The following is a 51,316-nucleotide window of genomic DNA, read 5'->3' as shown; positions in this document are numbered from 1 at the left end:
CCTCAGCGCAGTCCCACCCCCACCCAGCAGGAGCCGTTCCACACCATGTATCTGACCTTGTCCGACCAGGCGCAGTCCGCGAGCATCCCCCCCGAGAGGCTCCACGCGAAGGTGACCTCCACTGTCATGGGCAACCTGGCGGCGAACTTCGTCACCGTGTCCCGGACGTCGCCTGGCCCCGCCTCCGTGCCGGTGACGTCGGTGCTCGACAACCTGGTTCACGACACGGGCTCGGCCGTGCTGCTCATCGCCTTCCAACTGGACGCGGGCAAGGGCGAGCCCGAAGTGCGCCGCTACGTGGAGGCCCGGGCACCGGCGCTCGCCAGACATGGCGGCAAGGTGCTGCTGAGCGGGCTCACGCCCCGCCGCGACGGCTGGCAGTACGACGGCTTCGAGTTGGTCCAGTTCCCCGCCCCGGACACCATCCGCACCTTGATGGGGGACCCCGAGTACCGCACCCCCTCCATCCAGGAGCTCTCCAAGATCTTCACCGGCAGCTTCGCCATGTTGCACGTGGCCGTCAGCTGACCCTTCCCTCGCTCCGGGGAGGCCGGCCGCCGTCCACCGGCCTCCCACCGCCCACGAAGAGACGCCCTCATGCCTGCCGTAGCCCCTGGCCCCTTTGGCCACCTGCTGCTGGGAAACGCCCGCGAGTTCCGGGACCACCCGCTGGACCTCATGATGAGGTGCAAGCGGGAGCATGGGGACGTCGTCCGGCTCCGGATGGGCCCCGTGAACCTGTATCTGCTCTTCCACCCGGAGCATGTGGGCCGGGTGCTGGAGGGTGGCACCTTCGGACGCAGTGACGTCGCGTCGCTGTTCGACCCCCTGCTGGGGGGAAGCATGATCATCGCCGACGGCGAGCCGTGGCGGCGCCAACGGCAGGCCCTGGCGCCCACCTTCGCCCGGGAGCGGCTGAAACAGCTCGCCGGACGGATGCGCGAGTCCGCGCTGGGGCTGGTGGCCCGCTGGGAGCAGGCCCGGATGCAGGGACGGGAGATTGACGCCCAGCAGGAGATCACCCGCTACGCCCTGGACGTGATGGCCATCTACCTGGTGGGGCGTACCTTCGACGCGGAGGAGTCCGCGACCATCTCCCGCGCATGGTACGTCTGCCTCCAGAGCATGGCGGACCGCCTCTCCGCCATGGTGCCGCTGCCCGCGTGGCTGCCCACGCCCAGCATGCGGCGGCTGGTGGCCGCGACGGCGGACATCTCCCGCATCATCCTGAAGCACGTCCAGGAGCGCCGCCAGGAGCTGAAGCCGGAGGACCGGGGCGACTTCCTCTCCATCCTCGTCCACACCCCCACCCCCGAGGGCCGCAAGCTCACGGACGCGGAGATCCTCGCGGAGGCCAAGGGCTTGTTCCTCGCGGGCTTCGACACGGTGGCATCCGCGATGAGCTGGACGCTCCACGCCTGCACGACCCACCCCGAGGTGCAGCAAAAGCTTCGCGCGGAGGTGCGCGCCCTGCCGGACGGCGGAGGGGGCGCCGCCACGGCGGACATGCCCTACTTCCGCCGCGTCTTCAACGAGGCCATCCGGCTCAACCCGCCCCTGTGGATCGTGGACCGCAAGACCCAGGAGGACGTGGAGCTGGGCGGCTACACCCTGCCCAAGGGTTCCAACATCATCACCTGCCCGTACGTCACCCACCGGGACCCGGCGTGGTGGGAGGACCCGCTCCGCTTCGACCCGGATCGCTTCCTCCCGTCCCGTTCGGAGCACCGCCCGCGCTACGCGCACTTTCCCTTCGGGGGCGGCCGGATGAAGTGCATTGGCGTGGGCATGGCCATGATGGAGGCGCAGATCCTCTTCGCCGAGTTGCTCCCCCGCTTCCGCTTCGAGCTGTCTCCCTGGCACCCCGTGGAGCTGGAGCCCACGCTCGTGCTCCGGGCCCGCGGCGGGCTCCACCTCAGGCTGTCCGCGCCGGCGGATGACGGCCCCGCCCTTTCCCAGACACAGCCCCCATCCGCCCTGGGCGAGACCGGCTGACACGGCCGGCCCCACGGCGTCAGGTCCCCACCGTTGTTGTTGTTGTCCAACCCAAGGGAGTTCCCATGCTCAACCTGCTCCTCGTCGACAACATCGACCTTCCGTTGCAGACCGCCTACAAGTTTCCCCACGCCAGCCCGCCCATTGGCCTGCAGTACCTGGCGGCGTACATCAAGCAGCACCTCCCGGAGGTTTCGTCCGTCAAGGTGATGTCGCTCCCGCTCGCGCTGCTGGAGCAGAAGCGGCACCCGCTGGATGTCGTGCTCGAGGAGCTGCGCGGCCAGCACTACGACATGCTCGGCATCCGCTCGCTGACCAGCGGCCGGGACTTCATGGAGATTCTGTCGAGCGCGGTGAAGAAGGAGTTCCCAGCGCTGCCCATCATCGCCGGGGGCCCGTACGCCTCGGACTCCGCCGCCCTCATCCTCAAGGACCACGCAGGGGTGGACTACACCGCGAGCCAGGAGGGCGAGGAGGTTCTCAGGCAGTTCATCGAGGCGCGCCTGCTGGGCCGCGGCGAGGTCGAGAAGGTGCGCGGCCTGGGCCACCGCAAGGGCGATCAGGTCGTCATCAACCCGCCCATGGCGTGGATTGATGACGTGGACACCATTCCCTTCCCGGACTACCAGCACGTCCACCTCGACCGCTTCGCCAGGGTCGAGAACCCGATGCGCATCGCCAACGGCGAGACGTGGACCTCGCTCTTCACCCAGCGCGGCTGCCCCTACCGCTGCACCTATTGTCACGAAGGCTTCGGCAAGCTGAGCCGCGAGCGCAGCGTGAAGAACGTGCTGGACGAAATCTTCTGGCTGCACGGCGAGAAGGGCGTCACCCACTTCGCCATCCTGGATGACATCTTCAACATCCGGAAGGACCGCGCGAAGGAGATCATGCGCGGTGTCATCAACTCCGGCATCAAGGTCCGCTTCTCGTTCCCCAACGGCCTGCGCGGCGACATCATGGACAAGGAGCTGGTGGACCTGATGGTCGCCGCCGGCACCGTCTGCATCCACTACGCCGTCGAGACGGCCGCGCCGCGGCTGCAGAAGTGGATCAAGAAGAACATGAAGATGGAGAAGCTGGACCCCATCATCGACTACACGGCCCAGTACGACATCCTCCTGCGTGGCTTCTACATGGTCGGCTTCCCCGACGAGACGGAAGAGGAGCTGAAGGCCACCATCGACCACGCCATCCGCAGCCGCTTCACGGAGACGTACTTCTCCATCCTCTGCATGTGGCCCGGGACGAAGATCTACGAGGCCGCGGTGCAGGATGGCTTCATCCCGGAGGGGGCCTGGACGAGCGCCACCTCTCACGATGTGAAGAACAACGGCTTCCGCTACCCCGACGAGCTGATGGTCGCCGAGCGCCTGCGGGGCTACGGCCACACCCACTTCTCCAAGGAGCGGATGAGCCGCAACCTCCGCATCTGCGGCGCACTGGGCATCGACCGGAACCACATCATCGAGAAGGAGGTCAAATACGCGCAGCTGCTCCGCGACGGCTGGAAGGGACCGGGGCCCATCCCCTACGCGCCCGAGCCCGCCATCGTCGACACGCTGCTGGGCGTGGGTGACGGGAAGATGACGGCCGACGCGGCCTACGACGTCATCGCGCGCTACGTCGCCGAGGGCCACACCTCGCAGCCGGGCATCCAGGCCCCGGGCGTCAACCCCAACTATGTGAATGGCGGGGCGCCCACGCAGCCGGCTCACGCGGCCTCCTAGCCCCAGGCCCCACCTCGCCGTTTCACGAAGAAGGAGAGCCTCCATGCTGCAAGGGCGTGCCTGCGTCCTCCACCCGTATCCCAACCGCTACCTCATCGACAGCCTGCACGGCGCGGGGCTCCAGGTCGTCCTGGTCTGCCCGCGAGACGTCGTGCCGCCCGGAGCCCCGGTGGAGGCGGTCATCGACGCGCCCCTCCACGACGACGCCGCGGTCATCGCCGGTGTCGAGGCGTTCCACCGCACGCAGCCCATCGACTTCGTCGTCCCGCTGTACGAGGGCTGCACGCACCTGAGCGCCGCCATCGCGGCCCGGCTGAAGCTTCCCGGCAACCCGCCCGAGGCAGCGGACGCCAGCCGGAACAAGTACCTGGCCTACCAGTGCTGGGCGCGCGCGGGCGTCAGCGCCCCGCGCACCATTCCCCTGCTGGAGCTGGACCACGCCGCGGACGCCATCGAGCAGGAGCTGGGCTTTCCGGCCATCGTCAAGCTGACGGACTCCATGAACAGCCAGGGCGTGGGGCTCGTGCGCGACCGCCAGCAGTACGAGGCGTACCGCGAGCGGCTGCGCACCATGCTGTCGCGCCCGGTGGACATCGACATCCAGAGTGACCGCAACCGCCTGGCGTACGGGCGCGGCGCCGTGAAGGTACTGGCCCAGGAGTTCTGCCAGGGCTCGGAAGTCAACGTGGACATCCTCATGGGCGGCGGTGAGTACGTCGTCGCGGGCATCTTCGAGAAGGCCCCCGCCATGGGGCCCTGGTTCGCGGAGACGATGTCCGTGTCCCCCACGTCCCTGGGCGCGGAGAAGGAAGCAGAGCTCGGACGGCTGGCCATCGCCGCCGTCAAGGCCCTGGGCGCCACCGTGGGCGCGGCGCACGTGGAGATCCGCTACTCGGAGCAGGGCCCCCGCGTCCTGGAGGCCGGCCTGCGTCCGGGAGGGGGTTACACCATGCAGGCCATCGAGCACCTGACGGGCTTCAACATGCCCGTCGAGGTGGCGCGGATGCTGTCGGGCGGCAAGGCACCCAACAGCACGCCCCGGCGGAAGGCGGCGCTCTATGGCGGCGTCGTCTATCCGCACAGCGGCACCCTCCGGAGCGTCACCGGGCTGGAGGTCTTCCGGGACATTCCGGGCCTCATGACCCACGTGGTGCTGCACAAGCCGGGGGACCGCGTCTACGCGCTGCCCGAGTCCGCGCAGCCGCACCTCACCTACTACCTCATTGGTGGCGAGACACGGGACGAGGTGCTGGCCCTGCACCGCCGCATCCAGGAGTCCGTCCGCCTGGAAATCGAGCCCTTCGCCTGATGGAGCCGACCCGAGACCCTGGAGTGCCCCTGGCGCTGGATGACGACTGGCGGCAGTTCGGCGACGCGCTTCAACACGTGCTGGGGCTGATTGCCCGCGCGCGCGAGCACGCGGAGGAGCGGCCCGTGCTGACGTCGGAGGAGTGGCTCCGGGAGCAGGCCGTGCACCCGGGCCCGCTGCCGGAAGGGGCCACACAGCTGGAGGCGGCGCTGCGCGAGGTGGAGGTGCGCATCACCGCCGGCTGCTGCAACTTCGCGCACCCCCGGTACTTCGGCTACGTGTCGCCGCGGCCCTTGCTGCAGCCGCTGCTGGGAGACCTGCTCGGAAGCGGCCTGAACCAGGTGCCCGGCGCGTGGCGGGGTGGAGCGGGTGCCACCGTCATCGAAGCCGAGACCCTGGCCTGGCTGGCGGACTTCGTCGGTTATCCCCGGGGCGTGGGTTCCCTGCCCGGCGGCATCTTCGTCAGTGGCGGCACCCTGGCCAACGCAAGCGCGCTCAAGCTCGCCCGGGACATGGTGCTGGGACGCCACGTGCAGACCCGGGGGCTCACGGGGCTGGGCGTCCAGCCCGCCTTCTACATGTCCCGGGAGGGCCACTTCTCCATCTGGCGCGGGCTGGACCTGCTGGGCCTGGGGCGGGAGTCCGTGCGCCTCATCGAGGTGGACCGCGACGGGAGGATGGACCCCGAGGCGCTCCAGCAGCGCATCCGCCAGGATGTCGCCCAGGGCTTCAAGCCCGTGTGCCTCGTGGGCATGGCGGGAACGACGCCCACGGGCGCGGTGGATCCGCTGGATGCGCTGGCCGCCATCGCGCGCGAGCACCAGATGTGGTTCCACGTGGACGGAGCCTCGGGCGGCGCGCTCGGCCTGCACCCCGGTTGCGCCGGGCTCTTCAAGGGGCTGGAGCAGGCGGACTCGCTCACGGTGGACCCCTGCAAGTGGATGTTCCAGCACTTCGGACTCGGCGCGCTGCTGGTTCGGAACGGGGCCGAGCTCTACAAGAGCTTCACCGCCACGGGCCACTACTGGGAGGAGCTTGGAGAGCTGGACCTGTTCCAGATGAGTCCCTACGGCACCCGGCAGTGGCGCTCACTGGGGCTGTGGCTGACGTTGAAGCACCTGGGGCGCGGCGGCCTGCAGGCACTCCAGTCCCGGCTGCTGGAGGCGACACGGCACCTGGCCACGCGCGTCCGGGAGGACTCGCGGCTCGAGCTCCTCATGGAGCCCACGCTCCCCATCTGCTGCTTCCGCCTGCGGGGCCCCACGCCCGAGGCGAGCAACGCGCTGAACACCGCCGCGCAGCGCGCCGTCACCGAGGAGGGCCACAGCTACATCACCCTGATGGACTGGCGCGGCGAGCTCTATCTGCGAGTCGCCATCAGCAACTACGTCACGGAGCCGCGCCATGTCGACGAGATGCTCGCGGCCGTGCTGCGGCATGCCGGGCCGAGGTCAGGCGTGGACCGTCCGTGATGAAGCTCCGGATGCCCTCGGGGCTCCAGGCCCGCGAGGCCGCGCGCTCCGCCGGTGGGCTGGTGCTGCTCGTGCTGGCCTGGGACGTGGCCCTCTACCTGTCCGCCGCGCCACTGCTGCCCCGGCCGTGGCAGGTGGCGCTCGGCCTGGCCGAGCTGCTCACGCGGGGCGTGCTGCTCAAGCACGTCGCCGCCTCGCTGTTCCGGGTCACCTGGGGGTTCCTGCTCGCGGTGGGCCTGGGCGTCCCGCTCGGCTTCGCCCTGGGCTGGAGCACACGCGCGGGCAGGGCGCTTGGCCCCTTCGTCCAGTTCCTCCGCCCCATCAGCCCCCTGGCCTGGATTCCCATCGCCATCCTCTGGTTCGGCGTGGGGGATCCGCCGGCCGTCTTCATCATCTTCATCGCCTCGCTGACGCCGCTGTTGCTGACGGCGATGAACGCCGTGCGCAACGTGCCCGCCGTGTACGTGAACGCCGGCCAGAACTTCGGACTGGGCACCCGGGAGCTCTTCCTGCGCGTCCTGCTGCCCGCCTCGCTTCCCGACCTGCTGGCCGGACTGAGGCTCACGCTGGGCATTGCCTGGCTCGTGGTGGTCGCCGCGGAGATGATCGCCGTGAACTCGGGGCTCGGGTTCCTCATCGTGGACTCGCGCAACGCGGGCAACCGTTACGACCTGGTCGTCGCGGGCATGGTGCTCATCGGGCTCATCGGGCTGCTGCTGGACTGGAGCATCACCCGGGCCGCCCGGGGCTTCCTGAGGGGGCGTGACATGATTGGAGACACCGAATGAGGGGCACGACCGCCGCGCGAATCCTCCCGCAGGAGGCCGCGACCCCGGAGCCGCGCAAGGACACCCGTCCCGTCAAGCTGCGTGTCACGGACGTCTCCGTGTCCTTCCCGATGGAGGGCACCCAGCGGGTGGTGCTGGAGGACATCCAGCTGGAGTGCCGCGAAGGGGAGTTCATCTGCCTGCTGGGCCCGTCCGGCTGCGGCAAGTCCACCCTCCTCAACGTCATTGGCGGCTTCCTGGCGCCCACCCGGGGCCAGGTGCTCATCGACGGGCAGCCCGTCACCGGACCGGATCCACGGCGCATCTTCGTGTTCCAGGAGCGCGGCGTGTTCCCCTGGCTCACCGTGGAGGAGAACATCGCCTTCGGCCTCCACCACCTCCCCGCGGAGCAGCGCCGCCAGCGTGTCGCGCACTACGTCGAGCTGGTGGGACTGCGGGGCTTCGAGCGCGCCCACCCGTCCGAGCTGTCAGGCGGCATGAAGCAGCGGCTGGAAGTGGCCCGTGCGCTCGCCGTCAACCCGGACATGCTCTACCTGGACGAGTCCTTCGGAGCGCTCGACTACATCACCCGCCACACCATGCGGCGGGAGCTGCTGCGCCTGTGGGCCGCCGAGCAGAAGACCATCCTCTTCGTGACCCACGACATCGACGAGTCAGTCCAGCTCGCGGACCGCGTGGTGGTGATGTCGGCACGGCCGGGCCGCATCCAGCGGGTGGTGGACATCGACCTGCCGCATCCACGGGACATCAGCGCGCCCCGTTACCTCCAATACCGCGACGAGCTGCTCGACGAGCTCGGCGTGGCGCACCAGGTCTGAGGAGCCAGCCCGCGTGAGCCGCTACCGCAAGGCGCTGGAGACGCTGCTGCTGCCCACCTTCACCGGGCTGCTGCTGTTGCTGCTATGGCATGCGGCGGTGCGGCTGTCCGGGACGAACACCTTCCCCACTCCCTGGCAGGTGCTGCTGGCCGTGCGGGAGCTGGAGAGTCAGGGCCGGCTGGCGGGCTACATCCAGGATTCCCTCCACCGCGTGATGATGGGCTACCTGCTGGCGGTGGCCGTGGGCCTTCCGGTCGGGCTCTTCATGGGAATGCACGCCCCGACCGCCCGCTTCCTCGGGCCTGTCATCCAGTTGCTGCGCCCCATCAGCCCCCTGGCGTGGATTCCCGTCTCCATCCTCCTCTTCGGCATCGCCAACACGGCCACCGTCTTCCTCATCTTCCTGGCGTCCCTCTTCCCGCTCACCCTTGCCGCGATGAACGCCGTCCGGGACGTGCCCGCCATCTACCTCCGGGCGGGGAAGAACTTCGGGCTCGGCCGGGTGGCACTGATCCGCCGCGTCATCCTCCCGGCGGCGCTGCCCTACGCGCTCACCGGCCTGCGGCTCAGCTTCGGCATCGCCTGGCTCGTGGTGGTCGCCGCCGAGATGATTGGCGTCGACTCGGGACTTGGATACCTCATCATCGACGCGCGCAACGCCGGCAAGCGCTACGACCTGGTCGTCGCCGGCATCCTCCTCATCGGCAGCATCGGCCTGGGCCTGGACGTGCTCATGCGCCGGCTGGAGCGCGCCCGCTCCGTACGCTGGGCGTACCACCGGGAAACCTGACCCACCCTTCTTCCTTCCACCCTCGGAGCCCCCATGCCTCCTCGCAAGCTGCTCGCGGCCCTGGCCCTCTGGACGCTGACCATCACCGTGCTGCACCTCACCATCAACACGCGCTGGGACAGCGTCGTCAACGAGCTGCGCCCCGAGCAGGAGCGCAAGCTCAACGTGGCCTACATCCCAGTCACGTGACACCTCACGTGCCCGGTGACGGACTACATCGCCCGCCACTCGCTTGAGCAGTACCTGTTCATCCCCAAGATGTTCCAGGGGTTCCCGGAGATAAAGGAAGCACTCATCTCCAACAGGATTCAGGCGGGCTTTCTCGTCGCGCCACTGGCCATCGCCCTGCGGTCGCAGGGTGTACCCATCAAGATTGTGTTCCTGGGCCACCGCTATGGCAGCGCCATGGTGGTGAAACGGGGAGGCTCCGTGAAACACGTGGCCGACCTGAAGGGGAAGACCATTGCCATTCCCAGCCGGTTCTCGGACGAACGACTGTTGTTGCTGCGCGCCCTCAAGGCGAATGGACTGGGGCCCGCGGACGTGCGCACCCTGGAGATGGCGCCTCCGGACGTCGCGGGGGCCCTCGCATCGGATGCCATTGACGGCTTCGTCATGGGAGAGCCCTTCCCTTCACAGGCGGAGATGGGCGGTTTCGGGGAGGTCCTCTTCCATGCCCGCGAGTACTGGCCGGACTACATGTCCTGTGTGCTCGTCGTGAGGGACGACGTCATCGAGAAGCGGCCCGAGGCCGTCCAGGTGCTGGTGGATGGCATTGCCCGCTCCGGCCTCTGGCTGGACAAAGGCCAGACGGAGCGGGAGTACGCCGCCGAGTTCGTCGGGCGCTATTACTACAACCAGCCTCCCTCGCTCTTGAAGTGGGCCCTCACGCGTCCCCTTGGCCGGGTGAGGTTCAATCCCCTGCTCCCCCGCAAGGACGACTTCGAGCTCGTGCAGGGGCTCATGCACGAGTACGGGCTCATCGAAAAACCCATCGCATTCGAGGACTACGTCGACACGCGCTTCGCGGAGGGCGCCATGGCCGAGACAGCCTGGGACTACCCCGTAGGCCATGGCCGGATGGACGTGGAGCAGATGCCCATGGAGTGAAGGCCGGCCCACCGGCATCCCAGATTCCCGTAGCACCCAACCGAGGTAGCGGAGGTCGTGTTTCAATGAACAGCAGACTCAATCTTCTGGCACGCGAAGTCTGTGACAACCCCCATCCCTATCTGGCGGAGCTGCGGCGCAGCGCCCCCATCGTTCAGGTGGACCCGGGGGGCATCTGGGCGGTCACCCGCTATGACGATGCGCAGTACGTGCTCAAGTCGACGCAGCTCTTCTCGTCGGAGGCGCTGCGCATGGCCATGGACCCGGAGTGGCTCGGGCGCCCCAACCCCATCGCGGAGTCCATCATCTTCCTGGACCCGCCCAAGCACGGACGGCTGCGGACGCTCGTCAGCCGGGCCTTCACGCCCGCGACGCTGACCCAACTGGAGCCGCGCATCCGAGCCGTCGCCCGGGAGCTCGCGACCCGGATGGTGGAGCAGCGAAAGGTGGACTTCGTGGACGCCTTCGCCATGCCCATTCCCGCCACCGTCATTGGCTGGTTCCTCGGCTTGGACCCCTCGCTGCAGCGGCACTTCAAGCGCTGGTCCAACGACATCGCCGCGATTGGTGGCGCCCGTCCAGAGGACACCGCGCTGATGGAGCAGTGCCGCCGGACCCTCGATGAGATGGAACAGTATCTCCAGGGGGTGCTGGCCGACCGGCGGCGCGAGCTGGGGACTGACATGGTGAGCGACCTCATCCGGGCGCGGGTGGACGGGGAGTCGCTGACGGACCAGGAGCTGATGGGTTTCCTCTTCCTGCTGCTCGTTTCGGGGCTGGAGACGACGGCCAATCTGCTCAGCCAGAGCGCGCGGATGTTCGCGATGCACCCGGAGTTGCTGCCCCGACTGCGAGAGGACCGCACGCTCATTCCCCGCTTCATCGAAGAGACCCTACGCCTTGAGCCTACCGCCGTAGCCACGCTGCGCACGTGCACCCAGGACGTGACGGTTGCCGGAGTGGAGTTGCCCAAGGGGTCCATGGTCCTGGTGTCGCTGGCCTCCGCGGCCCGCGACGAGGACCACTTCCCGAAGGGTGATAGCTTCATCCTGGAACGGGAGGGCTCGCCGAGCCTCTCCTTCGGCCATGGCTCCCACTTCTGCCTGGGCTCGATGCTCGCGCGGCTGGAGGCACGCGTCGCCCTGGAGGAGCTGGTCTCCCACGTGGACCGGCTGGAGCTGCGGACGGAGCGCATTGACTGGACGCCATCCCTCACCGTCCGTGGGCCGCAGACACTCCCCGTCGAGGTATTCCCCGTCTGAGCGGCGGCACGTCCGCATCCGCATCAAGGGTGTGGGCTCGCACAAGGCGTGACTGCTGGATCCGTCCGGGCCTCGCGAGCCCCACTTCGCGCGCCGCGGCAGGTTGCGCGATGCGGCCCGGCAGGTGTCTGCTGCCGGGCCCATGTCACGCAACACGCAGTGGAAGGTGGCCGGCTTCGGTGTGTCGGCCCTGGTGCTCGTCGCCGCGCTGGTCCTCGCCAACGGAATGCCAGAGGTTCATGAGGCGCTGTCTCCGGAGGCGAGCGACCGGGATGCATTCGCGCAGCAGGCCCTGGAGGCCCTCCGCGCCACGGACCCCACTGGCGAGCTGACGTACGACCCGGAGCAGTTCCTCATCCAGCGCTTCGCCCCGGACGGCGGTCTGGGGATGTCCCTCTTCCTCACGAACTTCTACCGCGAGTACCAGGACACCCGGCCCGAGCGGCGCGGCGAGGTGCTCGCGCGGTTGGGGCGGGCGGGCGTGCTCCCGGAGGCCCCGGCCAGCTACGCGCAGGCGCGTCCCCTGCTGATGCTCGTGGTGCGCGCCCGCGACACCTTCGAGGCGTTCTCCCAGCAGGCCGGTGAGTCCGCGCCGGTGTCCTGGCGGCCGGTGGGCGAGGTGCTGGCGGAGGCGCTCGTCCAGGACACTCCGGACGCCATGCGCTACGTGCCCACGGAGGAGCTGGCGCGCTGGGGCATCTCCTACGAGCAGGCCCGCGCTGATGCGGTGACCAACCTGCGGCGGCTGGAGGCCGCGCCGCTCAGGCACCTGACCCTGGGTGTCTGCGCCATCTTCACGAATGACAGCTACGGTGCCTCACGGCTGCTGCTGGACGACGTGGTGCGCGGCTGCGAGGTGAAGGGCGATCCGGTGGTGGTGGTCCCCAACCGGGACACGGTGCTCATCACCGGCGCCGACGACGCCACGGGCCTGCTCACGCTGGCGGAGGCGGCCCTGGAGGGCGTCCAGGCGCCGCGCCCCGTGGACGGGCACGCGCTGCGCCTCACCGCGGACGGATGGAAGCCCTTCCTCCCCGGACCAAAGAGCCCGTCGCGGAGCATACTGGAGAACCTCGCGTTCGCCAGCCGGGTGCGCGGCTACAAGGAACAGACCGAGCGGCTCCGGAAAGAGCAGGAGCACAGCGAGGTCTTCGTCGCCAGCCTCGTGCCGGCCAAGGACGCCCGGGGACGCTTCTTCGGTCAGGCCGTCTGGTCCAATGAAGGCGAGTCGCTGCTCCCGCGAGCGGACGTCATCGTCTTCATGGACGCGGCGCTGGGCCCGGACGCGCCCCCGGCGGCGACGGTCCGATGGGATCTCGTGGTGCGCGACGCCGGAACGCTGCTGATGCCCGAGCTGGGCGTGTACCCGGAGCGCTACCGCGTGACGGGCTTTCCCTCCAAGGAACAGCTCCAGCGCTGGAAGGCCGACCCGACGGCCATGGACGTGCCCTGATCCAGCCCCGCGGGCGCTATGCTCCCGCGGCCCCCAACCCGGAGATTGCCCCCTGGCGCTCGTTCCCCTCTACAAGCCGCAGGACCTGGTGAAGAAGGCCTCGAAGCAGGCCGTCTTTCCGGCCCTCAGGGTCGCGCCACCGCCGTCCCAGCAGCGGTCGCTCGTGGGGTTGAAGCGCCTGATGCACGAGCGCAACCTGGATCCTCACGGACTGGAGGCCACGGTCTACGACACGCAGGGCTGTGTGCTCAGCGGGGCGCTGCACGAGGCCGCCGACCTGTCGGAGAACACGAACCCCATCACCGAACCAGGCACCGGCGTCATCTTCAACGGGGACCACAACCTGCTGTCCCTGGAGGTGGGTGGCCCCGTGGTGGCGCAGTCCTTCGACCTCTATTACCTGCACTGGGGCTTCGACAGCACCCACTGCGTGCGGCTGGGCTCGCACGCGAACTACTTCGTCACCGCCGCCCTCCAGGGGTGCTCCATCTTCGTCACCGGCGACCCCGCCTCGCCGACGGTGTACCACCTGAACGCGAACTCGGCGGGGGCGAACGCGCCCAACGACGCGGCGAGGTACCAGGCGAAGGTGCAGGTCATGGAGGCCCGCTTCAACGCCGCCCGGAAGATCATGGGCGGCAGCCAGCAGTCGTCGGCCTCCGCAGCGATGCATGACTACATGCCCGGCATGCTGAGCACGGCGGGCACGGCCCAGCTCGAGTACGAACGCGGCGTGAGCGGCGCCTCCTGGTACCACGTGGGCACCCACGCCTTCCGGTCGTTCTGGAAGGTGGACCAGGACGAGCTGATGCAGTTCGGCACCGTGTTCGGGGTGCGGGAGTCGGGGCGCTGGTCCTTCTACTTCCAGAAGCGCAGCCGGCATGACTACCGCTACAAGACCTGGACGTCCGGCCGCGCCCGCCATGCCGAATGGAGCGCGGAGTGCCACCGGTTCTGGCCCGCCTGAGCGGCATCTGCTCAAGTGCCCTCCGCTCACTTCCCTGGGAGGGAACGGATGGACGGCACGTACAAGTCATTGCGCATCGAGAAGGGCGACGGCATCGCCGAGCTGGTGCTCACCGGCCCGGGCAAGGGCAACGCCATGGGCCCCGACTTCTGGCGGGAGATGCCCGAGGCGCTCCGCGCGCTGGACGCCGACGACGACGTGCGCGTGCTGCTGGTGCGCGGTGAAGGCCAGAACTTCACCTACGGCCTGGACCTGATGGGGATGATGGAGTCCCTGGGGCCGCTGCTCACCGGCGAGAGCAACCTGGCGCTGGAGCGCAGCCGGCTGCTCAAGCTGATTGGGGAGATGCAGCAGGCCACGGAAGGGATGGCCCGGTGCAAGAAGCCCGTCATCGCCGCGGTGCATGGCTGGTGCATTGGCGGCGGCATGGACCTCATCGCCGCGTGTGACTTCCGGTACTGCTCGCAGGAGGCGAAGTTCTCCCTGCGCGAGGTGAAGGTCGGCATCGTCGCGGACCTGGGCGCGCTCCAGCGGTTGCCGCGCATCATCGGCGAGGGGAACACGCGAGAGCTGGCCTACACCGGCGGTGACGTGGACGCGGCGCGCGCGCTGCGCATGGGTCTGGTCAACGAGGTCTTCCCCTCCCCCGAGGCCCTGCTCACGGAGGCGCGGGCGACGGCGAGGCGCATCGCGGACAACCCGCCGCTCGTGGTCCAGGGCGCCAAGCAGGTGATGGAGTACTGCGCGGACAAGTCCATCGCGGACGGGCTGCGCTACGTGGCGGTGTGGAACTCGGCGTTCCTCCAGTCACTGGATTTGACGGAGGCCTTCTCCGCCTTCGCCGAGCGCCGTCCGCCCAGGTTCCAGGGCCGCTGAGGACAGGGGCATTCCATGAGCAGGTATTTCGTCAAGCTGAAGGCGCCCAAAGGGCAGACCGTTCCGCCGTTGCTCGCGCGCTTCGCGAAGTGGCTCGCGAAGCAGGAGTACGGCGCGTTCGGAACCTTCGAGCTCATTTCACCGAAGATGCCTGGCGGGCTGCGCGACGCGTGGTGCTTCCTCTCGCTGCCGGACGGTTCGCTGCTCGCGCTCGTCTCGACCGTGAAGCCGGCGCCCGTGGTGCTGTTCGATTCGGAGTCGGACGCGCTGAAGCTCGTCGCGCCCAGCCTCGAAGCGTTCCTGCTCGCGCTCGGCAAGGGGAAGACGCGTCTGGACGATCTCGATGAGGGCGACGAGCGCGAGGCACTGCGCGCGTGGCTTGAGAAGGAGGAGGTCCAGGCGCCGAAGCCCGCGAAGTTCAACGTGCGGACCTATCAGCGCGAAGCCACGCCCGCGCCCGTCGTGAGCGAGGGCGTGAAGAAGCTCGCGCCCCTTCCGCGTGGGCTGGTGTCGCTGCTCGGCAGGCATGTGAGTGACGCGAAGCTGCCCGCGGATTTGAAGAAGCTGAAGCTGCCGACGAAGCTGCCCAAGGCCCAGGGGAAGTTGAAGGACAAGAAGCGCGGCATCACCGTCAGCGTCGGGCGCGACGGAGTGATCCGCGAAGTGCATCTCGGCAAGAACTACGACGGTCCGCTCGCGTTCAAGCTGCCCTCGGGCGTGAACGACTTCACGGCGTCGAAGCTGCTGGGGAAGCCGACGGGCGAGCTCAAGAAGAAGGACGGCGGCAGCATCTGGGAGAAGGTCCTTGATGCCAATCGCGGCATCTCCTTCTCACGCAGCCGTGGTCACTTCGACTGGTGGTCCGAGCACCGGTTCTTCATCAAGGCGAAGTGACTTCTTCGCGCATGTCCACGACCCTCCAAGTCAGGAGGAGCGCGTGCTCCGGTGCGGCAGGTCGACTCCGCACCTGAGTGCTTCAGCTCCCTGACAGGCATACATGCCGACAAGGGCAGTCTCCCGCCACGACAACCAGGAGGGACTCAGGTGATACGGCCGTTCAAGGACAGTACGGGTGCGTTGGAGGGAGCGCAGGAGAGTCTCCTGTTCAGCTATCAGCACGACCCACTGAGCGGCATATTGGTGTTGATACTTGACCCTCCTGATAGGGGCGCAGGAGCAGATCGATCGTTCCTGCGTCTCCACTTCACGAACGTATCGGGCTTCCACCGGGTTCCCGGAACGTCCGCCGACCTACAGCGTTTCACGGAGCGGTACTCCGCTCGTGAAACCTCAGCCACGACGGTCGTTCAACAGATCGACATCGAGCAGAAAGCGAATTCGCTAAGCATTGCCTTGTCGCTCGGCAGCTTCGGCGGACTCACTTTTTTGTGCCTGTCGATCTCCGCGGAAACACGCAGAGCGCGTGTCACAATGACCCACGAGAACACTTGGGCATATCAGGATGTTGATGATGGCAAGCCCATGGATTTCTACAGTCCATTCGCATGAGCTTGCCAATTACCTCGGACCGTGGCCCCCGGTCGGTTCCCAGTCATCCGCTACGATCCGAGCACGGCGCCACCTCGGGGCGCGTCGAGCGCGGACGGTGAGCAGCGGTCAGCACCTGCTCGGGGAGGCCCGATCCGCTGGGTTCTGGTCGTGGCCCTGCCTCGCCCTGGAGGATGAAGCGCTTTCCCGCTGGGGGACTTGATGAGGACACATCGCGCTGTCGCGCTACTCCTGTTGGTTTGGCTGACAGGCTGTGCCTCGGGGCGCGTGGTGCGCTTGGAAACGGGCCAGGAGCCGCCGGTTGTCTTCACGCCTCACCGCGGCGAAGCCGGGCCGGTGGAGGTGGAGCGGCGCGAATTCAAAGCGGCCGTGGCGAGGCTGGCGCAGGGCGTGAGACTCCCGGCCAATCCCCAGCAGGCCGCGCGGCGCCTGATGGGAGTGGACGCCCGAGGCGGCACCTACCTCTTCGATCCGCGCACCCGGCGGATGACGCCACTGGAGGGGGCTGCGCTGGCCTCCGACATGCCGCCAGCGGAGGTGGAGCTGACACGGGCATATCTGCGTTGGTGTGAGCGCACCGGGCGCAAGGGCGACTGTCTGCGCTTGCTGGCGGAGAGCCCCACCGTCACCGGAGACGGGCGCTATGCGCTGGCCATGGCCATGGCTCAAGGTGTTGTCTTGGAAGAGATGCTGGATGCCTTCAAAGGAATGGCCGACCCGCACGCAGCGCTCTCGGCGGCGCTGTGGACCATGACCCTTTACCTGGTCCTCTGGTCGGTACCCGAGCCAGTGAGCAAGGGCCTGGCTGCCGTGATGACGGCGACAGCCATTGTCTACCTCGGGGTGGACACCTTCTGGACGCTGATCGCGGGATTCAAACTGCTGGTGGAGGAAGCGGACCGGGCCACCACGTTTGACGAACTCCGCGATGCGGGTGAGCGCTACGGCAAGGTGATGGGCCGGAACGCGGCGCGAGCTTTCGCGCTGCTGGCGACGGTGGCCGTCGGTAACACGGCCGCGGGCTTTGCCTCGAAGGTGCCGACGCTGCCCGGTTCCGCCCAGGCGGCGGCGGTGGCCGGGGGCCGCGCGGGTATCCGCCTTGCCGCCGTGGGCGAAGTGGGAGCGGTGGCGGTGACGGGCGAGGCCATCACGGTGGCTCTCGCCCCCAATGCAGTGGCCATGACGGCACGGGCCCTGGGGGGCACGGCTTCCGCCCCGGTGGACGCGGAGGGCCACGACCACCACATCGCCACGGACAAGTGGTGGAAGGCCACGAACAATGAAGGCCCGTGGTCACCCAAGTTCCAGAGGATCTTCGATAGGGCGGGCATGTCGCTGGACGACCCGGCGAACATCGTCCACGTCAAGGGCCACAAGGGACCTCACCCGCAGGCGTACCATCAACACATTCTCCGGCGCCTGACTGACGCAACGGAGGGGTGTCGAACCATGCAGCAATGCCGCGAAGCGCTGACAGCCGAACTCGGCCGACTGGGGGAGCAGATTGCCACTCCGGGCACCAAGCTGAATAAGCTGGTCACCGGCACCTAGGACCACGACAATGGCTCACATGGTAAGGCGCTACTTCGATCTGAGCGACGATATGACCATTCCAGGCCGGTGGGTGCTCGGCGCTCCCACCGACGCTCAAGGCCGGGAGGTGGACGACCCCTGGATGTTCTATCGGGGCCAGCAACTTCCAGACATGGGACGCTTGAAGCTTCCCATGGATGTACCCGGCAGGGCGCTTGATTTCTCACTCGCGGCGTTCGCGGCCCCGGTGGTCCACGCCCGAGTGGCTTCCGCGCTCACGAAGCTAGCCCCCGAGGAAGTGCAGACACTGCCCGTGGAGATAGAGGGCCATCCTGAGCCGTTCTTCATTCTCGTGGCGACCCAACTCATTCAGTGCATTGACGAGAAGGCCACCGAGGAATTTCAGAAGTGGACGCCGGAGGACGGGCGCCCTGAGAAGGTTGGAAAGTACCGAGACATTTTGGGAATGCGGATTAACGCCGCCCAGGTAGGCGACGCGAAGGTGTTCCGCGCTTGGGGGTGGCCCATCGTCCTGATCGTCCGAGAGGAAATCCGCGACGCACTTGAGCGCATGGGCGCCACGGGAACGAAGTTTGAAGAGGTTTAGGGGCAGGCGGTCCGAGTAGAGACCAAACCGCCTACGAGGCTTCGATTCCCGCCGCTTCCGCCCCTCCTGCGCCACACGGGCAGCGGAAACTCACCGCTCGCAGCGCAGCGCGACCGCGTGCGGGTTGTCGAGGTAGTCCTGCCAGAACTCCTGGCCGTACCGGGCGATGCCTTCCGGGGAGCATTCCGGGCGCATCCAGGTGAGGTGGTTGAATCCCGCCTCGCGCAGCGCGCGCTCGTACGTGTCCCGGCTCCAGTGGGAGAAGTGGATGGTGAAGGGCGTCTTCGTGTGCAGCTCCGCGGAGATGCCCTGCCCTTCCCGGGGCGACTCCGGGAAGTCCAACATCGTGATGCCATAGCGGGTGCTGTTGGGCCCCTTCGCGCTGAACCCGGGGTTGAAGGTGTACGTGACGAAGCGGCCCCCGGGCTTCAGGTGGGCGTGGATGTTCCGGCACATGCGCAGCAGGTGTTCGGGCGAGTTCGCGTAGTGCAGGAGATAGACGGCCGTCACGCAATCAAAGACACCCAGCGGCGCCATGTCCGCCACGTCCGACACGTGGTACTCGATTCCCACGGGCTGGGCCGCCTCGTGTTGCCGGGCGACACGAATCATCTCCTCCGAGATGTCCACGCCGGCCACCCGGTGAGCGCCCCGCGCCTGGAACTGCCGCGTGTACAGCCCGTCACCACAGGCCAGGTCCAGGACGGACTGTCCCGTCACGGCCCCAAGCGCTTTGAAGAAGGTGTGGCCTTCGATGTACTCCGAACGCACGGGCAGGACATCCCAGTCCGCCACCTTCACGCCAATGTCATCGTATTGCGCCGACATTCCGCACGACCTTTCGTGGCATCCGCCTTCCACGGAAAGAGTCTACTCCGGTGATTCCGGCGGTAGACTCGCGCCATGGAAAACACGCTTGGCGAGAGCCTGTCCCCCACTCAGCAGCTCCACCTGGCAATCACCAGCTACTGGCGCACCCAGGTCATTGGCACCGTGGCCCGCCTGGGAATCGCGGACCTGCTCTCAGGAGGCGCCCGCGATAGCAATTCGCTGGCGGCCGAGCTGGGCGTCCACCCAGAGGCCTTGTTCCGGCTGATGCGCGCCGGCCTCGCCACGGGCCTCTTCGTGGCCTTCGCCGAGCGGACCTTCGCCCTGACACCCTTGGGCGAGGGCCTGTGCGCGAACGTCCCTGGCTCACTGAGGGAGCTGGCCATCATCCAGAGCAGCCCGTCGCATTGGCTCCCCTGGGGACACCTCCCCGAGGCGATTCGCACCGGGAGCTCTCCCATCCAGGCCGCGCTGGGCGTCGACATCTGGGAGCACTTCGCCCGGAACCCCGAGGAGGCGGAGCACTTCGCCCGCTCCATGGGGGACTGGTCCGAGATGGTGGCCAGCCAGGTGGCCCGGCACGTCGACTTCTCCCCCTTCGCCCGCGTGGTGGACATTGGCGGCAGCCACGGCGATCTGCTGGCGCAGGTGCTGCGCGCCCATCCCTCCTGCCGGGGCATCCTCTTCGAACTGCCCCAGGTCGCCGAAAGCGCGAAGCCCGTCCTGGAGTCCCGGGGCCTCGCCAAGCGGGTGGACGTGGTGGCCGGGAACTTCTTCGAGCCCGGCATTCCGGCAGCCGACGCCTACCTGCTCAAGCACATCCTCCATGACTGGGAGGATGACGCCTGCACCACCCTCCTGCGCCGGCTCCATGAGGCGGCCCCCTCCGGGGCCCGGCTCTTCGTGGTGGAGATGGTGATTCCGGACAACCGGACTCCCGACATCACCCACCTGATGGACCTCAACATGCTGGTGGTCGCCAACGGGCGCGAGCGCACCTACAACGAGTTCCAGGCACTGCTCGCCGCGACCGGCTGGAAGGTCCAGCGCCTCATCCCCACCCAGAGCGGGACCAGCATCCTCGATGCGGTGAAGTCCTGAGGGACAGGGCGGCGCCACCGACGCCGCCCTCTCTCATCCGTGCGAGGGATTACAGCCGGACCTGGAGCTCGTAGCGGCGGTTCTGCGCCTTCTTCGCGTCCGTGTTGTCCGGCTTCACCAGCAGACGCTCGGAGCCGTAGCCCACGGCGGTGATTTCGCCGCGGGGGATGCCTCGCGCGACGAGCTCCTTGACGATGGCCTCCGCGCGCTGCTCGCTGAGCGTCTTGTTCTTCGCGGCGTCACCCGTCGAGTCGGTGTGGCCGGAGACCTCGAACTTGTAGCTTTTGACGCCGGCCGCGACGAGCTGCTTCTTCGCGTCCACGAGGGCGTTGGTGAGCTTCTTGAGCTTCGCGTCGCAGCCGGGGGCCAGCTCCGCGGTGCCCGTCTTGAAGCTGCACTGGTTCTTGCGGCCCTCGTCCGAGAGCTTCGTGTTGACGCGCTTCTCTACGGTGGACTTGCCGGCGTCGCCCGCGGCCTTCTTGATCGAATCGAAGGGGCTTTGCGCGGCGGCCACGCCAGGGACGGCCAGCAGCGATACGGCGATGCAGAGCGCCTTGAGCTTCATCCGTTGGACTCCTTGGGCTCCAGGGGGAAGGGAGCCGGAGCCAGAAGCTGCCGGGGGTGGCTCGCCGCGTCCAGCGACACGGCGTGGGCCGTGGGGGCGCCTGCTCCCTACTCACCCCGCTTTTTCTTCCCCCGCGCGACTTCTGTAGCCAGGGCGTCCAGCTTCGGCGTCCAGAACGCACGGAAGCGGTCCAGCCAGGCGTCCACCTCCGCCAGCGGCGCGGCGTCCACTGCGTACAGACGCCGGGCGCCATCCACCCGCACCGTCGCGAAGCCGTTGTCCCGCAGGACCTTCAGGTGCTGCGAGACGGCGGACTGCGTGATGCCGAACTCGCGCTGGATCACCTCCACGACCTCGCCCGAAGCGTGCTCGCCTTCCGCGAGCAGCTCCAGGATGCGGCGGCGGACCGGATCGCCGAGGACGTCGAAGGCGTGCATCAGCCCCCTGTATAGAACGCGGCCGTGCGCTCGGCCATCCCTCGGGCCACGTCCGGCGCCTCTCCGCCCGCCACGTGGGCGTCGGCCCAGGCCTGGGCGCTCGCGCGCATGAAGGTCTTCGCCTCGTCGGAAGTCCCCCACGACGCGGCGGCCTCCGCGGCCACGTCCTTGCCCGTCTCCAGGTAGAGGCCCAGGCCCAGGAAGCTCAAATCCCAGCCCACGCCCGTGGCGCCAGGACCGAACTGGCTCCAGAACTGTTCGATGTCCGCGGAGTGCACGATGTGCTCGAGCGTCAGCCGCGTGCCCTTCCCTTCCGGCGCCAGGCGGATGGTCACCCAGCTCATGCCGCCGTTCATCTCCCAGGTCAGATCGAACGCCGAGGGCTTGTCACACCGGGTGATGGTCCCGCCCGCGTTCCCCTTGATCTGATAGCGGCCCCCCTTCTGCAACTGCCCCTCGACGGGCGCGAACCAGCGAGGGATGCGCTCGGCGTTGGTGACCGCGTCCCACAGGTCCTCCATGTCGGTGGGATAGACACGATGGGCGACGACCACGTGGGCAGGCTTGCCTTCGTAATCGCGTTCGACACACGCGCGGAACTGGGCGCCAATCAGGGTGTGAAGCATGTGCGGACCTCCTCCGTTCACGGACTCATTACAGCCCACACTCATATTAGTCAACACTTATATACCCCCAGAGCCTCCGTCCCTCCCCCGGCTTTGGGCAGGAGCGCGTGACCAGGAATTGCGATGGCGCACGTATACGAAGCGCATCGCGAACCCTTGGGGGGCATCATGAAGATTTCGAGCAGACTGTGTCTGTCATTGTCATGGGCATTGGGCCTGATGCTCTCCGGTTGTGGTTCCACCGATGAGGCCCCGGCTCCTCTCGCCACCGAGCCCGGCTTCGCCACCGAGCTGGCGTTTCCCGGCGAGCAGGGAAAGGTCGTCCGCGGCACCGTCGCCCTGCCTGGCGGAGAGCAGGAGCTCTCCTACGAACGCTTCGGCGGCACCGCCGTCCTGGAGGGCGACATCCTGGTCCGCGCCCAGGACCATGGGACCCGCAGCGCGAAGGGCGCCATCAAGCTGTGGACTGACTATCGCTGGCCGGATTCGTTCATTCCGTATGTCATCGACCCGGACGTCCCCAACCCGCAGCGGGTGCTCGACGCCATCGCGCACTGGCAGACGCGCACGCCCATGCGCTTCAGTGCCCGCACCGCGCAGACCGACTACGTCCGCTTCACGCGGGGCAGCGGCTGCGCGGCCCATCTCGGGCGCATTGGCGGCGAGCAGTTGGTCGTGATGGGGGATGGTTGCTCCACGGGGAACACCATCCATGAGATTGGCCATGCCGTGGGGTTGTTCCACCAGCAGAGCCGGCACGACCGGGACTCGGCGCTGACGGTCCACTGGGCCAACATCCAGCCCGGCAACGAGTTCAACTTCCAGACGTATGTGGAGACCGGCGATCACGGCTTCGACGTGGGGCCCTACGACACGGGCTCCATCATGCAGTACGATCCCTACGCCTTCTCCCGCAACGGGCTGCCGACCCTGACGCTGACGAATGGGTCCCTGTTCAGCACCCAGCGCAACGCCCTTTCCGCCACCGACATCGCGGACGTCAACGCGATGTACGCCGAGCGTGTCCGCCTGCGCCCCGCGGCGGCGGGCACCCGCTGTCTGGATGTGCAGAACGGCATCGTGGCCAACGGCAACCCCGTGTGGAGCTACGCGTGCAGCCATTCGGCGGCGCAGGTCTGGTACCTGATGCCGAACGGCGAGGTCCGCACCGGCCTGGACACGAACTACTGCCTGAGCGTGAACACCGGCGAGCCCATCCAGGGCGCCTCCGTGGTGATTGCCCCGTGTGACGGCAGCACCCGGCAGCGGTGGACGCGTCCCCCCGTCGGGGACGAGCTGCGCACCGCGCTGGACGTGACCCAGTGCCTGGACCTGCACAACTCCAGCACCGCCAGCGGGGCCCGGGTGAAGGTCTGGACCTGCACGGGCAACAACGCGCAGAAGTGGCAACGCTTCGTCCGGCTGCGCAGCTCCGTGCACTGGAACCGCTGCCTGGACGTGTGGAACAACACCGCGGCCAATGGCACGGCCACCATGTCCTTCGACTGCAGCGACGAAGTCGGCCAGCAATGGTACTTCGCGTCCAACGGCGAGGTGCGCAGCGGCGTCAACCCGGCCTTCTGCCTGGACGTGAGGAACGGCAACACCGCCGAGGGCACCCGGGTGCAAATCTATACCTGCAATGACAGTTTCGCCCAGCACTGGCAGTTCTTCCCTGAGACTGGGACGATGGTCAGCAACATCGCCGTCGACCGGTGCCTGGACGTCTCCAACGCGAGTTCGGAGACGGGGGCCGCCACGCAGATATGGGATTGCAACTTCAGCCTGGCTCAGCGCTGGATGAAACTGTAGCGGCAAGGCCCCGGAGGTGACTGCGCCGGGTCCTCAGTCCCTCGTGTCGTCCACGAGCTGCACGGGGACACCGGGCTCGGCGGCATCTTCGTCCACGTCCTGGAGGTCCAGGGGGCCGGTGGAGAGCACCCAGACATCCAGGGTCGCGTCGTCGTCGGTGTTGCCCATGCACGCCAGGGTGATGTCGCAGGTGGGGCACGTGCCGGTGACGCCGAGCCGGGCCTTCAAGGATGGATGCAGCGCCTCCACGTCGATGGGGCGCAGGTAGGTGAAACGGAAGGTGTCCACGCCGATGGACACCGCCCCGGCAGGGACCTCGCTTCGCTCCTGGTCGCGAACCTCCATCGGCCCCGTGCCCGCGAAGTACGCGTAGCGGTTGTCCCGCTCGGGCGCGAAGCCCACCTTCGCGAAGACCGGCTCGTAGGTCCGCGTGTCCTGGAAGTGGCGCTGCTGGAGCCTGTACCAGGCCTTCAGGTTCGACTTGCACTCCGCCGCGCGGGCGCGCTGGCCGAACCGGGCGAAGTTGCGGGCCGTGTTGACCGCCACCACACCCAGGCACGAACAGGCCAGCAAGCCGAGGGCGATGAAGAACCACTTCCGGAGGGAGCGCCCCTCCTCACCCGTGCGGGCCCCTGGCGCCTGATGACTCAGGGCCTCACTCCTCGCCCGCGAAGGAGGAGACCACCCGCTCGATGACGGCGCGGCCGGCTTCGTCCGTCGCATCGGCGGTGGCCCATATCAGCCAGTCGCCGTTGACCGTGCCGGATCCCTTCTGTCCTTCGGGCACCTGTTTCAGCAGCCTCACCTCCGCCGCGCTCGCTTCGTAGTAGCCGTCGAACAGGTAGACCGATGCCCGAGCCGAGCACGACGTCCAGGTCTGGCCGAACCCCGCCAGGGCCCCGAGTTCCTGGACGGCGGGGGCCGGCTCGGCCGGCAGGACGGCATCGCTGCCGGTGCCATGGCGCAACAGCGCCTCACCACGCGCAAGAGAGGGGGCATCCGGATTCATGGGGCTCTTTCGCGGCAGGGGCTCCCCGCCGGTTTCGTCCGCGCGCCGTGACGGACCGCTTGCACACGCGCAGAGCAGCAGAGAGAAGAGCAACGCGAGGCGTGGTCGCATGGGTTCCTGCGATAGCACCTTCCCGCGCCGCACCGCCAGCCGCCCTCCGCGTCACTCGTTCAGCCAGCGCGCGGAGGACACCTTGTCGTTGAAGCCCCAGGCCTTGCTGTTCAGGTTGGCTTCGCGGAGCGTGCCGTCGCCCACGAGGTCCCTGTAGCTGCCCTTGTAATTCGAGTCGTCGTAGAGCCGCACCCGGTAGCCCGGCGGAATGCACCAGCGGACCGAGGAGGTCTTGTCGTTGAACCTGTCGACGTCGTCGAAGCGCGCCCAGTTCTTCAGGCCCTGGTCCTCGTAGTCGAAGATGAAGCCGCGGTCGCTGAAGTCGGAGTCGTCGTAGAAGTCGACGTAGGCGTGCCCGATGTCCGTGCGGCAGCGGGTGTCCGCCCAGATGCCGCGGAACTCCACCAGCTTCACCGTCGAACCGGGGCCGTCATCCGCGTGCTCGGTGCCGTAGAGGAGGAGGCCGCGGTCGGGCCCCACGAAGAGGCCCGCGGCGGCGTCCAGGTTGCACTGCCGCGAGCCGTCGTTGCTGCAATACAGGTGCTTGGAGGCGACGTGCTCCAGGCGCATGTGGCCCTCCAGGTGCACCCGGTACAGGTGCGCGTAGTCGTCACTCACCGCGCCCCAACGCAGGCCTCCCAGCCGCGTACCCACGAGGTAGAGCTGTGAGTCATTGCAGTCCGTCACGAAGTTGAGGTTCTGGAAGGCGCCCCATTGCCCGTCCTGCAGCTCCGACTTCTGCCACTTGTCGACGCGCACCCACTGGTTGGTCGCGGAGCGGAGGTCGGTCTCCGAGGAGCGGAAGACCTCCAGCGTGTTCGCGTCCACCTGCCCGAGCAGGAGCAGGAAGTGCCCGTCCGACAGCTTCGTGAACGAGGCCGTGCCCGCGGTCGCTGTTTCACCGTGGACGAAAGCGAACGGGCTCGGCGTCAGGGATTGATTGTAATCATAGAGCGCGATGCGCCCCAGGCCGGGGCCCTCCTCCATGGGCAGCGCCAGGATGCCGCCCACCGCCTGCATGCCGCCGCCGTGGCGGTAGCCGTCCAGCACCGGCAACGCCGCCACCGCCGCGTCCGCGCCCGGCGGCGAGGTGTCCTCGGGTTCCTTGATGGAGGGGCTCAGCCGGTTGGAGCGGAAGCGCCGTCCCTCTCCGTTGCGGGTGGCCATGTGCACCAGGTGCCCCACGTTGCCCCCAGGGGCGTCATTCCGCTTGGACACGACGAGGAGGCGTCCCGAGCGGGTCGACAGCCGCTGGATGCCTTGCCAGTGATTGCTGCCCGGGTAGGCCACGTTGAGGTTGAACGGCCCGGGATGGAAGCCCAGCACCTCGCCGTGATCCCTCAGCTCCTGGAAGCGCAGCGGCACGTCAGGGCTGCACAGGTTGCAGTCCGCGCTCCCCCAGACGCAGGAGGTGTCGCCTCCGAGCCCGAGGGCCAGTGGAGCGACCGTGGTGGAGAGGGCTTCACGAGGAACCGCGGCGGACTCGCGGGCCTCCGGCTCACAACCGGCGAAGGTCAGCAATCCCGCCAGTGACAGTGCCGCGGCGGACCCGTAACGACGATGGATGCGTTGCATGGTTCTTGTTCTTGGATGAAAGCGCGGCGTCGGGCGGGCAGACGGCGCGAGGGCTTCACATTCCCCCGGCGCCGCCCTGCCCCCGTGGCTACGGGTCCTGCGGCACCTGCGGGCAGTTCGGACCGGTGCAGATGGGGCCGCAGTCCAAGCACCAGCCCATCTCGTGGGCTTCGCAGAGGTAATCGCCACACGTCAGGCTCCCGCAGTCCGACAGGCAGCTGGCCACCGTCTCGCTTCCGTTGCACAGACCATCACCGCACCACGTGGCGGGGCCGCAGTCCCACGGGCAGGTGGCGTTCGTCTCGCCGTTGTTGCACCAGCCGTCGCCACAGTAGGGCGCGGGCGTGCAGTCCTCGGCGCACGTGTTGATGGACTCGCCGTTGGCGGTGTCACAGATGCCGTCACCGCAGATGAACGCACACGGCAGACAGTTCCACGGGCCCACGCCACCACAGGGACATTCGGAGCCGAGCTCGGACCCGCTCTGCGCCAGCGCCGTGGAGTCCATGTCCACGTTGCCGCACGCGGCAAGCAAGCCCAACGACACCGACGCGAACACCATCAACAGACGTGCTTTCACGGAAGGCTCCCGGTTGGAGGGACTCCCAGTGATAGCACAGACTGTATTCCCTGATAAAACGCCCTACCCCGCGCTACGGGTCCGCCGCCACGCATCCACGGAGGCGTGCGTTGTCGACAGGCTGCGAGGGCGCGGGCATCGGGAAACCTCCGGAGGCTTCTCGTGTCCCTCTGGACGCCCGCGAGGACAAGGCTCGCGGGCGTCGAATCATCCTTCGATGGGCTCGAAGGATGCGCGTCAGTCCCAGCGGCTGGTCAGCTTCAGCTTCCACTCGCGCAGCTTGCCGTTGCCCACGCCCGACGGGTTGACGATGTGCAGCTTCCACAGGCCGTTGACGGAGCCGTCGCGCGGGATGCCGCGCGTCACCGGGATGCGCTTGGGCGGCGTGCCTTCGTTGGGGCCGTCCCACAGGAGCGCCGTCTCACCACCCGGATCCTCCAGCGTGAGCACCAGCTTGGACGGGTTGTTGTGCGCCAGGTCCAGCTCCACCGTGATGTCCTCCGGCACCGTCGCCAGGCCCACCACCGGCTGCGTCGCCGTCAGCGGCGTCGTGTTCCCCTGCAGCGTCAGGTCCGAGTACGCCGTGAACTCGCCGGACATCCACGCCGGCCGGCACCAGCCCTCCGTCGCGCCCGAGTCCAGGCCGTGGCACGCCAGCCCCTCCTGACACGGCACGAAGCGCGAGCACGACGTGTGGTCGCCCGGGATGGGCAGCGTCGTCACACAGCGGCCGTAGGGGCTGGAGCCGTCATTCGGCTTGCCCTCGCAGTGGAGGTTCGGCCCGCACGTCCCCACGCCCGTGCAGGGGTCGCCTTCCTCGCCCTGCTGCGTGGCCGTCTTGAGGTTCTGGAGCGCCAGCGTGTTCACGGCCGGCAGCCGGCCCAGCGTCAGGATGTCGTAGAACGGCCGCGCCGCCACCATCGCGTTCGCCGCCGCCGCGGGCACGTTGTACGTGGACTGCAGCGCCGTCAGCGACTGCGTGTTCACCACCGCCAGCACCCGGCGCGCCTCCGCGACGTTGAACGACACGCCCTGGAACGTGCCCACCCAGCCGTCCACCGGCAGCTCCACCCGGCCCGTGCCCCGGGCGTACGATTCCAGCGCCGCCAGCGCCGCGGGCCCCACCTGGGGCAGCGCGTCCACCTGCTCGATGGAGACGAAGCGCTTGTCATCCGCCGTGTGCGGGATGCCGTCCGGCCCGTAGCGGTAGTTGATGATGCTCTGCGCCGCCAGCGCGTTGAGCGGCACCTGCGTGTCCAGCGTGTTGAAGGTCAGGGCGTACTCATTGAGGAACAGCACCACCCCGATGCCCGCGGGCGTGCCCGAGGCCAGCTCCTGCGTCTGCACCGCCAGCGCGTCAGCCGGCGTGTCCGACACCGCGGCAGCGCCGCAGCTCAGGAGGAGGGGAACCGAGGAAAACGACAGAAAACGACGGAGTCTGGAGTTCATGGCGTCCATGTACTCCAAGACAGGCCGCGTGTCGGTGACCGTTCAGGTTCTCTCCTGATACAGCGCGATGACGCCGTGGACCTGGTCGGTGACCTGCTGGAGGCGGTCCGCCGCCGCGTGGGTGGCCTCCACCCGGGCCACCGAGGCCTGCATCAGCGCCGTCAGGTCCGACACGGCGGTGAAGATTTGAGAGACGCCCGCCGACTGCTGGCTCACCGACGCCGAAATCTGGCGGACCGCGTCCGCGTTGCCCTTCACCAGCCCGGACAGCATGCCCAGCCGTTCGCCGGAGGCGCGGATGGTCTCGATGCCCCGGCCCATGCGTTCGCCGCCCTGACGGGTGAGGTCCACCACCCCCTGGATTCGGGAGCGCGTGTCCTCCAGCACCGCGCGCACCTGTTGCGTGGCCGTGACGGACTGGGACGCCAGGCCCCGCATCTCCCGCGCCACCACCGCGAAGCCCCGGCCAACCTCCCCGGCCCTCGCCGCCTCGATGGCCGCGTTGATGGCGAGCACGTTGGACTGGTCCGCCAGGTCCTGCACCGTCCGGGTGATGCCGGCGATGCGCTCCGTGTACGCCGCGAGCCCCTGGACGCGCTCGGAGAGGTCCGCCGTCTGCGCGCGCAGGTCCGCCAGCCCCTCCACGCTCCGGCCGATGGCGTCCTCCACCGCCGCGCCCACGTCCCCGGCCTGCTGCGTGGCCTCCAGCACCCGCGCTGCCTGCTCCGAGGCCAGCAGCGACGTCTGGCGGATCTCCTCCGCCGTCGCCCGCGTCTCCTCCAGCGCGCGGGCCTGCCGCGTCAGCTCATGGCGCTGCTCGCCGGTGGACTCCGTCAGCGTCGTCACCGAGGCACGCAGCGCGTCCGCGGAGCCCATCAGCGGCCGGACGACCTGCTCCTCCACCGCGCTCCGGGACAGCTCCAGCTGAGCCTCGCGCCGCGCGGACTCCCGGAGGTCGCGCTGGCCCTGCACGCAGGAGGCGATGAGGAACACGTCCTCGAACGCCACCCACGCGGTGTGCTCCATCCACCGCCAGGACTCGCGGGCGTGCATGCCGAAGATGGACTCCGGCCAGAGCAGGCCGCGCACGAAGTGGTCCGCCGCCACCACGCCGCTGAAGGTGAGCAGCACCTTCCAGTCCCGGTAGATGGAGAGCAGCGCCAGCGAGCCGAAGATGTGGAAGTGCGTCTCGATGCGGCCGCCCATCAGGTGGATGAGCAGCCCGGACATCAGCGCCTGCCCCACAGCGATGACGTGCCGCGTGGACTCGAGGCCGGGCCGCGTGAACGCGAGCACCACCGGCAGGCCGCCCAGCAGCAGGCCCAGCCCCACCGCGGCCACCACGTGGGAGTGGACCGTGCTCTGCAATCCCGCCCAGGCCCGGGGCGACAGGTACACCGCCGCCGCGATGCCGCCCAGCCACTGCAACACCATCAGGACCACGAAGGTCCGGTCCGTCCGCCGGCCCAATGACAGACGCTGCGCGTCGAACAGCTGGCGCGCGCGCTCGGACACGGCTGCTTCGGACAGCTGGATTCTCATCACGTGTCATCACCCGCGGGCGTGAGGGGTGTCTCGAGGGCACAACCAAAGACAGGCGCGGTGACGGGGCCGGAGAGCTCCGCGTCCAGGAGGTCCCGGATGGCACCTCCCCCCGCGCTGTCACCTTCGTGGCCCCGCGTGGGGGTGATGCCGCCAGCGAAGCGCTCCACGCCGTCCGGCGAGAAGAGGACCAGCTGCCCCGAGGTGCGCGCCCCCAGCTCACGCGCCACCTGCCCGTCCACGTCCGCCACCACCTCCACCCCCGGCAGGGCCACGGCGCGCGTCCACAGCTCCGAGCGCTCGAAGCCCGGCGGGGCCTCACGCGGCGCCCAGACGAACACGTGCGTGGAGAGCCGCGCGCCGTGCCGGTCCAGGAGCTTCGCCAGCTCCGCCAGCGTCGCGCGGGAACACGGGCACCGCGGGTGGAGGAAGACGAGCAGCGTCCAGGCGCCCGGCGCCCGCGTGAACCGCTCCGGCAGCCGGACAGGGGGCGTGGCCGCGAGCCCCGCCGCGTTCGCGTGGGACCACACGAGTCCGAGCCCCAGCACGCTCGCCACGAGCCAGCCGCCCACCAGCCACGGCAACGCCCGGCGCCGGAGCGCACTGTGTTTCAGACCCTCCTCAAGGGATGCCCGGGCCGGGGCATCCGCGGGGCCATGCGAGACGACCGGGGCGGCCATGCACGGTCATGCTGAAGAGTTCCCGTGCCAATGGCAACGCGTATTCAAGCAGGCAAGTCCATACATCCCCGAGCCCGGGAATCACGACAAGCTCCGTCGTCAGCCTCTTCCAGGAGAGAAGCCCGCCTTCCTTGTGGACAAACCCGGACTTCTACCCCTGAATACTTGTTATCACCGTTCCCAGAGCCGGATTTCAGTCCCCGCGCGGCGCACGAGGAGCGGGCTCGCGGCGCCGTCCACCGGCTCGATGCGGCCTGGAAGAGTCGCGGACTGGACGCACTTCCATCCGCGCCTGGCGAGCGCCGCATGCACCTGGGCGCCGAAGCCGCCGCCATAGGACGTGAGCAGGTGGGACGCGCGCAGCCGGTCCAGCAGGTCGCGGCTGGCGTCATCGGACAGGTAGTAGAGCACCTCCGCCAGCAGCACCAGGTCCGCCTCCAGCGCCACGTCCTCCGCGCTGGCCTCCACGATGCGCACGCGCGGAAGCCCCCCCAACCGCTCGCGCAGGCGCGTGACGAAGCGGGGCTCCGACTCCACGGCGCGGATGTTCGCGTCCGGGAAGAGCGCCAGTAGGTGCTCGGTCATCATTCCCTCGCAGGCGCCCACGTCCACCACGCTCCGGGGTGGGCCCGCGTGGAGCAGCGTCCCGAGGATCTTCGCGGTGAGGGCGAAGCGCTCGCCCTCGTAGGTGGAATGGGCGAAGCCCCAGGGGTCCGCGAGCTCCGAGAAGACCTCCGGCTTCGTGAGGGACAGGGCGCGCACCACGTCCCCGGCCCGTACTTCGGTGAAGGCCTCGATGCCGGGCCCGTCTCGCACGGGGTCCGTGCACGCGCCGGAAGCGGCTCCGTCCGGACGCTCCCGGTAGAGCGCGTTGAGCAGCGCCAGCTTGCGCTGGAAGGCCGCGTCGTCCAGCACCGTGCAGGCGGTGGGCCTGGCTCCCGTGGCGGGCACCCACAGGCGGTCGAAGACGCGGCTGACGAGCAGCGCCACCTCGCGGTGCAGCGGGGCGTCCTCCTGGGGGCTGTGTGTGTAGACGCGGGCGTCGCTCCGGGCGCGCTGCTCGCGGCACCACGGCCCCACCTCCGACGGGGACAGCAAGAGGTGTGTGCCGCGCGCGCCCAGGGCCCGGCCCACGGCCTCCAGCTCCCGGCCCGCGCTCCCGTCCTCCGTCACCACCGCGACGTCCGCTCCCGGCGCCACCGTGCTGAACAACCGCACGACGTCCTCGGGGTGGGCCACGACGATGAGCGCCGGAGCCTGCTCGTTCTCAGCCATGTTCCGCGCTCCACTCTGAAAGGGATGGGTTGAGGGCTCCGGGCGATGCGCGCCGGGCAAAGTCTGTCTCCGCCGGGCGCCGTGCACGCCATGAGCACGGACCCGGTTTCACGTGACGGCGAGCGTGAGGCTCAGCCATGGGCCGCGCTCCAGTCGGACACGTCCTGCGCCGCCTCCTTCGGGAAGCGCAGCAGCGGCAGCAGTTGCTCGCGGATGAGCGGCTCCCAGCGCAGCCGCTCGGACAGCGCCCAGCCGGTCGCCAGCAGGAGGCGGCCTTCGTGCGCGTCGCGCGGGAGGCGGCGCACCACCTCCTCCGCCACGCGCTCCGCGGTGCGCAGCTCCTGCTCCCGCAGCGCACTGGCGGGCAGCGCCTTCCAGGTCTCCACCGAGTGCGCCAGTCCCGCGGCCCGAGCATCCGCCACCGGATCCGACACCACGAGGTTCGGATGCGCGGCCTCCGACAGCCCCTGCCGCTCGCACACCGCCTTCAGGGCACGCCGGGCGCCGCTGGCTCCGGAGATGACGCAGATGGCGCCGCAGCCCAGGGCCTCCAACTGCGCCAGGCCATAGGACTCATACAGCGACTGCCCCAGGGACACGTCCGTGGCGCGGTGCAGGTCGTCCCGCGTGAAGTCCAGGCCCTCGGGCCACGTGGGCTGGTTCACCAGCGCGAGGTGCAGGCCCGTGTCCTTCGCGTTGAACGCGTCCACCCTCGCCTTCAGTGCGCGCAGGTTGTCGGACGGCTCCGCCTCGTTCCACTCCGTCACCATCATTAGCAGCGCGGGCTTGCGCTCCGGTGGCAGCAGCGTGGCCAGGTGCTCGCATACGTCCACGTCGCGCCAGAGCCCCTTGCAGACCTCGTCCCGCGCGATGTGCGTGAGCAGCAGGCGGAAGTCCTTGCCCCACGCCTTGCGCGCATGGGCCAGCACCTTCGCGCGCGCGGCCTCCTTCGCGTCCCAGCCCGTCTCGATGGGCCGGTGCCCGTGGGGCACCACCGCCACCGGCTGGAGCGCATAGCGCGCATCCAGGAACCGCAGCTCGTCCGCCACGGACGCGCTCACCGCGCCCACGCGGTCGCACAGGTGGCCGTTGCGCAGAATCTGGAAGTTGGGCCAGGTACCCACGGGGTACACCTGGTCCAGCGTCTTCCCCTGCTCCAGCCCCAGGCGCTGGATGTTGTAGAAGCGCGCGTCGGACGCGCCCTGCCCTCCCTCGCCGTACTCCACGAGCACCCGGGGCGTGCGCACCTCGCCCGCGTAATACACGGTGCGGCACCAGCGCCGCCCGTCGAGCAGCGCCTTGTACGCGAGCGGCAGCGACAGGTGCTCCTGCGCCAGGATGACCGTCCCCGCCCCGTCCTTCGGGCGCAGCCGCTCCAGCGCGTCGAAGACGGGCTCCGCGAGCACGATGGCCAGCATCGCGTCGTGATCCAACGCGGGCGCATCCAGGAGGCCGTGCCGGACCGCCTTCCGGAACAGGCGGTTGACCCAGGGCGCCGCGCCCAGCCGCGTGCCGAAGCGCTCGCGCCACACGCGCGACAGCCCCCGCCACGCCGCCGGACGCGGCCCACGGCAGTCGAAGGGGAGGTCCACCCCGAGCAGCGTGTGCAGCCGCGCGAGGAACTTCGGCAGCGTGCCCATCCTCACCCGGTAGCCCCGGAGCACGTCCGTGAGGTCCACGAGCAGCACCTCCACCGGACCGCCCGGAGCGTCGCGCCGCCCGTAGATGAACGACACGTCGTGCCGCGCCTCCACCGGCTGGAAGACGCGCGTCCACCGCTCCGGGTTGTCCCGGCGCAGGCCGCTGTAGAACACCTCGCCGTGCGCCTCCAGGTCGCGCGCCAGCGACTCCTCCGGCGCGTAGCTCCCCAGGCCGCACGGCCGCACCGTGGGGCTCACCAGCAGCGTGCGAGGGAACGCCTGACGGTACTCGGGCTCGGACAGCAGGTGCTCCAGCACCACGCCCATCCCACCCAGCGTGCGCGTGGCCTCGTAGGAGAGGTGCACCAGCATGTCCCCCTCCGCCCAGGGCTCCCTCGTGCTCATGACGCCACCGTCCAGACGCGTTCGGCCAGCCCCCGGCCGGCGCCCAATCTCCGCGCGTGCGACTCCACCGCGGGCAGCGTCTGGGGCTCCAGCTGGCTGGCGTAGAAGGACAGCCCGCGCAGCTTCGCGGACCACAGCGTCGTCACGTCCAGACACCGGGGCGACAGCCCGAGCGCCCACGCGTAGTCGACGATCTCATCCTCCGGGTGGCGCGCGGAGTACGGCAGGTCCTCGTAGTAGACGACGTTCCGCTCTCCGCGCAGGGCCCGCACCGCGTCGCGGACCAGCAGGTGGTCCACGTGGCTGGAGATGCCCAGCGGCACGTAGCAGACCGCGTCCGGGGACACGCTCGCCAGCACCTCGCCCAGCGCCAGCAGCACGCGTGAGGCCAGCGCCGACCGCGCCTCTTCCGACTCCGTGGGGCCGCCCGGTGGCGCGCGCAGGCTGGTGTCGCGGAAGCCCAGGTGCACCAGGTCCAACCCGTGCGCCCGGGCGAACCTCCGGTCCTCGCCCATCCGCAGCGACGTCACCGCCATGGCCCGAGACGGGTCCACCGGCAGCACGAACTCCCAGCAGCTCTGGGAGAAGACCGTGACGAGCGTGGGCACGATGCCCCGGGGCACGCCGAGCAGGCTCGCGTACGCCCCCAGCGCCACGTCGTCCGGATGCGGGGAGAAGAAGACGTGCTCCGGCCCCTCGTCCCTTCCATTGCGCGCGCGCTCAGTCACGGGCGCCTCCCGCGAGCCGCGGCGCGGGCCACGCGTCCAGCGGCAGGTCGTGCAGGTCGCCCTCGGGCGTCACGAAGCCCAGGATGACCACGCGCTCGCCGTCGTTGTGCACCGTGTGCCGGAACGCCCGCACCGGCGCGTCCAGCTCGCGCGTCAGCCCTTCGGAGAAGCGGCCGGAGGTGATGAGCCAGTGCCCCTCGTCGTTGGGCATGAGGCGCGGCGTGTTCCCGTCCAGCCACACCAGCCCCGGCCGGGACTCGCCCAGGTTGAAGGTGAAGAAGCTCTTGTCCGAGTGCGGCTCCGACGCGTGCGCCACCACCTCCCGCCTGCGCCGCGCGGTGCTGGGCGCGTGGTACTTCACGAACCGCACCGCCCCTTCCGTGCGGCGGCGGAACAGCCGCGTGAGCCCCCCGGCGCGCAGGCCGTAGCCCAGCTCCAGCGCCTCCAGCAGCACGACGCCCACGGCGTGACACGCGTCGTACGCGTCCTCCGAGGCCTCCAGGAGCTCCCGCACCGGCTCCGGCACCGGGCGGCGGCGGAACACGGTCCACGTCGCGGGCTTGGCCATGAAGGCCTCGATGGGCTGCCGCACCACCGGCGACTCCGGGTACCAGGTGGCGTTGTAGCCCGTCTCGAACACCGAGGCCGCGGGCAGCAGCGCGTGCAGGTACGGATGCGCCAGCAGCGCGTGCTGGAAGGTTGCCTCGTAGCGCTCGAACAGCCCCGCCAGGGCGTGGCGCTCCAGGAAGGCCGTGGGGCGCTCCAGGTAGAAGAAGCCGCGCTCGGACAGGTGGGTGACGAGCCGCCGCGCGAAGGACTCCCGCTGGCGCGGCGTTCCGGACACGAAGTCCTCCAGCTTGAGCGGCCGGATGTCCGCGAAGCGCTGGGGCTGACGGCGCACGAGGCCGTCCCGCGCGGAGGTGAAGGGTCTGGGTGGCAGGGACGGGGCCGGTGTCCGTGGCGCTGTGGCGGGCATGGGATGTCGGGTCGTCATGGGTGGGATTCAGGCTGGAACGTGTCGCAGGCTACGGGTGGCGTCTGACATGCGTGGATCCCCCCGGACCCGGACCCGGGTCCAATGCCTCTCAAACCCAGCCACCTCCCAGGTCGCCCGGCACACACGCGCCGTCACTCACGCGCGCGGGTTCCCCCGCCGCGGACGGGGGCCATCCGTCCACCTGGAAACATCCCAGCCTCCCTCTGAAAAATGACCCGGACCGGTGGGTCCGGAAGACACCTCCGGGAGCGCTGCTTTCACCGGCTTGTACGGGTGGGAACAGCGATTGCGACGCGGGGGCCGGTGCCTTGACGGAGGCCCCCGCGCGCGCGCCCAATCCCTGTCATGCCTCCGCATACGAGACGTCTGCTCATCACGCTCCTCATGGCTGGTACCTGCGCCTGTGCTCGCGCGCCTGTCTCGCGGGACGTGGATGCCCTGACGGCCCTGCGGGTGGAGGCCGTCCGTCCGCCGATGCCGGCGCCCCGCGCGGTGCGGGTGGAGCGCCCGGTGACGACGGGGCTGCGCCTGGACGTGGTGCCGGACCGCGCGCGCGTCTTCGTGGACGGCAGGGCGATGGGGCTCGCGCGGCACCTGGGGACGCTGCTGCCGCTCTCACCCGGGGTCCACCAGGTGAGCGTCCGGCTGGAGGGCCACGCCACGTGGCGGGCCGAGGTGATGGTGGGCGACCGGCCGGAGCCCATCCAGGTGACGTTGAGCGCTTCGCCGTGACGAGAAGCGGGCCGTGACGCGCAGCGCACCGTCAATCCGAGGGGGGAGGCACAGGCGTGAAGCCGCCAACGAGGAAGGGCCGGCTGTTCCGGCTGCCGTTCGCGGATGCGCCGGAGTCGCGCGCGCGGCTGTGGAAGAGCATGACGGAGCACGGCCTGTTCGTTCCCGAGGACACGCCGCAACCCATCGGGACGGAGTTCGCGCTCCAGGTGGCCTTCCAGGGGGACGGGCCCGCTGTCTCCGGCCGCGTGCGGGTGATGGAGCACGGCGTGTCCGGCTGGGTGCGCGGCTACTTCGCGAAGTTCGTCGCGCTGGACGCGGGCTGCCTTCCGCTGCCGCTGAGCCCTCGCGAGCCGCTCGCTCGCGCGACGGTGGGGACTCCCGCCGCGAGCACGTCCGCCGGTGCTCCCGGGGGGAACGCGGACTCGTGGCGGGAGGAGCCGACGCCGGTGGGCATCCGGCCGCGCTCCACGGTGGATGGCGCGTCCGCGCTGAATGACTATTCGCACCTGGAGCTGCTGCACGCGCGCGACCCGGAGGCGTGGCAGGGAGGGTTGCGGCCGTTCGACGCGTTCGGGCCGTACCAGCTGCTCCAGCGGCTGGGCACGGGCGGCATGGCGGAGGTGATCCTCGCCCGGCGCACGATGGCGGAGGGCGTGGACAAGCTGGTGGCACTCAAGCTGGTGTTCCAGGAGTACGCGCGGCACCCGCGCCTGTCGGAGCTGTTCCTCACCGAGGCGCGGCTGAGCGCGACGCTGCAACACCCCAACGTCATCCAGGTGTTCGACGTGGGCAGCGCCGCGGGCCGGCCCTTCATGGCCATGGAGTACGTGCACGGCCGCAACGGCGCGGACCTGGTGCAGGCGCTGCGGCAGCGCGGGCGTCCTCCGCCGGTGGCGTTGGCGGTGACGATCGCCATCGAGCTGGGCAAGGCGCTGGAGTACCTGCACGGGCAGCGCGACCTGGACGGGCGACCGCTGCACCTGGTCCACCGCGACGTGAGCCCGGGCAACCTGCTCGTGGGCCTGCACGGCGAGGTGAAGCTGGTGGACATGGGGGTGGCGTCCGCCAGCATCGCGAGCGGCAATGATCTGACGGTGGAAGCGCACGCGGGCCCCACGGAGTTCCGAGTCACCCGCACCGCTCGCGGCATGCATCTCAGCGTCTCCCGCGGACGGCTGCTGCTGTCCGAGGGCACGCACCGCCGCACGCTCGAGGCCAGCAACTGGCTGGACGTCGCGCGCGGCCTGGAGGACGCCGAGCACGACGGCCCGCCCTTCCCCACCAGTCTCTCCCCGGGAGTGGACTCGCGCATCGCGTGGAGCCCGGAGCTGCGCATCCCGCTGAGCTGGAGGCCGTTGGACGACGCTCGGAGCTACCAGGTGCAGGTGGCGCGCGACCTGGGCTTCCGCCAGCAAATCGTGGACACGCAGGTGGAGGGCCTGGCCTTCACGTTCGTCCCGCCGGAGCCCGGCATGTTCGTCTGGCGCGTGTCCGCGCTGGACTCGGAAGGACGGCCCGGTGAGCCCGGCTTCGCCCGCCGAGTCTTCGTGGAGCGCCAGCGGCCCCGGGGCCTGCTCGTCACGCCGCGTGATGGCTACGAGGCTCCGAAGGCCGACGAGGACCTGGTCTTCGCGTGGCAGTCCATTGGCGGAGCGCCGCGCTACCGGCTGGTCGTCGCGCGGGACCGGGAGCTGAGGCATCCGGTGCTCATGCGCGAGGGCAGCCCGCAGCAGGTGGTGCTGCCCGGCCTCGCTCCCGGCGAGTACTCCTGGGGCGTGTACGTGGCGGAGGACCCACCCGTGCCGCTGTTCCAGAAGGCTCGCAGGCTGGTGGTGCCCGGACCTTCCGGGGCCCGCGCACGCGACGCGCTCCTCCCCATGGAACGCTGAGCCCTGACACTCCCAGCCTGACACGGCTGACGCGTCATGCGCCTCCGCTGACATGTCACACGGCGACGGAGACGACGTGCCGTCGCACGTCCAGGTGCGCGTCTCGTCCCGACAGCCCGGGCGTATGAACGCGGCATGTCGATTGCTATCTCACTCCGCACTTACTCCAGGAGGATGCATGCGCTTCATGAGCGGAGTCGTCGTCGCGGTCGGTCTTCTCGGGTGCGGTGGTTCGGAGGCCGATCAGGCCCCCTTCGAGACAGTGGGTCACACGGACCAGGAGATCGTGGGAGGCGTCGAGGCCCGGCCGAACTCCCACCCCTGGATTGTCAGCCTGCAGAAGAAGTACGGCAGCCATTTCTGCGGGGGCAGCCTGGTGCGGGTGAGCAACACCAAGGAGGAGAGCGACATCGTCCTCACCGCTGCCCATTGCGTCTATGACGGCTACTCCAACGTCACTGCGTCCGCAGGTGCGCATGACCTGTACCGCCCCACGTCCACGCAAGTGACAGCCCGGGTGACGGTGGCCGTCTACCACCCCCAGTACAATCCGAACAGGACGCTGAACGACATCGCCGTCCTCAAGCTCGACAAGCCCATCAAGTTCGGCACGAGCGTCGCCGGGGCTTGCGGCCAGTCCTCGGGCATGCGCCCCAACCTGGGCCCTCAGCTCGCGGGCGGCAACACGCGCGTCCCTGTCTGCCTCCCGGCCTCCGGAGAGCGCGTCGCTGACAACACGATGGCTACGGTCGCGGGGTGGGGCCTGACACGCGAGGGGGGTTACGACACGTCCAGCATCTTGCTGCAAGTGGGCGTCCCCGTCCTCAACCATCGGGACGTCGCCAACAGCTACAGGACACAAGGAATCGTCATCGACGAGAGTGCCATGTTCGGGGCTGGGTATCAGCAGGGGGGCAAGGACACCTGCCAGGGCGACAGCGGCGGGCCGCTCGTCGTCAACGGCTCCCAAGGCTTCGTGCTCCAGGGCATCGTGAGCTTCGGGGTAGGCTGTGCGCGGGCAGGCCTGCCCGGCATCTACACGCGCGTCTCCAACTACATCCCGTGGATCAACATGCAGATCCGGACCCTCAGCGCCGTCAGGTAGGGCGCGCGGCAAGGGCTGCCTTCGCCAACTCCAGGTCCGTGTAGAGGCTCGCCTCGGGGATTCCCGCCTCCTTCAACTGACGAGCGGCGATGCGGTTGACCCACCACACCGTCCCCCCGGGACGCTGGTGAAACCGGGCGAAGCGCGGATAGAGCAGCGTCCCCATTCCCTCGAAGCCCGTCAGATCCATCAACAGCGGTGTCTCTGGGGGAGTCGCCGCGAAGAGCGAGTCCAGGGCCTCGGACGACAACGACGACAGCCCTCCAAAGAGACGAACGCGGCGCGGCGACTCCTCGAACACTTTCACGGGGAGCCCCGCATCCAGGTAGCCGTGGATGCCTTCCAGAAACGCGATGCTGTTGGCCTCGCGAGCCAGCTCGGCCGCGAGCCGAAAGAGCGCCAGGACCAGGGCATGATGCCGGGGCGCATGGTGGGCGTCCGGGCTCCACGCGACGAAACCGCGCTCTTGGCTCGAATGACGGAGGCGGAAATAGAGGCTGATTCCATCCATCCCGATGACGGCCGAGTCGGTCATCTCCAACGGGGCCAGGATTGCGACTTCATCGAGGAACTGGCGTCCTCGCTCCTGGGGAATGGGGACACACTCCGCGAGGGGCAGGCTCTCGCTGGCAATCACCAGGGTGCCGTGGGCTTCGCGGAAAATCGTGGCGAGGGCGCCGTTCTCGAAGAACGAGGGGCTGAGCTCGACGCCATAGAACGTCGCGGGATGAGGAGGCAGGTGCAGCCGGGGCACGTGCTTGTCCTCCTCCTCCGCGATCACCGTGAAACCGCTGGCCTCCGCCGCCGCACGGAGCTCGAGCATCTCCTGGTGCGAGAGTCTCCGCCCCGTCCACCCTGGCAGAGCTCGGTATTGGTCGCGCACACCCTGAATCGACTCATTCGCGTGGACGGGGAGGATCTGCCGCAGGGAGGCCGCCTCTTTCAGCGTCAGTTCGGGCCCGCGCCAGAGAATCTGGACGCGCCATCCAGACGCCGTCCCAGGGACGGGCGCACAGCAGGCAGCCGCCATGGCCTGTTCACACCGAAGACAGGGTGTGAAGGCGATGCCACGCTCGATGGTGGAATCCCCGAAGCTCCCTCCGCAGCTGGGACAGGTCAGGCGTTCTTCCGGCTCGTCGTTCATCGCAAGCTCCGCGTCGCGAGTGCGGCGGGAGGCCGACACGGTCCATATGATAGTGCCGTGTCACGGGCCGTCCGCCGCCAGGCGCCTGTGCCCCTTCGTCCCGGGTGAACGCATGTCCGTCGCTCTTGGAGTCCTCGCTGGCGTCGCAGTGCTGGTGCCCACCGCGCGCTGGTGGTTGATGCACCGGGTGGGCACGCCCCGCGCGAGCGAGTCCTTCGATGGACACGTCTACCGGGTGGGCAAGGCCGTCATCGCCGAACGGCGCTGCGAGCAGCCCCGCGCCACGGTCATCGTCATGCACGGCTTCGTGGCGGACATGCGCTACTTCACGCACCACTACCGCGAGCCCGACCTCCAGCTCATCCTGCTGACGAGCTGCGACTACCACCTGCCCATCACCGACCCGCGCGAGCAACCCGCCCCCTGGGCGAAGGTGCCTGCCGAACCGGAGGGCACCATCTCCCATGACGCCGCGGTGCTGGTGCAGGCCCTGGAGCACCTGCCCCGGACGAACGTCGTGCGCGTCCACGGACATTCGCGCGGAGGGGCCGTGGTCCTGGAGGCCGCGAAGCTGCGGCCGGACCTGTTCGAACGGGTGGAGGTCGTACTGGAGGCGCCCGTGCTCCCGCAGGCCCGCCCCTACCGGAGCCTGACGCCCTCGCAGCTCTGGCTGCTGCCGTTCCTCATCCCGCTGTGGCGGCTCGCGCCCATCGCGAAGCACAACCGGGGCGCCTGGGGGCCGTTGGAGAATGCTCGCAAGCGAGAGCTCATCATGGCCTTCCCGTTCAACCCCAAGCGGGTCGCGACGATGATGGCCAACCTGCGGGACATCGAAGCGTGGAGTCAGGCGCGCGATGCGTCCCTGTTCGGCAACGTGCGGCGAGGCACGGTGCTCGTTCCGGGGAAGGACCGGGTGCTGGAGTCCGCGTCCATGCGGGAGAGCGCCGGGCGCGCGAAGCCAGGACTCAACGTGGTGGAGCTGGACGGGTGCAGCCACTTCGTCCTGTGGGACCGTCCGGATGCGATGCCCGTGCTGGCGCACCCACCTGAACGGCCCACCGGCAGCGATTGAGCTACGCGCTCTTGCGACGCCGCATCATCGCTTCGTACGAACGGCCCACGCCCTGGGAGAGGATGAGCAGCTCGCCCACGTCCGGCGGGGTGAACTGCTCCGCTCCATTGTCCACGTAGAGCAGGTGCACGACCTTGCCGCGCACGAGCAGCGGCAGGATGACCGCTGTCGTGGGGAACCCTCCGCCGAGCAGGCGGTAGAACATGCCCATCGCCGCGTCGCGCTTCACCGGACCGACGTAGTGGGAGCGCAGGTCGCGCACGAGGCGGAAGGTGCTCTGGTCGCGCAGCGGCACGCCGATGCGGCGGACGCCTTCGTCGCTCACGCCCTGCCCCATGCCGTGCCAGCCGGTGACGAGGTTGCCCTGCACGGACAGCAGCAGGCACCGGCGCCACTTGCCCATCGCGAAGCGGAGCACCGTGCGGGCCACGTCCTCGCGGTCCGAGCTGCGCCCCAGCTCCGCCTGGGCCTCCGGGAACGTGAGCGGCGTGGGAGGGGGAGCCACCGGCTTCGCGGCCACGGGCTGAGTCGCGGCGGCACCCGGGGGCATCGCGCCCGTCGCTCCGGCCTGGGCCGCGACGTGCGCGGGGACTCCCTGCGCACCCGCCTGGGCCGCCACCTGCGCGGGCACGCCGGCGGCTCCCGGTCCGCCACGCACCTGCGCCGCGACGCCCTGCGCTCCAGCCTGACCCGCGACATGCGCGGAAGCTCCCGCCTGGGCCGCCAGATGCGCGGGCACTCCCTGCGCACCCGCCTGGGCCGCCAGATGCGCGGGCACTCCCTGCCCTCCGGCTTGTCCCGCCAGATGCGCGGGCACTCCCTGCCCTCCGGGCTGACCCGCGACGTGCGCGGGCACTCCCTGCCCTCCGGCTTGTCCCGCCAGATGCGCGGGCACTCCCTGCGGCCCCACGCCCTGCCCCGCCGCACTCGCGGCTCGGGCTGCTTGCGCGGGCACTCCCTGCACCGGGACGGACGGAGCGATGTGCGCGGGGATGTCCACTCGCGGCGGCACGGGCGCTCCAGGACGCGCCTGCGCCGGCATCGCGGGCCGGCCCTGGGGCGGCGCGGCCACGGGCGCCTCCACCACCTCCTCGCCGGTGATGATGATCTCCCCTTCGAGCACATCCGCTTCCGCATCCGAGCCGCCGCGCAGCGCCTGCGCGTAGACGGACTGGAACTCCTCCTCGCTCATCAGGTCCGGCGGCCGCTCCGCCGCCTTTTGCAGCTCCGCCGCCGCGCCCTTCGCGGGCCTCGGGCGGACGGCATTCATGTCGATGGCCCGCAGCTGCCGGAACGCCTTCGCGTGCCGCCGGAGCAGCTGGTTCATCCGGAACTCGGGGATGACCACCGGCACCACGCGCTTGCCCGTCTTGAACGCGATGGCGTCCAACGTCGTGAAGTCATGCGGGTTCAGCACCGCGACGCTCAACCGCGTCGCGTCCGCCCGCATCGGCAGGTACTCCTTGTCGTCCGCCTCGTTGGGGTTCACCAGCGCCACGGCCTTCGGGTCGGGCACCATCTCCCCGGACGCGTAGGCGCAGTTGTGCAGCCGCCCCAGCGCCTTGGCCAGGTCCTGCTCGGACAGGAGCCCCAGCTCCACCAGGTTCGTCCCCAGCCGTCCGCCGTGGACCACCTGCGACTCCAGCGCCTCCTCCAGCCCCGCCGCCGACACGAGGCCGTCCTTCACGAGCAGTTCACCCAGGCGCATGGGGCCGCTTGTAGCCATGCCCCGTCACCCTCCGCAAGCACCCGGCCGGGCACCCGTCCCTAGTCGTCTGGATGGTGGCTCAGCCCCACCCGGTTGCCCTCCGGGTCCCTCACGTAGAGCGTCCAGCGCGTCTCATGCTCCAGCGGCACGCCCGCGCGGGCCAAGGTCTCCACCACCCCACCCCGCGCCTCGCGGGGAATCCGGAACACGAGCATCAGCAGCCCCGGCGCCGGATGGCGGAACGGCACCACTTCCGGCGTCCCGTCCACCGACTCGATGGCCAGGAAGGCGCCCCCTGGGACGCCGACCCAGACGCTGCGCAGGGTGCCGTCCTCCCGCGAGTGGCGCTTCAGTTCCGGAAAGCCCAGCAGGTCGCGATAGAACGCCGTCACGCGCTCCACGTCCTTCGCTTGAATCGCCACGTGGTGGAAGCCCTGAACGTCCTTCATGGGGTTGATGGTAGGGTCTGCCCGCCCATGGCGCGACTGCTCATCGTGGAGGACAACCAGGAACTCGCCTCCCTCATCGCCACGGTCGCGGAGACCCGAGGCCATGAGGCGCTCACCGTTTTCACGGGTGAGTCCGCGCTGGAGGCCCTGGGCCCCCACTCGCGCTTCGACGCGGCGCTGGTGGACCTGCTGCTGCCGGACATCCGCGGCAGCGAGGTGCTGGGAGCCCTGCGCGCGCACGGCATCCCCGCCATCGCCGTCAGCGGTGTCTACAAGGGCGACCGCTTCGCCCAGGAGGCCACGCAGATCCACGGCGCCTGCGCCTTCTTCGAGAAGCCCTTCGAGCTGGACTCCGTGCTCAACGCGCTGGAGGAGGCCGCCGGCGTGCCGCCCGTGACGCACGGAGAGCTGCTCGACGAGGTGGACCTGCTCGTCCTGGAGGAACTGGTCCAGGAGCCGTCCGCGGAGAAGGAGCCCGCGCTCGAGTCCGTCCTCTCCCCGTCCGAGCCTGCCGAACCCGCGCCCCCCGAAGAAGCCCCCGGCGTGTCGGAGGCCCTGCCCCTGCCCTTCGCGCAGCGCGACGCGGTGTGGACGGAGGCCGCTCCCGCGCCCGTGCGTCAGCGGCGCCAGCTGCCGGAGTGGTCGCTCGGCGGAGACCTGGCGCACACGTCCGTGCCGCGGCTGCTCAACGCGTATTACGAAGCGCGCCACCACGGCGAGCTGAAGCTGCGCCAGGGCACGGTGCTCAAGGTCGTCTACTTCGAGGCGGGCCGCGTGGTGTACGCCGCCTCCAACCTGGCCCCGGAGCGCTTCGGCCGCTTCTGCCTGCGCAAGGGCGCGCTCACGGAGGCGCAGCTCGCGGAGGCCGCGGGCTACGCGCGCGAGCACTCGCTGCGCACCGGCGACGCCCTGCTCAAGCGCGGCCTGCTCAGTCCCAAGCAGCGCCGCCAGCTGCTGGAGGAGCAGGTGAAGGACATCCTCTGGTCCACCTTCGCGTGGACGGAGGGCGGCTATGGGTTCAGCCCCATGCGGCCGCAGCGCGCGGACCTGGTGCCGCTGTCGCTCTTCCCCGGCGACCTCATCCTGGAGGGCGTCACGCGCACGGAGACGCTGGTGGCGCTGCGCCAGCGCATGGCGCCCGGACGCCGCCTGTTCCCCACGGCGGATCCGCCCTACGGCCTGCACGAGCTGAAGCTGGCGGGGCCCCAGGCGATGCTGCTCGCGTTCGCGGACGGCACGAAGACGGTGGAGGACCTGCTCGCCCTCACGGACCTGTCCGAGCGCGAGGCCCTGGCCACCCTGCGTGGCCTGGAGCTGTCCGGCGTGCTGGAGGAGCGGCAGCAGACGCCCAACCGCCGCCAGCGCATCAGCTTCGGGCTCTGACGCCCCGCCGGCGCCGCGCGGCCCAGGCCAGCGCGCCCAGCCCGAACGCCGTCACGCCCGAGCCCCCACCGGAGCACCCGCATCCCGACGTGGAGGGAGGCGGCGGCTCCGCCCGCGACACGACGACATCGCGCAGCGTCGCCGTGCCAGAGTAGTTCGGCGGAGCCAGGAGCGCCGTGCGCACCACGTACGTGAGCGTCGCGGTCGCGCCCGCGGGCAGCGGCACCGGATCCACCGCGAAGTGCTGCCCGGACACATCCACCGGCGTCACCGGCTGGCCATTCAACGTCACGCTCTGGGGCACCACCTGCGCACCGGTGACGGTCTCCCGGTAGTGGATGGAGCTCACGTCGCAGGCGGTGTCGTTGCGCAGCGTCACCGTGACGCCCACCTGGCTGGAGTTGATGCCCTCCCCCGTCTCCGTGCGCCGCTCCACCGTCACGAAGGGCCGCGCGCCAATGCGCACCGCGTGCTCGCGCGCCGCCCCGCTCGCGCCTTCGCCCTCGGCCGACACGTTCAGCGTGACAATCTCGCCCACCAGGGACTCCAGCTGCGTGTCCACCGTGGCCAGCGACACCGAGTCACCCTGGGCGACGAGCGTCGCCATCTCCGGCCCTCCGGAAGGGTTCCACTTCAGGTTCACCGCCGAGCAGGCCCCTTCCGGAATCGTCTGGCGCAGCGTGCCCCGGGCGCCCTCGCCGCAGGTGGCGATGAGCTCACCGCTCAGCTCGCCCAGCACCACCTCGCGCGCCTGGCGGGGGAAGTCCGTCGTCGCCTCCGGTGCCATGACGGTGCCCTCGTGCACGCGCGCGCGCACGGTGTAGTTGGCGCTGCCGCACATGGGGGGCAGGTCCAGCGCGAAGTCGCCTCCGCCTCCGGTGGCCGTCCACGTGTCGAACACCTTGCTGGGGTCGGCCGGGTCCTCCAGCGTCACCACCGTGGTGAGGGGACGCATGCCCGTGCAGTTGAGCGGCGGATCCGTCTTCACGTGGCCGCGCAGCATGCGCTCCTCCGAGGGGTCCAGCTCCACCAGGGTCCTCACCGATTCCAGGGGCACCCAGCGCGGCTTCACCGAGACCTCCACGTCGGAGGAGGGGCTGTCGAGGACGAAGCCGTCCACGGTGATGCGGTTGAAGGCGCGCAGCTTCAGCTTCAGGGTGTCCACGCACGTCGCCCCGGCGAGCAGCACGGAGTGGCCCTCGGTGGGGTCCTGGCCCACGGGACGCCGGTCGTTCCCCTGGAGGGCCGTCACCGTCGCGCCCGAGGGATTATCCAGGACCGACCAGAACGTCGACACCGGCGGCAGTCCTGGCGTTCCAGGAGAACCTCCGCACAGGTGGGTCGCCTGGGGTATCAGCGCCGCGCCGGAGAAGACGTCACGCGAGGGGCTGGTGAACGGGGCCTCGGGAGGGCCCCACGGGTGGATCCGCACCGGGACCTTCGTGGGATCCGAGGTCAGCGCGCCGTCGTTCGCGCGCACCTCGTAGTCGAAGGAGGTCGTGCCCGGTTTGCAGCGGTCCGCCAGGGTTGAAGGGGGCGTGAACGTGGCCACGCCGGCCTTCACGTCGAGCTTGGGTGCCCCGGGGGGCTCCGTCCAGGTGTACCTGACGGGCTCGCAGCCGGTGACACCTCGCGTGGCGGTGAAGGTGCCGGAGGGCCCTCCCATGAAGAAGTCGTTGCCCTCCACCTCCACCTGGGGCGCGCCAGGCTTGATGGAGTGGTTCAGTACCATCGCCATCGTCTTCAACGTGTCGTGCGCGCGCAGGCCGTCAGAGGCCACCACGTCCAGGGATGACGTCTCGGACGCACAGATGCCCACGGGCGCGGTGAGCCTCAGCTTGAGTCCGCTGTCCTCGCGCGAGTCGAGCGGAGCCTGAGCAACGGTGATCCGACTGCCCGGCGCACGCACAGTGGCCGACAGCCGCACCGCGTCCCCGTCCGGGTCGCGCAGCTTGAGCTCCACGTCCTTTGTCTCGCCCTCGTTCACGCTGAGGGTGGAGGGCAGGTCGCTCACGTTGGGAGGGTTCGCGTTCCGGTAGATGAGGATGTTCTGCGCGGGCCCGTCGAGGATGGCCACGCAGTAGGACGCGTCCGCGCAGGCCATCCGCAACGCGGGATGGGGGATGCTTGCGGGCGAGTTCGTACTCTGCCGCCAGAGCGTGCCCGGGAGTGCAGGCGGAACCGTTGGCTCCGCGCTGTATGCCACCACCTTGCCGTCTGATTTCTGCTTGAGGAGCAGCAGCCCGAAGCCCGTCCCAGCGACGGAGCCGCTCGTCACATCAAGCGCGAGCGCGTCGACCGAACCCGGCGCCAGCGGGATGGGCTCGAACGGATAGGCGGATCCGCCCAGCGTGCCTCGGAACAGGCCCGAGTCGTTGCCGAAGAACGCGAGCGGCTGCTCCGGCGTGGAGCCCGGCAGAAGGACCACGCTCTGGGCCAGGTTCGGAGCAGAGATGCCTGCGGCGATATAGGACACCGCGCTGGTGCCCCGGTACCAGAGGAAGTTCGCCTTGGCCGTGGATACGGAAAACAGCGCCTGGGGTTGCCCATCCGCCTGAGGGGCCAGCACCGCGAGATGCGGCTGGGCGCTCAGGTCCGGCAGCGGGGGCGGCAGGGTGCCCCACTCGGCCGTTCCCTCTTTCGGGAGGAGCGAGGTCCGGAACTGCGGTGTCTGTAAGGGCCCCTCGGCGGCGACGGCATACCCCACGCCCCCGTCGGCTGTAACGCGTGCGGCCTTTACCGCGTAGTCGCTGCCGTCATTGGGGAATAGGCGCTTGTTGTCATCCGTGGGCGAGCAGCCCCCCTCGCTCTGGAGCGTCCCGTCCAGACGGATGCCCACCACACAGGTAGGTCCGCGCAGGAAGCTGCCCGCCATGCCCACGTTCAGGGTCGTCAAGACGCCATCGCGCGACACGTACAGCTGGCCGTCGGTCGCCACGGCGAAGAAGCCGGGGCGGAAGACGGTCACGTCCCTCGGGGTTCCCGCCTGGGTCCCGATGTGGGTCCACTCCGCGCGAGCCACGCCCGCGCACAACCCCAGTCCCAGGAGGATCCACCCGACTCGCACGTTCGTCATCCCTCTGCCCGGCGACTACCAGGCCACTTCCGCCCGGAGATAGAGGCGATCCGGAGCATCCTCCGATTCGGCCTCCAGACCCAAGCCGCTGAAGCCCAGGACGGTGTACCCCAGGGCTACCCGCAGGCGCTCGTCCAGCCGGTAAGCCACTTCCGGCCGGAGCGCTGTCAGGCCCTGGTCGTCCGCCGCGGACGTGCGCCGGGCGGCCTCCACCGCGACCTCCAGTCCGCCCAGCAGCCGCACCGAGGGCCGCAGCGTGCCCGTCCACACCCAGCGCGAGGACTCGCCCAGGCTGGCGCGTCCAACGTGCAGGCCGGACGCCACGGAGAGCCGATCGCCCAGCCGCACCGCCGGCATCAGCGACACCGTCTGGAGCACCCGGTCTCCGAATGCGAAGCGGGCACCCGGGGACAGCTCGCGCGTGAGGCCGTAGCGGGCCACCACCAGCCACGGGCCAGGCCGCCAGACGAGCGCCGCGAACCCTTGCGCGAACCGGGCCTCCAGCCCCTCCCGGCCCGCGGTGTGCGCGAAGTCCAATCGCCCGGAGGCCGTCACGTCCTTCATCAACTGGCCCTCCGCGGCCAGCGCCAGCACCACCTGGGTGCGGTCCACCGGGCCGGAGGCACCACGCACGGGAGTGCCCTCCTCGTGGCGCAGCTCCGCGCGCACGTCCGCGCGGAAGCGCTCGCGCAACCACTGCGCGGACACACTGGCCACGTCGCGCGTGAGGTCGCTTTCGATGTCCAGCGGGTTGCGCACGCCACGCTCATAGCGGGCAGCCGCGCTGAAGCCGCTCTGTCCCGCCGCCCACTGGAAGCCCACGGCGCGGGCCCGCCGCATCGCCATGGCGTCGTGCGCGCTCACGTCCTCCACGAACAGGGTGGTGCCGTCCCCCACCTCCGTGCGAGCCCCCGTCACCGCGCGGGCCGCCCCAAAGTCCGGCCCGTCCACGTCCACGGAGTAGCCGCCGTAGTAGGTCTCGCGGCCGCGCCGCGCGCGCGCGTCCAGCCAGGCCTGCGGGCCCAGCTCCGGCCCCCAGCCGCCCTTCACGCCCACGGACGTGTCGTTGTCCAGGTTCACGGCCACGCCCGCGGAGGTGAACGTGTCGTTCATCCGGCCCAGGCCTTCGCCGCGCTCGTGCAGCCGCTGCCGGTGGCCCGCGGACACGGTGAGGCGGGACGTCAGCATGCGGGACACCGATACGCCCAGGGACGTCCGGCCGCCTTCGAGCGCGGCGCCCTGGCCGGGCACCTCCGTGGCACGCAGCCAGCTGTCGCGCAGCTCCAGGCGCACGGTTCCTTCGTGGTGCTCATAGGCCACGGCGGCGCCCAGCGTGCGGGCGCCGAAGGGCGTGTCCTCGAAGGGCAAGCGCGGATCCGCCGAGCGGCGCTCGTCGCCCAGGAGCGTGAGCGCCACCGGACCCACGGGCTGGGTGACACGCAGGGACAGCTGCCGGAAGCGAGCCACGTCCAGGTGCGCGCCATCGGAGAAGCCCTTGGAACGCTCGCGCCACACGGCAGCCACGGCGCCGCCGTGACCAGGCCCCAGGACTCCAGGTCCACTCAGGCGCAGGGTCACCGCGCCGCCGTGGTCGTCCTGCGTGCCCACCGGGCGGAGGAAGGACAGGCCGCCGTCGTCCGACACGCCGAAGACGGAGGGCTCCACCGCGAGGCCCCGGCTGCTCGCGGCCTCCGCGAGGAGCGAGTAGCCCCACAGCTTCGTCTGCCCCCGCCCCGACAGGAGCTGAAACGGCGCACCCAGCCGGCGCTCGCGCACGGCGGCCAGGCCGACGGTGGAGTCGCGCCAGCGCGCCCAGGCCTCGCCGCCCACCGAATCGCGCGGGTCGCCCGTGTGCAGCACGGCGTAGTCCACGACGAGCACCGGCTCCGGCGCCTCAGAGAGCGCGTCCGTGCGCAGGAGCGACGTTCCGATGAGGAACGACAGCGGGCGCGCGAGGAGGATGCGGCCGGCGAGGTAGTCGATGTCGTAGTCGCGGCCCCGGATGAGGTGCTGTTCGCCCAGCGGCAGACCGGTGACGCCGTCGCGCACCTCCACGCGCACCAGCTCGGAGCCCTCCGCCACGGTGCCGCCGCCCAGGTAGTAGAGGCTGCCGCCGGTAGCGCTCAGCTCCTCGTGCGCGGGCGTCGCGGCCAGGCCTCGCGTGGGGTCCACGAGCCCGCCAGCGAACGCGTCCAGCCCCACGCTCACGGGACCCAGCTGTTCGCGCAGCTCCGCGTAGGGACCGAAGAGGGGGCGGTGGTAGCGGCCCACCTCGCGGTCCTGAATGAGCGCGCGGTAGGTGCCGAAGCCCGCGCGGCCGTACTGCTCGTGGCGCGCTTCCAGGCGCAGGCGCCCTTCCGCGGGGTTGGGCGTGAGGGACACGGAATTGTCGCCCCACTCCGCCGGCGCGAGGTCGGGGTCGGGCCAGCGGTCGAAGCGCTCGGGCCTGCGGGGACGCAGCCAGTCCACGAGCGGCGCGTCGTCCAGCTGGCGCAGGTCGGTGTCGGTCAGGTCCAGCTCGCCCACCACCTGCACGGGTCCCAGCTGGGCCTCACCGTGGAGGGCACCGCGGCCCCGCAGCCGGAAGCCCCCGCCGGCCGGCGCGAGGCTGGCCTCCACGTCGAGCAGGCCCACGACAAAGGGCTGGGCGCGCGCTTCGACGGTCACGGACACGGCGCTCCAGCGCTGCTGTGGAGGAGCCATCGAGATGGGGATGGTGTTGCGTCCCGGCACGAGCCGCACGGGCAGGCGGACCTCGCCTTCAGGGCCCGCGACGAGTTGGGTGTCAGGCGTCCTCACCTGGGTGCCGGGGACCACCTCCAGACGCAGGTAGGTGTCTCCCGTGGGCAGGGGCACGTCCGGGGACAGCCCGCGCACGGCGCCCAGGCGCACCTTCTCGTGAGGGATGACGATCCAGCCGTGCTCACCACGCCGAACCACGTCGAAGGATTGCTGGGCGAACTCCACCGTGCCGCCGGGCGAGGTGGTGGTGATGGCGATGACGTTCGAGCCCGGCGTCAGCAGCACGCTCGCGAGCCACGCGCCGGAGTCCTGCACGGTGGCGTCCACGTCGCCCGCGCGGACCCGGTCTCCGGGAGAGGCCTGGCCGCTGATGAGGAAGCGCAGGTTCCCGTGGTCGGCGGCGCGCGCTTCGGGAGGCCGGCCCGGGGTGGAGG

The 51,316-nt window shown here is 69.8% G+C and carries 45 protein-coding genes; 25 read left to right on the top strand and 20 right to left on the bottom strand.

Annotated elements, in window-relative coordinates; translation table 11 throughout:
• The 18 genes from D7Y21_RS15645 to D7Y21_RS15570 all read left to right on the top strand — a co-directional run.
• Positions 1–528, top strand: a 528-nt coding sequence (locus tag D7Y21_RS15645; protein WP_233612117.1) for a DUF1330 domain-containing protein, incomplete at its 5' end; no start/stop codon positions are given.
• A gap of 69 nt (positions 529–597) precedes the next feature.
• On the top strand, positions 598–1,995 hold the full coding sequence (locus D7Y21_RS15640) for a cytochrome P450 (RefSeq protein ID WP_121714090.1): 1,398 nt from the start codon (positions 598–600) through the stop codon (positions 1,993–1,995).
• A 65-nt stretch (positions 1,996–2,060) separates the two neighbouring features.
• Positions 2,061–3,725: a B12-binding domain-containing radical SAM protein gene (locus tag D7Y21_RS15635; RefSeq protein ID WP_120565839.1), complete on the top strand. Its 1,665-nt coding sequence runs from the start codon at positions 2,061–2,063 to the stop codon at positions 3,723–3,725.
• A 43-nt stretch (positions 3,726–3,768) separates the two neighbouring features.
• A complete protein-coding gene (locus tag D7Y21_RS15630) occupies positions 3,769–5,034 on the top strand; it encodes an ATP-grasp domain-containing protein (protein ID WP_158619400.1) in 1,266 nt (421 codons plus the stop codon).
• Positions 5,034–6,506 (top strand): aminotransferase class V-fold PLP-dependent enzyme, encoded by a 1,473-nt coding sequence (locus tag D7Y21_RS15625; RefSeq protein WP_120565841.1) that lies wholly within the window; start codon positions 5,034–5,036, stop codon positions 6,504–6,506. Before D7Y21_RS15630 ends, D7Y21_RS15625 begins: the two co-directional genes overlap by 1 nt.
• Positions 6,506–7,294 (top strand): ABC transporter permease, encoded by a 789-nt coding sequence (locus D7Y21_RS15620; RefSeq protein ID WP_233591804.1) that lies wholly within the window; start codon positions 6,506–6,508, stop codon positions 7,292–7,294. The genes D7Y21_RS15625 and D7Y21_RS15620 overlap by 1 nt, the downstream gene beginning before the upstream one ends.
• Complete coding sequence (locus D7Y21_RS15615; RefSeq protein WP_121714088.1) at positions 7,291–8,112, top strand: ABC transporter ATP-binding protein; 822 nt, start codon at positions 7,291–7,293, stop codon at positions 8,110–8,112. Before D7Y21_RS15620 ends, D7Y21_RS15615 begins: the two co-directional genes overlap by 4 nt.
• A 13-nt stretch (positions 8,113–8,125) precedes the next feature.
• On the top strand, positions 8,126–8,902 hold the full coding sequence (locus D7Y21_RS15610) for an ABC transporter permease (protein ID WP_121714086.1): 777 nt from the start codon (positions 8,126–8,128) through the stop codon (positions 8,900–8,902).
• 33 nt (positions 8,903–8,935) lie between these two features.
• Positions 8,936–9,091, top strand: coding sequence for a hypothetical protein (locus D7Y21_RS42220; RefSeq protein ID WP_199724557.1), 156 nt, complete (start codon positions 8,936–8,938; stop codon positions 9,089–9,091).
• Positions 9,092–9,106: 15 nt separating this feature from the next.
• Positions 9,107–10,012, top strand: a complete 906-nt coding sequence (locus D7Y21_RS15605) for an ABC transporter substrate-binding protein (protein WP_121714084.1) — start codon at positions 9,107–9,109, stop codon at positions 10,010–10,012.
• A gap of 65 nt (positions 10,013–10,077) precedes the next feature.
• On the top strand, positions 10,078–11,274 hold the full coding sequence (locus D7Y21_RS15600) for a cytochrome P450 (protein ID WP_120565846.1): 1,197 nt from the start codon (positions 10,078–10,080) through the stop codon (positions 11,272–11,274).
• Between the two features lie 142 nt (positions 11,275–11,416).
• Positions 11,417–12,727, top strand: a complete 1,311-nt coding sequence (locus tag D7Y21_RS15595; protein WP_121714082.1) for a hypothetical protein — start codon at positions 11,417–11,419, stop codon at positions 12,725–12,727.
• Positions 12,728–12,815: 88 nt separating this feature from the next.
• Positions 12,816–13,694: a hypothetical protein gene (locus D7Y21_RS15590; RefSeq protein ID WP_147443327.1), complete on the top strand. Its 879-nt coding sequence runs from the start codon at positions 12,816–12,818 to the stop codon at positions 13,692–13,694.
• Between the two features lie 48 nt (positions 13,695–13,742).
• Positions 13,743–14,570, top strand: a complete 828-nt coding sequence (locus D7Y21_RS15585) for a crotonase/enoyl-CoA hydratase family protein (RefSeq protein ID WP_121714080.1) — start codon at positions 13,743–13,745, stop codon at positions 14,568–14,570.
• A gap of 15 nt (positions 14,571–14,585) precedes the next feature.
• Positions 14,586–15,464 carry an SMI1/KNR4 family protein gene (locus D7Y21_RS15580; RefSeq protein WP_121714078.1) on the top strand — a complete coding sequence of 293 codons (879 nt, stop codon included), beginning with the start codon at positions 14,586–14,588 and terminating at the stop codon, positions 15,462–15,464.
• A gap of 150 nt (positions 15,465–15,614) precedes the next feature.
• Entirely contained in the window at positions 15,615–16,079 is a 465-nt protein-coding gene (locus D7Y21_RS41435; protein WP_147469292.1) for a hypothetical protein, read from the top strand.
• Between the two features lie 270 nt (positions 16,080–16,349).
• The gene (locus D7Y21_RS15575) at positions 16,350–17,630 is read left to right on the top strand and encodes an AHH domain-containing protein (RefSeq protein WP_370038679.1); all 1,281 of its coding nucleotides are present in this window, start codon (positions 16,350–16,352) and stop codon (positions 17,628–17,630) included.
• Positions 17,631–17,640: 10 nt separating this feature from the next.
• Complete coding sequence (locus tag D7Y21_RS15570) at positions 17,641–18,219, top strand: imm11 family protein (RefSeq protein WP_370038677.1); 579 nt, start codon at positions 17,641–17,643, stop codon at positions 18,217–18,219.
• Between the two features lie 90 nt (positions 18,220–18,309).
• Here D7Y21_RS15570 and D7Y21_RS15565 read toward each other — a convergent pair whose 3' ends face one another.
• The gene (locus D7Y21_RS15565; protein ID WP_120565851.1) at positions 18,310–19,047 is read right to left on the bottom strand and encodes a class I SAM-dependent methyltransferase; all 738 of its coding nucleotides are present in this window, start codon (positions 19,045–19,047) and stop codon (positions 18,310–18,312) included.
• 75 nt (positions 19,048–19,122) lie between these two features.
• Between D7Y21_RS15565 and D7Y21_RS15560 the strand changes: the two genes are divergently transcribed.
• Positions 19,123–20,148, top strand: coding sequence for a methyltransferase (locus tag D7Y21_RS15560; RefSeq protein ID WP_120565852.1), 1,026 nt, complete (start codon positions 19,123–19,125; stop codon positions 20,146–20,148).
• A gap of 49 nt (positions 20,149–20,197) precedes the next feature.
• Here the strand turns inward: D7Y21_RS15560 and D7Y21_RS15555 are convergent, their stop codons facing one another.
• From D7Y21_RS15555 to D7Y21_RS15545, 3 genes are all read right to left on the bottom strand, one after another.
• A complete protein-coding gene (locus D7Y21_RS15555) occupies positions 20,198–20,713 on the bottom strand; it encodes an OmpA family protein (RefSeq protein WP_120565853.1) in 516 nt (171 codons plus the stop codon).
• A 107-nt stretch (positions 20,714–20,820) separates the two neighbouring features.
• Complete coding sequence (locus D7Y21_RS15550; RefSeq protein WP_120565854.1) at positions 20,821–21,150, bottom strand: helix-turn-helix transcriptional regulator; 330 nt, start codon at positions 21,148–21,150, stop codon at positions 20,821–20,823.
• The gene (locus D7Y21_RS15545) at positions 21,150–21,776 is read right to left on the bottom strand and encodes an SRPBCC family protein (RefSeq protein ID WP_120565855.1); all 627 of its coding nucleotides are present in this window, start codon (positions 21,774–21,776) and stop codon (positions 21,150–21,152) included. Before D7Y21_RS15545 ends, D7Y21_RS15550 begins: the two co-directional genes overlap by 1 nt.
• Before the next feature lie 168 nt (positions 21,777–21,944).
• On the opposite strand from D7Y21_RS15545, the gene D7Y21_RS15540 reads away from it, so the two are divergent.
• Positions 21,945–23,588, top strand: a complete 1,644-nt coding sequence (locus D7Y21_RS15540) for a ricin-type beta-trefoil lectin domain protein (RefSeq protein WP_158627293.1) — start codon at positions 21,945–21,947, stop codon at positions 23,586–23,588.
• 33 nt (positions 23,589–23,621) lie between these two features.
• Here the strand turns inward: D7Y21_RS15540 and D7Y21_RS15535 are convergent, their stop codons facing one another.
• The 11 genes from D7Y21_RS15535 to D7Y21_RS15485 all read right to left on the bottom strand — a co-directional run bounded on the left by D7Y21_RS15535 (position 23,622) and on the right by D7Y21_RS15485 (position 35,483).
• Positions 23,622–24,134, bottom strand: a complete 513-nt coding sequence (locus D7Y21_RS15535) for a fimbrial protein (protein ID WP_158627292.1) — start codon at positions 24,132–24,134, stop codon at positions 23,622–23,624.
• A 109-nt stretch (positions 24,135–24,243) separates the two neighbouring features.
• Entirely contained in the window at positions 24,244–24,597 is a 354-nt protein-coding gene (locus D7Y21_RS15530; protein ID WP_147469291.1) for a hypothetical protein, read from the bottom strand.
• A 162-nt stretch (positions 24,598–24,759) separates the two neighbouring features.
• On the bottom strand, positions 24,760–26,283 hold the full coding sequence (locus D7Y21_RS15525) for a hypothetical protein (RefSeq protein WP_147469290.1): 1,524 nt from the start codon (positions 26,281–26,283) through the stop codon (positions 24,760–24,762).
• 88 nt (positions 26,284–26,371) lie between these two features.
• Entirely contained in the window at positions 26,372–26,863 is a 492-nt protein-coding gene (locus D7Y21_RS15520) for a tenascin-X (RefSeq protein ID WP_121714066.1), read from the bottom strand.
• A gap of 237 nt (positions 26,864–27,100) precedes the next feature.
• A complete protein-coding gene (locus tag D7Y21_RS15515) occupies positions 27,101–28,312 on the bottom strand; it encodes a proprotein convertase P-domain-containing protein (protein ID WP_121714094.1) in 1,212 nt (403 codons plus the stop codon).
• Positions 28,313–28,354: 42 nt separating this feature from the next.
• Positions 28,355–29,854 (bottom strand): methyl-accepting chemotaxis protein, encoded by a 1,500-nt coding sequence (locus D7Y21_RS15510; protein WP_121714064.1) that lies wholly within the window; start codon positions 29,852–29,854, stop codon positions 28,355–28,357.
• On the bottom strand, positions 29,854–30,438 hold the full coding sequence (locus D7Y21_RS15505) for a RedB protein (RefSeq protein ID WP_121714062.1): 585 nt from the start codon (positions 30,436–30,438) through the stop codon (positions 29,854–29,856). The genes D7Y21_RS15510 and D7Y21_RS15505 overlap by 1 nt, the downstream gene beginning before the upstream one ends.
• A gap of 267 nt (positions 30,439–30,705) precedes the next feature.
• Positions 30,706–31,809: a class I SAM-dependent methyltransferase gene (locus D7Y21_RS15500; RefSeq protein WP_121714060.1), complete on the bottom strand. Its 1,104-nt coding sequence runs from the start codon at positions 31,807–31,809 to the stop codon at positions 30,706–30,708.
• A 131-nt stretch (positions 31,810–31,940) separates the two neighbouring features.
• Positions 31,941–33,854, bottom strand: a complete 1,914-nt coding sequence (locus D7Y21_RS15495; protein WP_121714058.1) for a hypothetical protein — start codon at positions 33,852–33,854, stop codon at positions 31,941–31,943.
• Positions 33,851–34,582, bottom strand: coding sequence for a PIG-L deacetylase family protein (locus tag D7Y21_RS15490; protein ID WP_120565865.1), 732 nt, complete (start codon positions 34,580–34,582; stop codon positions 33,851–33,853). Before D7Y21_RS15490 ends, D7Y21_RS15495 begins: the two co-directional genes overlap by 4 nt.
• Complete coding sequence (locus tag D7Y21_RS15485) at positions 34,575–35,483, bottom strand: hypothetical protein (RefSeq protein ID WP_121714056.1); 909 nt, start codon at positions 35,481–35,483, stop codon at positions 34,575–34,577. Before D7Y21_RS15485 ends, D7Y21_RS15490 begins: the two co-directional genes overlap by 8 nt.
• 480 nt (positions 35,484–35,963) lie before the next feature.
• Here D7Y21_RS15485 and D7Y21_RS15480 point away from each other — a divergent pair, with 480 nt between their 5' ends.
• The 3 genes from D7Y21_RS15480 (at position 35,964) to D7Y21_RS15470 (ending at position 39,308) form a co-directional block, all read left to right on the top strand.
• On the top strand, positions 35,964–36,311 hold the full coding sequence (locus D7Y21_RS15480; protein ID WP_158627291.1) for a PEGA domain-containing protein: 348 nt from the start codon (positions 35,964–35,966) through the stop codon (positions 36,309–36,311).
• A gap of 56 nt (positions 36,312–36,367) precedes the next feature.
• Positions 36,368–38,203 (top strand): serine/threonine-protein kinase, encoded by a 1,836-nt coding sequence (locus tag D7Y21_RS15475; protein ID WP_121714052.1) that lies wholly within the window; start codon positions 36,368–36,370, stop codon positions 38,201–38,203.
• Between the two features lie 178 nt (positions 38,204–38,381).
• Positions 38,382–39,308, top strand: a complete 927-nt coding sequence (locus tag D7Y21_RS15470; protein ID WP_120565869.1) for a serine protease — start codon at positions 38,382–38,384, stop codon at positions 39,306–39,308.
• Here D7Y21_RS15470 and D7Y21_RS15465 read toward each other — a convergent pair.
• On the bottom strand, positions 39,301–40,452 hold the full coding sequence (locus tag D7Y21_RS15465; RefSeq protein WP_147469289.1) for a hypothetical protein: 1,152 nt from the start codon (positions 40,450–40,452) through the stop codon (positions 39,301–39,303). The two genes, D7Y21_RS15470 and D7Y21_RS15465, sit on opposite strands and share 8 nt — an antisense overlap.
• Before the next feature lie 112 nt (positions 40,453–40,564).
• On the opposite strand from D7Y21_RS15465, the gene D7Y21_RS15460 reads away from it, so the two are divergent.
• A complete protein-coding gene (locus D7Y21_RS15460; protein ID WP_121714049.1) occupies positions 40,565–41,524 on the top strand; it encodes an alpha/beta fold hydrolase in 960 nt (319 codons plus the stop codon).
• 1 nt (position 41,525) lies between these two features.
• On the opposite strand, the gene D7Y21_RS15455 is transcribed toward D7Y21_RS15460, so the two are convergent.
• Both D7Y21_RS15455 and D7Y21_RS15450 read right to left on the bottom strand, forming a co-directional pair.
• Entirely contained in the window at positions 41,526–43,250 is a 1,725-nt protein-coding gene (locus D7Y21_RS15455; protein ID WP_233612116.1) for a general secretion pathway protein GspE, read from the bottom strand.
• Between the two features lie 41 nt (positions 43,251–43,291).
• The gene (locus tag D7Y21_RS15450) at positions 43,292–43,681 is read right to left on the bottom strand and encodes a VOC family protein (protein WP_120565873.1); all 390 of its coding nucleotides are present in this window, start codon (positions 43,679–43,681) and stop codon (positions 43,292–43,294) included.
• Positions 43,682–43,708: 27 nt separating this feature from the next.
• Here D7Y21_RS15450 and D7Y21_RS15445 point away from each other — a divergent pair, with 27 nt between their 5' ends.
• Positions 43,709–45,064: a DUF4388 domain-containing protein gene (locus tag D7Y21_RS15445; protein ID WP_120565874.1), complete on the top strand. Its 1,356-nt coding sequence runs from the start codon at positions 43,709–43,711 to the stop codon at positions 45,062–45,064.
• Here the strand turns inward: D7Y21_RS15445 and D7Y21_RS15440 are convergent.
• Complete coding sequence (locus tag D7Y21_RS15440) at positions 45,048–48,131, bottom strand: hypothetical protein (RefSeq protein ID WP_147469288.1); 3,084 nt, start codon at positions 48,129–48,131, stop codon at positions 45,048–45,050. The genes D7Y21_RS15445 and D7Y21_RS15440 overlap by 17 nt on opposite strands.
• A gap of 24 nt (positions 48,132–48,155) precedes the next feature.
• Positions 48,156–51,316 (bottom strand): flagellar motor protein (locus D7Y21_RS15435; protein ID WP_121714043.1); only part of this gene is annotated, 3,161 nt, incomplete at its 5' end.

The sequence above is a fragment of the Corallococcus sp. AB045 genome (assembly GCF_003668895.1).
Classification (GTDB): Bacteria; Myxococcota; Myxococcia; order Myxococcales; family Myxococcaceae; genus Corallococcus; species Corallococcus coralloides.
Note: the sequence above shows the minus strand (reverse complement) of the source record. Positions and strands in the feature narration are given on the sequence as shown.

Bases quoted from the DNA above. Each gene is read 5' to 3' on its own strand.
- D7Y21_RS15640 (WP_121714090.1), top strand. From the start codon at position 598: ATGCCTGCCGTAGCCCCTGGCCCCTTTGGCCACCTGCTGCTGGGAAAC.
- D7Y21_RS15635 (WP_120565839.1), top strand. From the start codon at position 2,061: ATGCTCAACCTGCTCCTCGTCGACAACATCGACCTTCCGTTGCAGACC.
- D7Y21_RS15630 (WP_158619400.1), top strand. From the start codon at position 3,769: ATGCTGCAAGGGCGTGCCTGCGTCCTCCACCCGTATCCCAACCGCTAC.
- D7Y21_RS15625 (WP_120565841.1), top strand. From the start codon at position 5,034: ATGGAGCCGACCCGAGACCCTGGAGTGCCCCTGGCGCTGGATGACGAC.
- D7Y21_RS15620 (WP_233591804.1), top strand. From the start codon at position 6,506: ATGAAGCTCCGGATGCCCTCGGGGCTCCAGGCCCGCGAGGCCGCGCGC.
- D7Y21_RS15615 (WP_121714088.1), top strand. From the start codon at position 7,291: ATGAGGGGCACGACCGCCGCGCGAATCCTCCCGCAGGAGGCCGCGACC.
- D7Y21_RS42220 (WP_199724557.1), top strand. From the start codon at position 8,936: ATGCCTCCTCGCAAGCTGCTCGCGGCCCTGGCCCTCTGGACGCTGACC.
- D7Y21_RS15600 (WP_120565846.1), top strand. From the start codon at position 10,078: ATGAACAGCAGACTCAATCTTCTGGCACGCGAAGTCTGTGACAACCCC.
- D7Y21_RS15595 (WP_121714082.1), top strand. From the start codon at position 11,417: ATGTCACGCAACACGCAGTGGAAGGTGGCCGGCTTCGGTGTGTCGGCC.
- D7Y21_RS15585 (WP_121714080.1), top strand. From the start codon at position 13,743: ATGGACGGCACGTACAAGTCATTGCGCATCGAGAAGGGCGACGGCATC.
- D7Y21_RS15580 (WP_121714078.1), top strand. From the start codon at position 14,586: ATGAGCAGGTATTTCGTCAAGCTGAAGGCGCCCAAAGGGCAGACCGTT.
- D7Y21_RS15570 (WP_370038677.1), top strand. From the start codon at position 17,641: ATGGCTCACATGGTAAGGCGCTACTTCGATCTGAGCGACGATATGACC.
- D7Y21_RS15565 (WP_120565851.1), bottom strand. From the start codon at position 19,047: ATGTCGGCGCAATACGATGACATTGGCGTGAAGGTGGCGGACTGGGAT.
- D7Y21_RS15560 (WP_120565852.1), top strand. From the start codon at position 19,123: ATGGAAAACACGCTTGGCGAGAGCCTGTCCCCCACTCAGCAGCTCCAC.
- D7Y21_RS15555 (WP_120565853.1), bottom strand. From the start codon at position 20,713: ATGAAGCTCAAGGCGCTCTGCATCGCCGTATCGCTGCTGGCCGTCCCT.
- D7Y21_RS15550 (WP_120565854.1), bottom strand. From the start codon at position 21,150: ATGCACGCCTTCGACGTCCTCGGCGATCCGGTCCGCCGCCGCATCCTG.
- D7Y21_RS15545 (WP_120565855.1), bottom strand. From the start codon at position 21,776: ATGCTTCACACCCTGATTGGCGCCCAGTTCCGCGCGTGTGTCGAACGC.
- D7Y21_RS15540 (WP_158627293.1), top strand. From the start codon at position 21,945: ATGAAGATTTCGAGCAGACTGTGTCTGTCATTGTCATGGGCATTGGGC.
- D7Y21_RS15530 (WP_147469291.1), bottom strand. From the start codon at position 24,597: ATGAATCCGGATGCCCCCTCTCTTGCGCGTGGTGAGGCGCTGTTGCGC.
- D7Y21_RS15525 (WP_147469290.1), bottom strand. From the start codon at position 26,283: ATGCAACGCATCCATCGTCGTTACGGGTCCGCCGCGGCACTGTCACTG.
- D7Y21_RS15515 (WP_121714094.1), bottom strand. From the start codon at position 28,312: ATGAACTCCAGACTCCGTCGTTTTCTGTCGTTTTCCTCGGTTCCCCTC.
- D7Y21_RS15510 (WP_121714064.1), bottom strand. From the start codon at position 29,854: ATGAGAATCCAGCTGTCCGAAGCAGCCGTGTCCGAGCGCGCGCGCCAG.
- D7Y21_RS15500 (WP_121714060.1), bottom strand. From the start codon at position 31,809: ATGGCTGAGAACGAGCAGGCTCCGGCGCTCATCGTCGTGGCCCACCCC.
- D7Y21_RS15495 (WP_121714058.1), bottom strand. From the start codon at position 33,854: ATGAGCACGAGGGAGCCCTGGGCGGAGGGGGACATGCTGGTGCACCTC.
- D7Y21_RS15480 (WP_158627291.1), top strand. From the start codon at position 35,964: ATGGCTGGTACCTGCGCCTGTGCTCGCGCGCCTGTCTCGCGGGACGTG.
- D7Y21_RS15470 (WP_120565869.1), top strand. From the start codon at position 38,382: ATGCGCTTCATGAGCGGAGTCGTCGTCGCGGTCGGTCTTCTCGGGTGC.
- D7Y21_RS15465 (WP_147469289.1), bottom strand. From the start codon at position 40,452: ATGAACGACGAGCCGGAAGAACGCCTGACCTGTCCCAGCTGCGGAGGG.
- D7Y21_RS15460 (WP_121714049.1), top strand. From the start codon at position 40,565: ATGTCCGTCGCTCTTGGAGTCCTCGCTGGCGTCGCAGTGCTGGTGCCC.
- D7Y21_RS15455 (WP_233612116.1), bottom strand. From the start codon at position 43,250: ATGGCTACAAGCGGCCCCATGCGCCTGGGTGAACTGCTCGTGAAGGAC.
- D7Y21_RS15450 (WP_120565873.1), bottom strand. From the start codon at position 43,681: ATGAAGGACGTTCAGGGCTTCCACCACGTGGCGATTCAAGCGAAGGAC.
- D7Y21_RS15445 (WP_120565874.1), top strand. From the start codon at position 43,709: ATGGCGCGACTGCTCATCGTGGAGGACAACCAGGAACTCGCCTCCCTC.